The organism is Bacteroidia bacterium (genome assembly GCA_033391075.1).
Classification (GTDB): domain Bacteria; phylum Bacteroidota; class Bacteroidia; order J057; family J057; genus JAWPMV01.
Genome location: JAWPMV010000005.1, coordinates 346,030 through 403,700 on the forward strand (window position 1 = coordinate 346,030; position 57,671 = coordinate 403,700).

53 protein-coding genes (2 of these 53 only partly in view) are annotated in these 57,671 nt (G+C 40.0%); 47 read left to right on the forward strand and 6 right to left on the reverse strand.

Annotated features, from left to right (window positions below; genetic code table 11):
- The 10 genes from R8P61_37165 to R8P61_37210 form a co-directional block, all read left to right on the forward strand.
- A protein-coding gene (locus R8P61_37165) for a DUF4375 domain-containing protein (GenBank protein ID MDW3652769.1) crosses the window boundary here: on the forward strand, positions 1-395 show its 3' portion. Its footprint begins 124 nt before the window's first position; 395 of the gene's 519 nt are visible here — the last part of the coding sequence; its start codon lies beyond the left edge, outside the window; the stop codon is at positions 393-395.
- A gap of 435 nt (positions 396-830) precedes the next feature.
- Entirely contained in the window at positions 831-1,208 is a 378-nt protein-coding gene (locus R8P61_37170) for a nuclear transport factor 2 family protein (GenBank protein MDW3652770.1), read from the forward strand.
- A gap of 332 nt (positions 1,209-1,540) precedes the next feature.
- On the forward strand, positions 1,541-2,401 hold the full coding sequence (locus R8P61_37175) for a DMT family transporter (protein MDW3652771.1): 861 nt from the start codon (positions 1,541-1,543) through the stop codon (positions 2,399-2,401).
- Positions 2,402-2,513: 112 nt separating this feature from the next.
- The gene (locus R8P61_37180; protein ID MDW3652772.1) at positions 2,514-3,761 is read left to right on the forward strand and encodes a Xaa-Pro peptidase family protein; all 1,248 of its coding nucleotides are present in this window, start codon (positions 2,514-2,516) and stop codon (positions 3,759-3,761) included.
- A 74-nt stretch (positions 3,762-3,835) separates the two neighbouring features.
- A complete protein-coding gene (locus tag R8P61_37185) occupies positions 3,836-4,321 on the forward strand; it encodes a protein-tyrosine phosphatase family protein (GenBank protein ID MDW3652773.1) in 486 nt (161 codons plus the stop codon).
- Between the two features lie 96 nt (positions 4,322-4,417).
- A complete protein-coding gene (locus R8P61_37190; protein MDW3652774.1) occupies positions 4,418-4,870 on the forward strand; it encodes a hypothetical protein in 453 nt (150 codons plus the stop codon).
- 115 nt (positions 4,871-4,985) lie between these two features.
- The gene (locus R8P61_37195) at positions 4,986-6,071 is read left to right on the forward strand and encodes a polysaccharide lyase family 7 protein (protein MDW3652775.1); all 1,086 of its coding nucleotides are present in this window, start codon (positions 4,986-4,988) and stop codon (positions 6,069-6,071) included.
- 59 nt (positions 6,072-6,130) lie between these two features.
- Positions 6,131-6,655 (forward strand): AAA family ATPase, encoded by a 525-nt coding sequence (locus R8P61_37200; protein MDW3652776.1) that lies wholly within the window; start codon positions 6,131-6,133, stop codon positions 6,653-6,655.
- Positions 6,636-7,370, forward strand: coding sequence for a DUF3667 domain-containing protein (locus R8P61_37205; protein ID MDW3652777.1), 735 nt, complete (start codon positions 6,636-6,638; stop codon positions 7,368-7,370). Before R8P61_37200 ends, R8P61_37205 begins: the two co-directional genes overlap by 20 nt.
- A 289-nt stretch (positions 7,371-7,659) precedes the next feature.
- Entirely contained in the window at positions 7,660-8,157 is a 498-nt protein-coding gene (locus R8P61_37210; protein ID MDW3652778.1) for a hypothetical protein, read from the forward strand.
- A 94-nt stretch (positions 8,158-8,251) separates the two neighbouring features.
- Here the strand turns inward: R8P61_37210 and R8P61_37215 are convergent, their stop codons facing one another.
- Together R8P61_37215 and R8P61_37220 are read right to left on the reverse strand one after the other, a co-directional pair.
- A complete protein-coding gene (locus R8P61_37215) occupies positions 8,252-8,956 on the reverse strand; it encodes a LytTR family DNA-binding domain-containing protein (GenBank protein ID MDW3652779.1) in 705 nt (234 codons plus the stop codon).
- Positions 8,953-10,062 (reverse strand): histidine kinase, encoded by a 1,110-nt coding sequence (locus R8P61_37220; protein MDW3652780.1) that lies wholly within the window; start codon positions 10,060-10,062, stop codon positions 8,953-8,955. The genes R8P61_37215 and R8P61_37220 overlap by 4 nt, the downstream gene beginning before the upstream one ends.
- Before the next feature lie 230 nt (positions 10,063-10,292).
- Here R8P61_37220 and R8P61_37225 point away from each other — a divergent pair, with 230 nt between their 5' ends.
- The 5 genes from R8P61_37225 to R8P61_37245 all read left to right on the forward strand — a co-directional run bounded on the left by R8P61_37225 (position 10,293) and on the right by R8P61_37245 (position 18,458).
- Positions 10,293-12,623, forward strand: a complete 2,331-nt coding sequence (locus R8P61_37225) for a M20/M25/M40 family metallo-hydrolase (protein MDW3652781.1) — start codon at positions 10,293-10,295, stop codon at positions 12,621-12,623.
- A gap of 102 nt (positions 12,624-12,725) precedes the next feature.
- Positions 12,726-13,109, forward strand: a complete 384-nt coding sequence (locus R8P61_37230) for a BlaI/MecI/CopY family transcriptional regulator (protein MDW3652782.1) — start codon at positions 12,726-12,728, stop codon at positions 13,107-13,109.
- Positions 13,102-14,355 carry a peptidoglycan DD-metalloendopeptidase family protein gene (locus R8P61_37235; protein ID MDW3652783.1) on the forward strand — a complete coding sequence of 418 codons (1,254 nt, stop codon included), beginning with the start codon at positions 13,102-13,104 and terminating at the stop codon, positions 14,353-14,355. Before R8P61_37230 ends, R8P61_37235 begins: the two co-directional genes overlap by 8 nt.
- Before the next feature lie 130 nt (positions 14,356-14,485).
- Positions 14,486-16,765, forward strand: coding sequence for an amidohydrolase family protein (locus R8P61_37240; protein MDW3652784.1), 2,280 nt, complete (start codon positions 14,486-14,488; stop codon positions 16,763-16,765).
- 175 nt (positions 16,766-16,940) lie between these two features.
- Positions 16,941-18,458: an arylsulfatase gene (locus R8P61_37245; GenBank protein MDW3652785.1), complete on the forward strand. Its 1,518-nt coding sequence runs from the start codon at positions 16,941-16,943 to the stop codon at positions 18,456-18,458.
- Positions 18,459-18,812: 354 nt separating this feature from the next.
- Here the strand turns inward: R8P61_37245 and R8P61_37250 are convergent, their stop codons facing one another.
- Positions 18,813-20,030, reverse strand: coding sequence for an IS256 family transposase (locus tag R8P61_37250; protein MDW3652786.1), 1,218 nt, complete (start codon positions 20,028-20,030; stop codon positions 18,813-18,815).
- A gap of 82 nt (positions 20,031-20,112) precedes the next feature.
- Between R8P61_37250 and R8P61_37255 the strand changes: the two genes are divergently transcribed.
- Together R8P61_37255 and R8P61_37260 are read left to right on the forward strand one after the other, a co-directional pair.
- On the forward strand, positions 20,113-21,042 hold the full coding sequence (locus R8P61_37255) for a hypothetical protein (GenBank protein ID MDW3652787.1): 930 nt from the start codon (positions 20,113-20,115) through the stop codon (positions 21,040-21,042).
- 104 nt (positions 21,043-21,146) lie between these two features.
- Positions 21,147-21,719 carry a GNAT family N-acetyltransferase gene (locus R8P61_37260; GenBank protein MDW3652788.1) on the forward strand — a complete coding sequence of 191 codons (573 nt, stop codon included), beginning with the start codon at positions 21,147-21,149 and terminating at the stop codon, positions 21,717-21,719.
- Positions 21,720-21,905: 186 nt separating this feature from the next.
- Here R8P61_37260 and R8P61_37265 read toward each other — a convergent pair whose 3' ends face one another.
- The 3 genes from R8P61_37265 to R8P61_37275 form a co-directional block, all read right to left on the reverse strand.
- Positions 21,906-23,123 (reverse strand): IS256 family transposase, encoded by a 1,218-nt coding sequence (locus R8P61_37265; protein MDW3652789.1) that lies wholly within the window; start codon positions 23,121-23,123, stop codon positions 21,906-21,908.
- A 265-nt stretch (positions 23,124-23,388) separates the two neighbouring features.
- Entirely contained in the window at positions 23,389-24,138 is a 750-nt protein-coding gene (locus R8P61_37270) for an SDR family NAD(P)-dependent oxidoreductase (protein ID MDW3652790.1), read from the reverse strand.
- 62 nt (positions 24,139-24,200) lie between these two features.
- Positions 24,201-24,710: a hypothetical protein gene (locus tag R8P61_37275; GenBank protein MDW3652791.1), complete on the reverse strand. Its 510-nt coding sequence runs from the start codon at positions 24,708-24,710 to the stop codon at positions 24,201-24,203.
- A gap of 140 nt (positions 24,711-24,850) precedes the next feature.
- Between R8P61_37275 and R8P61_37280 the strand changes: the two genes are divergently transcribed.
- The 30 genes from R8P61_37280 to R8P61_37425 form a co-directional block, all read left to right on the forward strand.
- Positions 24,851-25,378 (forward strand): TetR/AcrR family transcriptional regulator, encoded by a 528-nt coding sequence (locus R8P61_37280; protein MDW3652792.1) that lies wholly within the window; start codon positions 24,851-24,853, stop codon positions 25,376-25,378.
- A gap of 242 nt (positions 25,379-25,620) precedes the next feature.
- On the forward strand, positions 25,621-26,661 hold the full coding sequence (locus R8P61_37285; GenBank protein MDW3652793.1) for an SDR family oxidoreductase: 1,041 nt from the start codon (positions 25,621-25,623) through the stop codon (positions 26,659-26,661).
- A 227-nt stretch (positions 26,662-26,888) separates the two neighbouring features.
- Positions 26,889-29,639 carry an adenylate/guanylate cyclase domain-containing protein gene (locus R8P61_37290; protein MDW3652794.1) on the forward strand — a complete coding sequence of 917 codons (2,751 nt, stop codon included), beginning with the start codon at positions 26,889-26,891 and terminating at the stop codon, positions 29,637-29,639.
- Positions 29,640-29,908: 269 nt separating this feature from the next.
- Positions 29,909-31,714 (forward strand): helix-turn-helix domain-containing protein, encoded by a 1,806-nt coding sequence (locus R8P61_37295; GenBank protein ID MDW3652795.1) that lies wholly within the window; start codon positions 29,909-29,911, stop codon positions 31,712-31,714.
- A gap of 215 nt (positions 31,715-31,929) precedes the next feature.
- Positions 31,930-32,499: a hypothetical protein gene (locus tag R8P61_37300; GenBank protein MDW3652796.1), complete on the forward strand. Its 570-nt coding sequence runs from the start codon at positions 31,930-31,932 to the stop codon at positions 32,497-32,499.
- 255 nt (positions 32,500-32,754) lie between these two features.
- Positions 32,755-33,324, forward strand: coding sequence for a hypothetical protein (locus R8P61_37305; GenBank protein MDW3652797.1), 570 nt, complete (start codon positions 32,755-32,757; stop codon positions 33,322-33,324).
- A gap of 257 nt (positions 33,325-33,581) precedes the next feature.
- Positions 33,582-34,802 carry an adenylate/guanylate cyclase domain-containing protein gene (locus tag R8P61_37310; GenBank protein MDW3652798.1) on the forward strand — a complete coding sequence of 407 codons (1,221 nt, stop codon included), beginning with the start codon at positions 33,582-33,584 and terminating at the stop codon, positions 34,800-34,802.
- Between the two features lie 84 nt (positions 34,803-34,886).
- Positions 34,887-35,402, forward strand: coding sequence for a YcxB family protein (locus tag R8P61_37315; GenBank protein ID MDW3652799.1), 516 nt, complete (start codon positions 34,887-34,889; stop codon positions 35,400-35,402).
- Between the two features lie 87 nt (positions 35,403-35,489).
- The gene (locus R8P61_37320) at positions 35,490-36,716 is read left to right on the forward strand and encodes an FAD-dependent monooxygenase (GenBank protein MDW3652800.1); all 1,227 of its coding nucleotides are present in this window, start codon (positions 35,490-35,492) and stop codon (positions 36,714-36,716) included.
- A gap of 140 nt (positions 36,717-36,856) precedes the next feature.
- Positions 36,857-37,450, forward strand: coding sequence for a hypothetical protein (locus R8P61_37325; protein MDW3652801.1), 594 nt, complete (start codon positions 36,857-36,859; stop codon positions 37,448-37,450).
- A 173-nt stretch (positions 37,451-37,623) separates the two neighbouring features.
- Complete coding sequence (locus R8P61_37330; GenBank protein MDW3652802.1) at positions 37,624-38,547, forward strand: hypothetical protein; 924 nt, start codon at positions 37,624-37,626, stop codon at positions 38,545-38,547.
- A gap of 132 nt (positions 38,548-38,679) precedes the next feature.
- A complete protein-coding gene (locus R8P61_37335; GenBank protein ID MDW3652803.1) occupies positions 38,680-39,360 on the forward strand; it encodes a hypothetical protein in 681 nt (226 codons plus the stop codon).
- Between the two features lie 265 nt (positions 39,361-39,625).
- A complete protein-coding gene (locus R8P61_37340) occupies positions 39,626-40,420 on the forward strand; it encodes a hypothetical protein (GenBank protein ID MDW3652804.1) in 795 nt (264 codons plus the stop codon).
- A gap of 132 nt (positions 40,421-40,552) precedes the next feature.
- Entirely contained in the window at positions 40,553-41,617 is a 1,065-nt protein-coding gene (gene mltG, locus R8P61_37345) for an endolytic transglycosylase MltG (protein ID MDW3652805.1), read from the forward strand.
- 101 nt (positions 41,618-41,718) lie between these two features.
- Positions 41,719-42,192, forward strand: a complete 474-nt coding sequence (locus R8P61_37350) for a hypothetical protein (protein ID MDW3652806.1) — start codon at positions 41,719-41,721, stop codon at positions 42,190-42,192.
- A gap of 228 nt (positions 42,193-42,420) precedes the next feature.
- Positions 42,421-42,777, forward strand: coding sequence for a VOC family protein (locus tag R8P61_37355; protein MDW3652807.1), 357 nt, complete (start codon positions 42,421-42,423; stop codon positions 42,775-42,777).
- Between the two features lie 162 nt (positions 42,778-42,939).
- The gene (locus R8P61_37360; protein ID MDW3652808.1) at positions 42,940-43,476 is read left to right on the forward strand and encodes a GNAT family protein; all 537 of its coding nucleotides are present in this window, start codon (positions 42,940-42,942) and stop codon (positions 43,474-43,476) included.
- Between the two features lie 311 nt (positions 43,477-43,787).
- Positions 43,788-45,572 (forward strand): serine hydrolase, encoded by a 1,785-nt coding sequence (locus R8P61_37365; protein MDW3652809.1) that lies wholly within the window; start codon positions 43,788-43,790, stop codon positions 45,570-45,572.
- A 140-nt stretch (positions 45,573-45,712) separates the two neighbouring features.
- Positions 45,713-46,837 carry a two-component regulator propeller domain-containing protein gene (locus R8P61_37370; GenBank protein MDW3652810.1) on the forward strand — a complete coding sequence of 375 codons (1,125 nt, stop codon included), beginning with the start codon at positions 45,713-45,715 and terminating at the stop codon, positions 46,835-46,837.
- 106 nt (positions 46,838-46,943) lie between these two features.
- Positions 46,944-47,522 carry a TlpA disulfide reductase family protein gene (locus tag R8P61_37375; protein MDW3652811.1) on the forward strand — a complete coding sequence of 193 codons (579 nt, stop codon included), beginning with the start codon at positions 46,944-46,946 and terminating at the stop codon, positions 47,520-47,522.
- A 184-nt stretch (positions 47,523-47,706) separates the two neighbouring features.
- Positions 47,707-48,252 (forward strand): hypothetical protein, encoded by a 546-nt coding sequence (locus R8P61_37380; GenBank protein MDW3652812.1) that lies wholly within the window; start codon positions 47,707-47,709, stop codon positions 48,250-48,252.
- A 49-nt stretch (positions 48,253-48,301) separates the two neighbouring features.
- Positions 48,302-49,375, forward strand: a complete 1,074-nt coding sequence (locus R8P61_37385; protein ID MDW3652813.1) for a hypothetical protein — start codon at positions 48,302-48,304, stop codon at positions 49,373-49,375.
- Positions 49,376-49,625: 250 nt separating this feature from the next.
- The gene (locus R8P61_37390; GenBank protein MDW3652814.1) at positions 49,626-50,597 is read left to right on the forward strand and encodes an alpha/beta hydrolase; all 972 of its coding nucleotides are present in this window, start codon (positions 49,626-49,628) and stop codon (positions 50,595-50,597) included.
- A gap of 197 nt (positions 50,598-50,794) precedes the next feature.
- The gene (locus R8P61_37395; protein ID MDW3652815.1) at positions 50,795-51,577 is read left to right on the forward strand and encodes a nucleotidyltransferase domain-containing protein; all 783 of its coding nucleotides are present in this window, start codon (positions 50,795-50,797) and stop codon (positions 51,575-51,577) included.
- Positions 51,578-52,128: 551 nt separating this feature from the next.
- Complete coding sequence (locus tag R8P61_37400; GenBank protein MDW3652816.1) at positions 52,129-53,085, forward strand: alpha/beta hydrolase; 957 nt, start codon at positions 52,129-52,131, stop codon at positions 53,083-53,085.
- Between the two features lie 66 nt (positions 53,086-53,151).
- Positions 53,152-53,670, forward strand: a complete 519-nt coding sequence (locus tag R8P61_37405) for a hypothetical protein (GenBank protein ID MDW3652817.1) — start codon at positions 53,152-53,154, stop codon at positions 53,668-53,670.
- Positions 53,671-53,743: 73 nt separating this feature from the next.
- Positions 53,744-54,565: a methyltransferase domain-containing protein gene (locus R8P61_37410; protein MDW3652818.1), complete on the forward strand. Its 822-nt coding sequence runs from the start codon at positions 53,744-53,746 to the stop codon at positions 54,563-54,565.
- Positions 54,566-55,110: 545 nt separating this feature from the next.
- Positions 55,111-56,589: a serine hydrolase gene (locus R8P61_37415; GenBank protein MDW3652819.1), complete on the forward strand. Its 1,479-nt coding sequence runs from the start codon at positions 55,111-55,113 to the stop codon at positions 56,587-56,589.
- Between the two features lie 34 nt (positions 56,590-56,623).
- Entirely contained in the window at positions 56,624-57,331 is a 708-nt protein-coding gene (locus tag R8P61_37420; GenBank protein ID MDW3652820.1) for an RHS repeat domain-containing protein, read from the forward strand.
- Between the two features lie 2 nt (positions 57,332-57,333).
- Positions 57,334-57,671: the 5' portion of a CPBP family intramembrane glutamic endopeptidase gene (locus R8P61_37425; protein MDW3652821.1), read on the forward strand. It continues 322 nt past the right edge of the window; only the first 338 of its 660 coding nucleotides appear in the window; its start codon is at positions 57,334-57,336; its stop codon lies off the right edge, out of view.

Below are 57,671 nucleotides of genomic sequence, written 5' to 3' on the forward strand. Positions count from 1 at the left end.
AATCAGATATAGCAAAACAGGAAGAATCAATCACCACTTTTATAAAGGGATTGCCTCAAAAAATCCGATTAATCTTTACAGTATATGACTTAGATACAGAAGTTCATAATGGAACATATGAACAATACTTCAGCAACTTCAGTGGAAATTACAAAGATGTAATCCTAAGCGATTTAGAATACCTTGGAGCTGAAGAAATAGCAATAATAACCGATAAAGCTATTAAAGGATATCAGAGTTTTGAATCAAAAGGGTTTCCTGAAGACGAATATGAAGATTTTATTCGATCAGTTACAGATGAATTTTATAAAGCTTATGAAGGAGAATCCCTTCATGAATTGTCCGTAGAGTTTATTCGAGAAAATATTGAATATTTTAAACATTTAGATCTATAAAGAACTCCTAGCCAAACCTATCTACCAAGCCATCCCCCACTCTATTCCTGCCGATCAGATGATTGATCCTTGCACCCCTTAACATGGAGCTTTTTTCACCTGCCTAAAAGCCTATAATAGCTATTCAAAGAAGACCTCAAAATCCATTTCTTTGAACTAATCGTCCTTATAGCTGGATTACTCCTCCCCTATATTTGCATATATAAACGAAAGAAATTATGCAATAATAAAATTCAGAAAAGCATCTTTGCGAAGAATGCTGTGGGTGTTTTTTATATCCCACTTACCATGGCAAAGATTATGCTCCTGACATGCCCATTTCAGCTGTATCAAGCAGGGCATGATAGAAGCTATCCTCAAAAAAACGACTCAATACAATTCAAATAATTCATCATGAAAAAGATAGTATTCACTTTAACATTAATTCCGATTTTTATGATTCAATCACAAGCTCAGACCAGCGACCTACAACTCATTGAAAAAACGATCAATCATTATTTCGATGGCATGATCAATCACAATGCTAGTTCTATTGAAAAAGCCTTTCATCCAGGCGCTAGCATGAAATGGATGGCGGAGAAATACATGGATGTTAATGCTGTTGAAGCATTGAGTGATTATGTAAATTCCAATGATCCTGTCAAAACCAAGACCCGTATTACTAGCATTAATATCGTGGGTGATGCTGCCAATGCTCAATTAGAGTTGGAGTATGAAAGCTTTTATTTTATTGATTTCATGCACCTAATGAAAATTGAAGGAGAATGGAAAATTGTTAGCAAAACCTACACGACCGTACAAAAGGACTTTTAAATTTCAATGCCTAAGAGTCGACAAGTGGTGTTCTCCAGGAATCTTATTGAATAATTTATAGATTCATTGAATTTTCTTCCCGATTCCTTCCTTGGCAAATAAGGACTTATTAGGCTCGAAACCCCAGGAATTACTGCCCATCTTTGTTCAGTCGAAAAAAATCAATTTGCATGTATTTTTACCTTTCAGACTGGATGAATTAGCATAATTCTGCATTTTCGATCCACGCTAAATGTCCTTTTAATAGAAAAATAAAGTATGTTCGACAGAAATTTATCCCTGGCTGTCAAGAGCAAGGTATAGGTAGACAGAAAAACCTGAAATAAGAATAAATGAAAGCTATTATATATCTCCTGGTAGCAGCTGTTTTCTGGGGAATCAATTTTCATTTCGCTAAAATCATGCTGAGTGAAGTTAGGTTCATAGAAGCTGCTGCCTGGAGGTATATTTTTGGTGTCCTTCCTTTATTTTTTCTTGCCTATAAACAATTGCCTTCCTGGACCGCCATTCGAGAAAATTTAAAAGGCATCCTTTTGATAGGGATAGTCTGTTTGTTTGGATTTAATATCTTCTTTTTTATTGGCTTAAAATATAGCTCCGCCATTAATGGTTCTTTAATTATTAGCACGGCTCCCATGTTAACGATCCTTTTCTCCAGCAGTATGCTAAAAACACCTCTGGAAAGAAAACACATCATCGGTACAGTCATTTCTCTTTTCGGCGTTCTTTACCTTATTCTAAAAGGAAATCTACTCCATTTTACCCAACTGAATTTTAGTATTAGTGATATATTACTGTTAGTAGCAAGTACCCTTTTTGCCTTACAAAATGTATGGATAAAAAAATATGGAGCTGCTATCTCTAACATCAATTTTACCCTGCTGACCAATTTTCTCTGTTTGCTTAGTTTTTTGATAGTCTTACCTTTTGTAGGAATGGAAGAGGTAAGTACTTATTCTATTTCTTTTTGGTTTTCCGCTATAGGTATTGGATTCTTTGGAACGGCAGTAGCTTATTATTTTTGGAATGAAGGAATTAAGATATCCAGTGCCAATCAAGCAGGGATTATGCTAAATGTAGTGCCTCTGTCTACAGCTATTTTTTCCATTATCTTAGGGGAGGAATTATTTATGTACCACCTGATAAGTGGCTTGCTTATCCTTGTTGGGGTAATCGTGATAAGACGACAGTAAGTTCGTCCTTCCTGAAACATTTCCTGCAGAAGCTGGAAATCCTTTCATTTCACCAACATCAGCCAGCAAATTCCTGGAAGTAAAAGAGAACTATCCAAACGAAAATACTATCATGAACCTTAAACCAAGCTATGAGCTGCCTTCCCTTCAGGAAATGAACTGGCGAAAGAAGAAGCTTCTCTCCATGATGAAAGAGGCAGGTCTGGATGCCTTTGTTATCACTGACCCGGACAATGTGTTTTGGTTAACGAACTTCGCGAATTATGTACATGAACGCCCGTTTATTTTAATCTTGTCAAAGGAAGGCAAACTCCGCTTTCTTGTCCCAAAATTGGAAGTTTTACATGTAAAACGTCGTGCTATAGGAGAGCTTGAATTGCCCACCTATGAAGAATTCCCTTTTCCAAAAGCCCAGAGTTGGGATACTGTTTTTAAGCAAGAGACTGAGCATTTTTCCAGGATTGGAGTAGAAGCTATTGCGCCACAATTTGTGATTGAGAAGCTGGGAGAGAGAATCTATGCCTGTGAATTTCTGGAAGAAGCTCGATATGTAAAATCCGAATTCGAAGTCAGCCGCATCCTCTATTCCTCCAGAGTTGTGACTCAGGCCATGAATAAACTATTGAAAATAGCTAAGCCCGGAATGTCTGCCATCAAAAGTAGTTCCAGGATTTCAAAACTTATTTCTCTCCAGATGCTAGCTGACAATCCTCAGGCAAATGTTCTGGCTACCAAGATTGGAGTTATCGTCCAGTCTCCCAATGTGTCCGACGATCCCCACAATTTTACCAATCTCTTTGATATGGATATGCAATATGGAGGTCCACATGTCGCTGTGATCAATAGTATTTTGAATGGCTATGGGACTGAAGTAGAGCGTACTTTCTTTCTGGGCGAAGTTCCCAAAGATGCAGAACGCCCTTATCAAGTAATGATGGAAGCTCGTCAATTAGCCTTAGAATTATGCAAACCTGGAGCTGATATGCATGAGGTAGATGTGAAGGTCAAGGAACATTTCACCCAAAAAGGCTATGGTAATAATGTGATACATCGCAGCGGACACAGTATTGGCGTAACAGGGCATGAAGGACCTTTCTTAGCCGAGGGATTTCATTATGAAATGAAAGAAAATATGTTTTTTACCGTAGAACCAGGTATTTATATAGAAGGTATTGGAGGATTTCGACATTCAGATACAATTGTGATTACAGCTGAGGGGAATAAAAGTCTGACACCGGTGAAAGATAGCCTAAAAGACATGACCCTTTCTGCCTATAAACTAAACCTTTCGCTATCTGCTAAAAACAAACAAAAGTTAATGGTTCTGGCCAATCGCTATTTCGGGCTGAATGTCCACTAGATTTATGGATGCCCGCATTTTAAGGATAAGAAGCTGTTGACTGAAAAACTCATTTATATAGAGGAAAACAGACCATGAGAATATACTGGATAGAGGAACTCAATCAAGGGATGATCGGAATCATGGCTCGGCCCAGAGGAAATGACTGGCTTGAAATAGAAATTCAGAAGCTGTCTCTGGAAAAGATAGATTGGGTGATATCCTTATTAGAGAAGCCGGAAATAAGTGAACTGGAGCTTGAGCAGGAGGGCGAACTTTGCAAAAAATATGGCATGAGTTTCTTAAACTTTCCTATAAAAGATCGCTCGATTCCTCAAGACAATCATGCATTCATATCATTGATAGAGTCTATCTGTCATTCATTGGAACAAGGAAACAAAATAGTGGTGCATTGTAGAATGGGAATAGGAAGGGCCTCTTTGGTAGCAGCAGGGGTCATGCTAAAGACTGGAGTTCAGCCAAGCCAAATTTTTGAACGGATAAGCAGCTACAGAAAATTGGAAGTCCCGGATACTAAAGAACAAGTGGATTGGTTCAGCGAAATAGCGGAAGATCTTTAGTATAGGCTATATCCCCGTCCGCATATAAATGCGAAGAATAAATTTCCCTTCAAATTTGTACTTTACCATCAGTACGCTCAATCCTTATCATGCATTATGGAGATCCACAGACTACAATTTTCAATAGATGTTAAGGCAGAGAAAAGCAGGATTTGGAATGCCCTCTGGGAAGATAGCGCCTATCGTGCCTGGGCTGGAGTATTTTCGGAAGGTGCTTATGCAGTTTCAGATAATTGGAAAGTAGGCAGCACGGTGATGTTTCTGGGCCCAGATCAAAGTGGGATATACAGCATCATTGAAAATCACATCCCGAATAAACACATTCAATTTAAACATATCGGGAACGTGCTAAAGGGAGAACATCAAGCCCCGGATGAGGAAAGCAAAAAATGGTCAGGAGCCACCGAAAGTTATTCCTTGATTGAAGGAGAAGAGAGCATTAAGCTTCTTGTCGAAATAGATATCATGGAAGAGCATTTGGACTTTATGGAAACTCGCTTTCCCAAAGCCCTGGAAAAAATCAAGAATCGAGCACTTGAGCAGCTATAAAATGCATCCCCCCTACTTGATCCTGATGGTCTGACTATTAGCGGTTAATCCGCATAAGGTATAGTTCTTGGGGGTTCGCAACTTCTGGTGTATTTTAGCTGCCAAAAGCTGAAAAATGAAAAAAGTAATCACCCCTTCCCTATCAGGAATCTCTCTTCTGGCTTTTCTGTTGTTTTTTGCGAGCTGTTCCAAAACGAGCAGCGAGTCTAATAAAGAAGAAGCTCCTGACACCCTTTATGCAAGCGATGTTATTCCATTTTTCGATCATTGGAATTTGATTTTGGGGGATGGCTCGAATGCTGGTCAGGCAATCAATTTTGAGCAGAAAGATTTCTTTTATACCGAAACGGAAGGAGAAACGGATTGGGTGGTGTATAAAGCTCCCAATGCAGGAGATACTCATGGAACCTCAAACAATACAAGAACTGAATTGGCTCAACTGAAAAAATGGTCTCCCCTAACAGATGCCAAATTGAGTGCGACCCTCAAAGTCATGAATGTATCCAGTTCTGGCGATGCTCGGGTTGCAGCTTCCTACTCAGTCGTCATAGGCCAGATCCACAGTGCCGATGGACATGAGAACGAACCCCTTAAAATATTTTACAAGAAATTCCCGGGCCATAGCAAAGGTTCGGTTTTCTGGCATTACGAAATCAATACCGCCGGGGATGATAATTCCAAAAGATGGGACTTCTCTTCGGCTGTCTGGGGCCATGATTTTTCTGTGGTAGGTACAGAAGAGGATAGCTATCCGGAAGAACCTGAAGATGGCATTGAATTAGGAGAAGAATTGAGCTATGAAATCGAGGTCAAAGAAGGTATCATGTACCTCACATTTAGCAGCGATGGGCATGAAAGCAAACGCTTTACGAAAAACCTGATCGAATCAGAATATACGAGCCCTGAGGACATTCCCGAGCAAACCCAGGCCCTATTTGTTCCCATTGGCCAGGATGGAGTAGAGCGAGCAAATGCTTATGCAGATGAGGGCCTTTTCTTTAAGCTTGGATCTTACAATCAAACCAATGGAAAATCTCCTGAAGTGAACAGGAATTGGTGTTCCGGAGCCGATACCTTTGACGGAAATATCAACAAGCAATATGAAACGGGAAACTATGCGGAAGTTTGGGTTAAAAAAGCCAGCATTTATGTAAGTGAAAATGCTATCTCAAACGAAGGCTATTTCCTTAAAAATGACTAGGTCCCTATTGTTTTCTCTTTTACTCCTAAACCTACTCAAGGCTCTAAAACACAAGATTAATGATCATTGCGATTACAGGTGCATCGGGAGTAGGAAAAACGAGCATCCTGGAAGACGTATCAAAGCAATTATCAGCGGATAGCCGGATAAAGGTATTCCATTTTGACGATATGGGCTTGCCCAATTGGGAGGAACTGGAGGATATCCAAAAGTGGCAGGAAGAGGCAACGATCGACTGGATAAATAAGCTTGTAAAAACTGCCAGAGAAGAAAAACTGCATATTCTCTTTGAAGGCTCTACCGATATGAAACATTTCATCAAGGGCTTTCACCAAAATAGCTACACAGATTACAAAATACTCTTGTTTGATTGTAGTCAGGAGGTTATGAAAAGTCGCTTAATAAAACGAGGGCATGCAGAACTATATCAAGCTGATATGATTGGATGGTTGAAGTACCTGAGGAAAGAAGCGATTTCAAAGGATATCCAAATCCTAAAAACGGATGAGTCCTCGATAAGAGATATTGGGCAGAAGATCATAGAAATACTGAACGAATGTAAAGATGACAGAACAGGACGATAATATCGCTTGTAAACGATGCGGCAGTAAGATGAGCGGGGAATTTTGTTCCGACTGTGGGAATGCCAGAACATTAAGAAGAATAGATGGCGCATACCTTCTATCTGAAATTGCCAGTGTTTTTAATTTCGATAAAGGCATTCTACTCAGCATACGGGAATTGCTCTTAAGACCCGGAAAGAACATTCAAACATTTATTCTGGAAGACAGAGCCCGTCTGGTCAAACCCATTGTTTTCATCATTGTATGTTCCTTAACCTATACCCTCTTTCAACAATTATTGGGCTTTGAGGATGGGTATATCAATTATTCATTCGATGGAGATGACACCAGCTCTCTAATATTTGAGTGGATATCAAAAAACTATGGCTATGCCAATATTCTGATCTCCATCTTTATCGCTTTTTGGATCAAGGTCTTATTCCGAAAGGATAACTACAATTTTTTTGAAATCCTGATTCTCCTCTGCTTTTTAATTGGAATGAGCATGTTGATCTTTTCCTTTTTTGGAATACTAGCTAGCCTAACGGGTCTAAGTTTGATAGACAAAGGCTCTTTAATTGGACTGCTGTACATTGCATGGGGGATCGGACAGTTTTTCAGTGGAAATAAAATTAAAAACAGCCTGAAAGGCCTTTTGACTTATATACTGGGTTTACTGACTTTTACGCTCAGCTTGATAATACTGGGGAAGCTGGTCGATGGGATAATTGCATAAGCCTTTCCCCCAACAGCTATCAGTAATCTAAAAAGTCCGTAGGCTTATTATACTACTCAAAAAGCTCCTCCTCCTCTGCATTTCTTCTTTTCTCCTCCATTTGCATGGAAAAATTAGCCTAAGCAAAGAAGAGACAAAGACAATTTTTAACACAGTTTTTATCCCTATTACCCTTAATTGAAATAAATCCTTGTAAATTCCTGCTTAATATGGAATCTTAAAGAAAGTTTAGTCCTTTAAGTAGCACGCCTCAAAGTGCCATCCCAAAACTAGTATTAATACACAACTCATGAAAAATCTACTTATTCTATTCGTCCTATCTTTTCTAGGCATCCAGCTTTCCGCCCAAACATTCGAACTCCCCAAAAAATACAAACTCGAATCTAAAAGTGATTATGGTAAATATGAACAAGAGGTGATTAATGCCGTTGACTGGCTCATCAATACGCCTATCAATTTGGATAAAGAAAAACGTACGGAAGTAAACGCTTTTTTACTAAAATGGCTGACTGGAAGCCCTTCTGTTTCAATCGGAATTGATCCCAATATTGTCACATTTACAGATTGTGGAGATTGCCTTATGATCTTTATGGGAGGATGGGCAAAATATGTCCTGGAGACAAAAGACAATACGGATAAAGTAAAAGCAAACCTGGCAGGACTGGAAAGCGTCATTACTTTTTATCAAAAACAAAAAGCAGAACTAGGAGATAATAAAGCGGTCGAAAAGTATATCAAGCTAAAAGGGAAAGACAAGCTCCATAAATTTGTGGAGTCGAAAATATAGGAGGAAGCATGGGGGAAAATATGTATCCTATTATCCGGCTGTATTGGTTCGACTTTGCATTCTCGGTTCTAGTATTTTCCTTCTTAACTCATGTCTAGAGTTTGGGCTTATTGATCCGCATCATCAAGGCTTTTTTATAGGTTTGTCCGATGGGTACCAAATGTTCCCCAATGGAAATTCTATTGCCTTCTATGGTTTTTATCTTTTTGAGGGGAACGATAAAAGATTTGTGAACCCGCAAAAAATCCTCTCTTGGAAATAAAGCTTCCAAAGAGGAGATTTTCTCATGACTCACAATCATTTCTTCTCGCAGATAAATCTTGCAATAATTCCCATAAGCTTCGACAAATAAGACATCCTCAAAACTCAGCTGATGAATTTTCTTATCACCTTTGAGGAAGAAATGAGTATCATTTTTTGGGGAAGCCTCTCTCTCCAGTTTAGGCATACTCTCCCCTATCGTCTTATGTATAGCTTTTAAAAAACGGGGAAGGGAAAAGGGCTTTAATAAATAATCCGAAATGTTTAATTCATACCCTTCCAGGGCAAATTCTTTATGTGCTGAGGTTACGATGGTTAAAGGAGGATGCTGCATTGATTTCAAAAAATCAAAACCGGATAGTTTTGGCATATTGATGTCCAGAAAAATCAGATCTACCGGCTTTTGACTTAGTAATTCCATTGCCTCAAATGCATTATAACAATTGCCCACTTTTTGCAAATAGGGCAAATCCTGGCAATAGCCTTCTATGATGCGATGGGCAATGGGTTCGTCGTCTATGATACAATATCTGGTCACGATAAATTGATTTTTAGGTCTACGCGATAAAGCGGAGCTTCATTTTCAATATTCAATTGATAGCGTTTGGGATATAGGTGTTCCAATCGTTTCTGCAGATTTTCAAGCCCGATTCCTGCAGGCTTTTTCTCTGTATCTCCTTCAAAATTATTCTCTATTACAAAACTGATCTCTTTGTCCCTCGCACTTAGCTTGATTCGCACAAAAGCATCTTCCGTCATTCCTTCTACTCCATGCTTAAAAGCATTCTCAAGTAGATTGATAAATAGCAAAGGGGCAATCAAATAGTCTTCCACTATCTCTTGTTTGAATTCAATATTCACCCTTTTTTGATAGCGAATTTTGTGCAGATCAATGTAATTTTCTAGATAATTCACCTCATCAGCCAGAGAAACAAACTCTTCTCTTCCATCATAAATGGTGTAGCGCATCATTTCGGATAATTTCAACACTACCTGTGGGGCTTGCTCCGACTTTTCGACCACCAGACCATACAGATTATTCAGGGTATTGAAAAAGAAGTGTGGGTTGATCTGGCTTTTCAGTAAGGCTAATTCAGCTTGCCCCTTTTCTGCCTGCAGATTTTTAAACCAGCGCCACTGCTCATATCCCCACAAAGCCGCAAATACAGGGATAGGAATCAACATGAAATTGAGGAAATTCTGGTGGTGCTCCTCTACATAATTGGGCATCATCCGGAAGATGAAGAAATAGGATAAGACGATTCCATATACCGATAGAATAGCTATTCTATACTTTTTGAAAAACTGAGGCAGGATAAGTGATGCAATCCCTAACCAAAAAAGGATGATCAGGGGAATGGTGACGGGATTGAAAGGTTCCAATACAGAGTCTAGCAAACCGCCTATCAGCAGGAAAGAAAAGATCCCCAGGACTTTGTAAACCGAAAACTTTTGGATCAAAAAAGAAATGCTGAACCAACAAAGGATCAGGGCGAGGATATTTATGAAAAGGAAAACAGCTGGAGATACATAGCTCGGCTCAAAAAGTATAAATCTAGTCCTACTCAGCATAAGAACCAGGCCTAAGGAGATTCCTCCTCCAATCAACATAGCCTTATAGTACTTTTGAAAAAAGGCATTCATCCTTCAAAAATACGCTTCCTCTTCTCTATCCACAATCTTTTTGACAAAGCAGGGAGTTTTGATGTCAAACAGCTTCAATCCTTTACCGAAGCCCTTTTGAGGCTCTTTGCTGCTTGTCTATTCCCTTTTCACTTTCATACATCAAAAAAATTATATCTACTTTCAATAAAGCTCCAGCTTTGATCCAAATCAATTACGCTTATTTGGTATTAACTTGAATACCTATAGAAATGAAGAACCCAATGAATGCCTCCAAAACTAGTATCTCCTGGATTTCAATCGTTTTAATCGCCCTATTTGCCTTTTGGGGCTTAAGTGGACAAAAACCTTCAGAAAACTTTCTGGATTCTGATGATCCTGATGATTTCTCCTTAGAAAATGTACAGGAACATCTGGAGGTCATTGCAGAAGACATTCATTTTGTCGGAACGCCCTATCACAGGGAAGTTCAGGCTTATTTGATGGAGGAATTACGATCTCTGGGACTCAATCCTCAGCTTCAACAGGATCATGTTTTTCGGCTAAACGAGAGGATCACTACGGGAACGCAGATAGAAAATATTGTTGCAGAAATAAAAGGGAGTGGGACGGGTAAAGCACTCATGTTGATGGCCCATTATGATTCCGGACTTCCCAATTCTTATGGAGCCAGTGATGACGGATCAGGATTAGCCACTATCCTGGAAGCTGTACGGGTTTTCCTGGCGAAAAATGAGCAGCCCAAAAACGATATCATTATCCTTTTTTCAGATGCTGAGGAAATAGGCCTGATGGGAGCGCGGGCTTTTATCGAAAAGAATCCCTTGGCAGAAAAAGTAGGCCTGGTCCTGAATTTTGAAGCCAGAGGAAGTGGGGGCCCCAGTTATATGCTGATGGAGACCAATGGTAAAAATGGAAAGTTACTGGAGGAATTCATGAAGGCAAATCCTGCTTATCCAAGCTGCAATTCTTTGGCCTATAGTGTCTATAAATTGCTCCCCAATGATACAGACCTTACCCCATTGCGAGAAATTGCCAATATCAGTGGATTCAATTTCGCCTATTTAGATGATCACTTTGATTATCATACGGCTCAGGATACACCCGAACGCCTGGATCCTTCTACTTTGGTGCATCAGGCAGATTATCTGATGTCAAGCCTCAATTATTTTGCTTTTTCAGACTTAGATAATTTTGAACATACGGATGACAAGATTTTTGTAAATCTGCCCTTTATAAAACTCCTGCAATACCCATTTTCCTGGAACATCCCTCTCCTGCTCCTCGCATTTTTACTGACGATAGGCCTGATTTATTTTGGGGTCAAAAAGGAAAAGATCAACCTCAAACATGGGCTCAAGGGCTTAATTCCCTTCTTGCTAAGTCTTCTCATCAATTGTCTCCTTACTTTCGGACTATGGCAGTTGATTTTGTTGATCCATCCCACTTATAAGGACATCTTATCCGGCTATACCTATAATGGCTATTATTATCAGGCAGCCTTCATGGCGCTTAATTGCTGGCTTTCCTTTGTGATTTATAAAAAGTGGATGGCTAACTATCAGGCGGAAGATCTCCTTATTGGCCCCCTCATTATGTGGCTGATCCTCAATTTGGCCATATTAGTAGGTCTACCAGGAGGGGCATTTCTTATCCTACCCCTATTCTTCGCCCTTGGCATCCTGGCGATAGGAGTTTTTAGCGACTTATCATCAAAGGTAAAGCAGATTATTTATAGCCTCCTTTCTCTCCCTTTGTTATATATACTTGTCCCTCTTATTAAATTACTGCCAGTTGCGCTAGGATTAACAATGATGGCTTTGGGTAGCTTTTTCCTCATTGCCCTATTCGGATTATTAACTCCTATTTTCTCTCTGGGCAATCAGCTAAAGTATCTGAAATATGGATTTGGGGGAATAGCGCTCCTCCTCTTCATCATCGCCAGTTCGATGAGTGGATTCAATGAGGATAGGAGAAAACCCAATAGCATAAGCTTCTTTTATAATGCTGACAATGAACTCTCTTATTGGGGCAGCCTAAATGAAAAGTCCGATCCGTTTTTAGCACAGTTTTTTGGAGAGGAAGCCCAGCAAGGAAACCTGCCAGAAGAACTGGGCTTTAGACTCCCTTATATCAATACATTCGAAAAAACGGAGAATCGGGACATAAAAACGGCACAAATTACCTTACACCAGGACAGCCTTCGCGATGGGAATCGCTTTGTCGAATTCAGCCTATCGCCCCAAAGAGCCCTTAACGCTATGGCCCTCATTGCGAAAGATAGTATTGAAATCAAGGAGATGCGAATAAATGGAAGCCTGGTCTCATCCGCTGATTATGAGGGTTCAGCATTTAGTCGGAAAAAAGGTCAATACCTGATGAACTATTGCATGCCCAATTCAGAAAAGGAGCTTCGCATAAGCATCCTCATGGAAAATGTACCCCTCTCTTTCTATTTGCGAGAGTTATCCTATGATTTACTCGAAAATGAAGCCTTTGATATTGAAGCCAGAGCCGATTATATGATGCCGATGCAATTTATTGGAGATGGATTGTTCTCGATAAAGACCTTTGAGATTTAGGGTCCGGGGGATTGCTTCTTTTTTCCTTGCAAAATGGAGTGCGACACAACTATAACTATAATTATAGTTGTATAATTATAAAGATAGTTGTAGTATTGTTGCATGCAAAAGCTGACCAAAGCAGAAGAACAAGTCATGCGCGTCCTTTGGAGGCTTGAAAAAGCCTACCTCAAAGATGTGGTTGATGACTTTCCCGCACCCAAGCCAGCCTACACCACCATTTCAACTGTGATGCGGGTCCTGGTTAAAAAAGAATTCATCGGATACAAAAGCTATGGCAAGGTCAATGAATATTATCCCCTACTTTCCAAGGAGAAGTATTTCGGTATTCAACTCAAAGGCATGATTAAGAATTTCTTTGATGGGTCAAACCGAAAGTTCACCTCCTTCTTTACAGAAAATCAGGACCTGGACCTTAAGGAACTGGAGGAGATGAAGCAATTGTTGGAACACAAAATTGATGAACTAAAGAAGAAAAATGAGTGAGTTGCTGATATATCTCGGGAAGGTCAGCCTCATCAGTAGTCTGCTTTGCCTGACTTATTACTTCTTCCACCGGAAACTGAGCTTCCATGTGCTCAATCGCATCCTTTTGCTTGCAATCATTCCCTTTTCTCTTCTCCTTCCCTTTATCCAGCTGGACATAGAACAGACTGCCGAACTAAGGATATTGCAAGTCTCCTCTGGCGAGGAAATAAAGGTTCTGGATAGTAAGGGAGCAGAAATTCAATTACCCACTCCTGGCTATGGTATAGGTTTTTACCTGGAATTGATATACTATCTGGGATTGCTAATAAGTATAGGGAGAATTTTGCTGGCAGGGGTAAATATCTTTCGACAAATCAAAACCGCAACTCCCAGAAAATGGGAAAAATACCGCCTCATAAGAGTAAGTACCCATTCGGTCTATTCCTTCTATGCATGGATCTTCCTTCCCCAAAATTTTGATCTGCATAAAAACAAAGACATTCTGAAACATGAGGCTGCTCACTTAGAACTCAAACACAGCTATGACCTATTGATTACTGAGTTCTTCCTGGCCTTTTGTTGGTTCAATCCTTTTGCCTACCTCTTCCGTCAGATGTTGAAATCCCTGCATGAGTTTCAGGCGGATGAAGCGGTACTTTCCACCAACATCAAAAAATCTGCCTATTTGGGTGTTTTACTCAGTAATAGCCTGGAGTCTTTTGAAGGGAGATTAAGCAGCAGTTTTCAGACGTATAGCATGAAAGCCCGGATTGAAATGATCAGCAAACGAAAAGACAGCTTGATTCATAGCAGCAGATACCTTTTTCTCCTGCCCCTTATCCTTCTCCTACTCCTCGCTTTTGCCAAAAATCAAAAATCGAAGTCCTTTCTTTTCCCCATACAAAGCGGTCTATATCAGAAAATAGTTGCTCCTTTTGGGGCTCGGCTCAAAGATCCATTTACCCATACATACAGGCAGCATCAGGGAATAGATATCCTGGCAGCATTTCAAACTCCTATTAGAGCCAGCGCTTCGGGCACAGTAATTCGAGCAGATCACGATAAGAGTTGGGGGAATATCGTCATCATGGATCATGGTGATGGCTACGAGAGTCGATATGCCCATATGTCCGATATAAAAGTGGAAGTAGGAGAAGAAATACAGACAGGTGAAATCATCGGACATCTAGGCTCAAGTGGTCTCTCTCCGAATCCTCATTTGCACTATGAAGTAAGAAAAGAAGGTCGGGGAATACATCCCTGAAAACAAGAATAAATTCCTGATCACTAAGGCGTATTAAGAAAAGGATTTTCTAGAAAGCAGCTTGATTCTGTCAAATGCTTTACAGGAAAGCTATGCTATTTTTTCACCCTTAATTCTCAATTTTTATTCTATGAAAAGCATTACGCTCAGCATTACAATTATCGCAGGGAGTCTTCTATTCTTTGCCTGTAGTTCCGTCAAAGAAGCCAAGGCTCAATCTCAGGAAGCAAGCAGCTACCTATCTGATTATACCGCTTCCTTTCTTTCTCATAAAGAAGGAAAATTGGCCCTGATGCATGCAAAACTCATAGATGGGACAGGAAGTCCAGCCCAGGAAGATCAGACCGTACTCATCGATCAGGGAAGAATCCTGAAAGTAGGCCCCAGTCAGGAAGTCAGTATTCCTCCCGGCTTCAAACAGCTGGATCTGAAAAACAAGACCCTTATCCCCGGATTTGTAGGCACCCATAACCATATGCGTATGCATCGGTCTGCTTTACTGTCGAGTTCTCCCCGCCTCTACCTGGCCTGCGGCGTAACTACGATTCAAACCTGCGGTACAGGCAATGCCCGGGAAGAAATCGCAATCGCCCAATCGATCCGTAAAGGCGAACAAGCCGGACCAGAGATCATCAATTCTGCGCCTTATTTCACGGGTCCTGCAGGAAAGCCCCATTTCATTCGTTTTACTGATGAAAAGATGGTTCGAGATACGATTAGATACTGGGCGGATCAGGGGGTAAAATGGCTAAAAGTCTATCGGCATACCCGGCCCCAGGATTTAGCCGTAATTGTAGATGAGGCACATAAGCTTGGACTTAAAGTAGCGGGTCATCTTTGCGCGACCACTTATACTGAAGCCGCAGAAATAGGGATAGATGCCATTGAACATGGGTTTATCGAAAGCTATGATCATGCAGAGGGAAGAGAAGCAGGAATTTGTGGAGACAATAGAGATTTTCGGGACCTGGTGGATGTCGAAAGTGAAGAAGTAAAAGCCGTTCAGCAGAAAATGATCAGACATGGAGTAGCTTTAAGCAGTACCCTCTCCTTATTTGAAGCCCTGGGACCAAATGCTGAAGCTGATCCCCGTGAATTGGCCGTTTTGTCTGCAGGCTTTTTGGAAGTTTATCAGAACCGACAAAAAAGAAAAAAAGCACAGGGCAGCGATTGGTGGTTTAAGGAAGCCTGGTTTGAGAAATGCCTGCAATACGATATTCAATATTACAGAATGGGTGGTCTATTGGTCTCTGGCTCTGATCCTGAAGCCCATATATTGCCCGGATTTGGGGACCAAAAAAATTATGAAATATTTATAAGGGCAGGTTTGCAAGCAGAGGAAGCTTTACAGATTATGTGTTTGAATGGAGCAAAATTGCTCGAAAGGGAAGACCTGGGAAGTATAGAAGAAGGGAAGGTCGCAGATATACAGCTAATTGATGGAGATCTGGAGAAAAATCCTCGCCTGATCCGAAAACTTGAGATGGTCATTCGAAAAGGAATGGCTTATGATCCGGAGAAGCTTCTCAACTCTCTCAAAGGGAGTCTGGGTTCCGAGACCGATGATCAGATGACATATTTGGGTCAGAAAGCGCCCGGAAATCAGCCGGAATTATTCGCCCCTCACCTCATCTCCAAAACCGACAGACATGAGTTCGGTTGTTATATCTCCAAAGACGGAAAGGAATTCTTCTTTGCCGTAGATGCAGGCGAAAGAAATGAAATCTATCATACCCGATGGAAAAATGCTGTTTGGACTCCTGCTGAGAAGCTTTTTCCCGACAGTCTTTACAGCTATAATGACCCTCTCCTAAATCATGAGGAAAATCGACTCTATTTCATTTCCAATCGTCCCTTGCCCGGATCAAAAGAAGCGAAAGACATAGATATCTGGTATGTGGAAAGACAAGGGAATTCCTGGTCAGAAGCTATAAATGTAGGAGCCCCCATCAATAGTCCCCTGAATGAGTACTATATCTCATTTTCGAAAGAAGGTCATATGTACTTTGCCTCCCGTTCCCCGGAAGCAGATGCCCCTCAATATGCCTATGATATCTATCGTGCTGCCTTCGATGGCTCCCATTATTCCAAAGCCGAAAAACTCCCGGCAGAAATCAATACCCCTAGATACGAAGCAGATCCATTTATCGCTCCGGATGAATCCTATCTGATCTTTGGCTCGGCCAGAAGAGGAGGCTATGGACAGGGAGATTTGTACATAAGTTTTAAGGATAAAAACGGAAATTGGACCCAGGCTCAAAATATGGGAGACAAGATCAATACCGAACTACATGAGCTTTGTCCCATCATCAGCCCAGACGGTAAATACCTCTTCTTTACCAGCAATCAGGACATCTATTGGGTGAGTACGGAAATCCTAAAAAGCTATAAACAGGGAGAAGAAGAATAATTAGGACCTGTTCCAAATTTGAAGGTAGTGGTAATCTGATTTATTTATTATTCTCCTCCTAAGGTGGAAAATAAATGCGTGTATTCTGCATTTTATCCATCCTAAGCTTAAGGTTTTGCGAATTAATCCTTAAACTGAAATTATCTGCTATCCAAATCCGCCTAATAGACAGAATATGAAAAGCTCGGCATTCCTTTTCCTTTCCCTACTGCTACTGATAGCAACGAATTGTAGTCAAGTAAAAAAGACTCCACCTAATATTGTCATTATCTATGCGGATGATATGGGCTATGGCGACCTAAATTGCCAGAACCCACAGTCAAAAATTCCCACTCCAAATCTCGACAAACTGGCTTCAGAAGGCATGCGATTTACCGATGCACATAGCTCGTCGGGCATTTGTTCTCCGAGTCGCTTTGCTTTACTCACAGGTAGCTATCATTGGCGGAGACAACATGGAATTGTGGGGGCATTTGGCAAACCCTTTTTCAAAGATACAGACATTAGCCTGGCACAGTTATTAAAAAGCAGGGGTTATTCCACAGCTTGTATAGGTAAATGGCATCTGGGATGGAATTGGGAATTTAAAAATCCTCCCTCGGGCAAAGTCAAGCAGTGGGGGAAAATGCGGGAATTTTACCTTCCTGAAGACATTGACTGGACAAAAGCCATTAGCGGGGGACCTCTGGATCGCGGTTTTGATTATTACTTTGGTGACGGCACCATAAATTTTCCTCCCTACGCATGGGTCGAAAATGATCGACTTATCGAAGCGCCCACAGAAGAAATGGACATTCAGGACATAGGTTTCGAAACCAAAGAAGGGAACTGGGAATTTCGACCTGGTCCAAAGGTAAAAGATTGGAATCCCTATGATGTTTTACCCAGCCTGATCAAAAAAACAGTTGAATGGATAAATGAGCAGGATAGTGAAAAGCCCTTCTTCCTTTATTTTGCCCTCCCCTCCCCCCACGCCCCTATCATTCCAAATGACGAATTTGATGGAAGCTCTCAGGCGGGTGCCTATGGTGATTTTATGGTTCAAACGGATTGGGTTGCTGGTGAACTATTGAAGGCACTCAAGGAGAAAGGATTGGAAGAAAACACGATCGTCATATTCAGTGCTGATAATGGACCTGAGGCTTATGCCTGGGCACGCGCTGAGAAATACGGACATTTCAGCATGGGGGATTTTCGAGGCTTAAAGCGTGATGTTTGGGAAGGAGGGCATCATGTTCCTTTTATTGTTAAGTGGCCGGGGAAAGTAGAAGCGAATGCTATTTCGAATGAGTTAATTTCACAAATTGATATAATGGCAACGGTCGCGAGTATAGTGGGCATAGAATTACCAGAAGGTGCAGCTCCTGATAGTTATGATTTCAGGAACGTGCTTTTGGGTAAAGATTATAGCTCGCCGATTCGAGAAGCTACGATTCACAATACCTATAAATCTATTTGGGGGATTAGAAAAGGAGATTGGCTATATATCAATGATTCGACCGCAGGACACAGAAAATTGCCTGCATCCTTCAAGGAACTCAGAGGCTATAAGGATTTTAGTACACAGGGGCTCCTGTTCAATATGCGTGATGATCCCGAACAGCGGATCAACCTCTATGAAGAATTTCCCGAGAAAATCTCTTCATTGGACAGCTTGCTTCAGGAATATCGCAAGGCAAGTGCTGAGGACTAGGTCTGCAAGGCTTAAGCCTACATTTATGCTTCCTCGCCCCGGAGGATTGACTTGATATTTGAGGCGAATTTGAGGATATTTATCCTGAACGAAAACGCAATGCCTTCCACCTATAATTTCAAGAATTTTCTTATTAACGGTAGCTTTTCGTTTTCGGGTTAGCGGGAGAAATCGGCCCTGAGAGCCTGGGAGAAGAGGATAATAAGAGCTAAACGAAATAAATCGTATACACTGATGTTAGAGGCAAGGGTAGTGTTTCACCAAGTGTGTCATCGATTAATTGGCTAAACATTTTTTCCGGGAAAAGGCCTTCAAAAAGACCAGGTCTTTTCCTGGGGAAAATGAGCGTGAGGGTCATAAGTCAAGTTTGAGCCTATCGCCAAAGATAATGGATAATTTAGACAAGGTCTGGTTCCAGTTGTGGACAGGCCTTGTCCATTTTTTGGTAACATCATTTTGTACCAGGTAGAGTAATTTCATCAAGCCCTCATCAGAGGTAAAGGCCCCTTTGGTTTTGGTAACCTTCCTTAGCTGACGATTAAATCCTTCGACGATATTTGTGGTATAAATAATCCTACGGATCTCATAGGTATACTGGAAATATTTGCTCAAATGTTCCCAGTTCCTTCGCCAGGAATCGATGATGGCTGGATACTTCTTTCCCCAGTTGGCTTCCAGCATATCGAGGTTGCGCTCAGCCAGATCTAGATTGGAAGCCTGATAGACCGTTTTTAACTCCTTGATAAAGGCTCGGGTATCATTCCAGGCCAAGTACTTCTTCGAGTTACGGATCTGGTGGACGATACACAGTTGAACCTCGGTCTTAGGGAAGATACTTTCGATGGCCTGGGTAAAGCCCGAGAGATTGTCTATGCAAGCAATGAAGATGTCCTCAACGCCTCTGTTTTGTAGGTCTGTGAGCACCTGGAGCCAGAATTTTGAGCTTTCTCCGCCTACTTCTCCCAGATAAAGACCCATAACTTCTTTGTAGCCCTCCTGAGTCAAGCCCAGCACACAATATACCGCCTTGGTTACCACTCGCCCCTCAACACGCACTTTGTAATGGATCGCATCCATCCAAACGATTGGATAAACCGCTTCCAAAGCCCGACCTTTCCATTCCTGCAAAAGCGGCAATACTTTGTCTGTAATCCGGCTAATCGCTGCGGTCGATACTTCCAGGCCATACATCTCTTCGAGATAATCACGGATATTGCCATAGCTTGAACCTCGTGCATAAAGGGCCAGAATCTGACGGTCTATATCTTCTCCCAGGGTTCTTTTGCGCTTGGGAAGTAGTTTGGGAGAGAAGCTCCCATCTCGATCTCTGGGCGGAGAGATTTCAACTTCCCCTAAGGAAGTCTTTACTCGCTTTTTTCCCCGGCCATTTTTTCGATTGCCTTTAGGACCTTCATCTAGATGAGTTTCCAACTCTCCCACTAGACTCTCTTCTAAAAAGTCTTTCAGTAAGGAAGTCAAGGCTCCCTCTTTGCCTAGAAGGCTACCTCCGGATTGTAATTTCTCCCGGGCTTCCTCTTTAAATTTTTCGTAATCAAATTTCTCTTTTGCCATTGTATGTCAAGTTAAGTAGTTTCTAACTTTGACACACTTTGGGAAACAGTCTCGAGGCAAGCAAGAAAAAAGAAATATAAAAATGATTAAATACATTAAATATTTAACCTTTCTAACTTTCGTTTTGGGAGGAATTAATTATTCTTCAAATAAGAGTTTAGTAAAAAATGAAAAACCAAGAATCAAATCAATAAAAAGTTCAAGTCATTCTGCTGATTTAGAAAATAATAACTCCAATAATGGTAAAGCATATACTTTAAAAGAATATGACATCAAAGGGAATCTGATAAAGAGTGAGCAATATGACATGAACGGAAATCTTAAATGGAGGTATTTAAACGAATATGATGATTATGGAAATCAAATCAATTCAAGTTCATACTCATCTTCTTCTCGAATAAATACGGTCACAAAATCAGAATATGTTTATGATAGCAATGGAAATATTTTAAAGAAATTTCACCAATCTGGTAATGAATATCGTCCAAATAAAAGTGTGTCTGAATCTGAGTATTTTTATAAAAATGGAAATTTAATAAGAGAGGTTCGTAAGGAAGTATCTCTTGGAAAAGAAGAAACGATTAGCAAAAAGTATAAATACAATGAATTTAATTCCATTGATAGTATTTATATTTTCAGAGATGAACATCTTTCAGAAACAACAGCTTTCAACTACAATGATAATGGTTTATTATTAGAAACTTTAAAAGTTACATATCCTAAAGGTGGCAATCCTAAATATATAAAAGTGACTAAAAAGTTTGATGGAGCAAATAACACTATATTAGAAATTGCTGAAGACCCTACTGGATATTACTACAAAAAGGAATTCGAGTTTAATTCTCTTGGTTTAGAAACTAAATTTAAAGAATACAAAAAAAACGGAGAAATAATAACTGATGATTCATTTGAATATACATTAGATGAATATCAGAATTGGATTAAATCGAAAAGATATTCTTTTGGAAAAAGTGATTGGATTAGTAAAAGAGAAATTGAATATCATAAATAAAGCCAGCCTCTAACAATCGATAAAAATCCATTGCCTCCATTCGTCGGCATCGGTTTTTATCGGGAACGTTGTGGTGCAATAAAACAATGTGCTAACCTAAAAAAATGAACATTGAAATTAAATCAATTGGCTGGGATCAATTAGAGGAGTACGCTAAAATTCCCATATCATTTGAAGTTAAATCGATCCTAGAGGTATCCTTCCAAAGTAATGGCATTAATGGAATTGGTATTGTGGAAACAGAAATTGAATCTCCCTTTCTTAAAGACTATGACGACTCTGAAACCCCTGATGATTGGGCTAAGCAATGGGATATTAAAAATTGGGGGCTTTTTGTTGCAATAAATAACAAATCAGAAGTAATAGCTGGAATAACAATTGCCCATAAAACCCAAGGTCTTAATATGCTGGAAGGAAGAAATGATTTAGCTGTTATTTGGGACCTTAGAGTAAAGCCGAAGTATCGAAATAATGGTGTCGGGACATTATTGTTTCAGCAAGCTATTGATTTCTCACAAAGGGAAAAGTGTAAAACAATTAAAATAGAAACACAAAATAACAATGTAAATGCTTGTCGTTTTTATGCTAAACAAAATTGTTATCTCGGTGGAATTCATGCAAATGCATACGAAGAATTTCCATCTGAAATTCAATTTCTTTTCTATAAAAACATTTAGATACCAGGATTAACATTAAGAATGATTAAAGGAATAAAGATTAAAACTGCACAAAACAGTACCTATCCCCTATTCTCCGCGGTAGTGTTTCACCAAGTGTGTCATCGATTAATTGGCTAAACATTTTTTCCGGGAAAAGGCCTTCAAAAAGACCAGGTCTTTTCCTGGGGAAAATGAGCGTGAGGGTCATAAGTCAAGTTTGAGCCTATCGCCAAAGATAATGGATAATTTAGACAAGGTCTGGTTCCAGTTGTGGACAGGCCTTGTCCATTTTTTGGTAACATCATTTTGTACCAGGTAGAGTAATTTCATCAAGCCCTCATCAGAGGTAAAGGCCCCTTTGGTTTTGGTAACCTTCCTTAGCTGACGATTAAATCCTTCGACGATATTTGTGGTATAAATAATCCTACGGATCTCATAGGTATACTGGAAATATTTGCTCAAATGTTCCCAGTTCCTTCGCCAGGAATCGATGATGGCTGGATACTTCTTTCCCCAGTTGGCTTCCAGCATATCGAGGTTGCGCTCAGCCAGATCTAGATTGGAAGCCTGATAGACCGTTTTTAACTCCTTGATAAAGGCTCGGGTATCATTCCAGGCCAAGTACTTCTTCGAGTTACGGATCTGGTGGACGATACACAGTTGAACCTCGGTCTTAGGGAAGATACTTTCGATGGCCTGGGTAAAGCCCGAGAGATTGTCTATGCAAGCAATGAAGATGTCCTCAACGCCTCTGTTTTGTAGGTCTGTGAGCACCTGGAGCCAGAATTTTGAGCTTTCTCCGCCTACTTCTCCCAGATAAAGACCCATAACTTCTTTGTAGCCCTCCTGAGTCAAGCCCAGCACACAATATACCGCCTTGGTTACCACTCGCCCCTCAACACGCACTTTGTAATGGATCGCATCCATCCAAACGATTGGATAAACCGCTTCCAAAGCCCGACCTTTCCATTCCTGCAAAAGCGGCAATACTTTGTCTGTAATCCGGCTAATCGCTGCGGTCGATACTTCCAGGCCATACATCTCTTCGAGATAATCACGGATATTGCCATAGCTTGAACCTCGTGCATAAAGGGCCAGAATCTGACGGTCTATATCTTCTCCCAGGGTTCTTTTGCGCTTGGGAAGTAGTTTGGGAGAGAAGCTCCCATCTCGATCTCTGGGCGGAGAGATTTCAACTTCCCCTAAGGAAGTCTTTACTCGCTTTTTTCCCCGGCCATTTTTTCGATTGCCTTTAGGACCTTCATCTAGATGAGTTTCCAACTCTCCCACTAGACTCTCTTCTAAAAAGTCTTTCAGTAAGGAAGTCAAGGCTCCCTCTTTGCCTAGAAGGCTACCTCCGGATTGTAATTTCTCCCGGGCTTCCTCTTTAAATTTTTCGTAATCAAATTTCTCTTTTGCCATTGTATGTCAAGTTAAGTAGTTTCTAACTTTGACACACTTTGGGAAACAGTCTCTTCTCCGCCAAGGCTACGAACTAGGCATAGCCAGCCTTTAGGCATAATGCAATTATTTGTCATTGCCTTCGAAACCCCACAGAAGTTCTAGTGTTTCAATTTAATTTGTAGTCTTGGCAAATCTGTTTATACCATAAAAAAGCCCGACACCATGTATCGGACTTTTCGTTTATGAATCTGGACAGACTCTCTTTTTCTAAGAGTAAATTATACTACGATCCATATCCAGCAAATTGTTGCTCTACAGCTTTTGGGTTCGAAGCATAAAATTCACCTATCTGTTTTGACATTATGTCTGGGAACATGTCTTCTACACCATCAATTAAACCTTGAGCTAAATTACTCGCTACGTTTTCCGGAGAGTCCTTTTCAACATCCACACCGGCAGCCATATCAGTATCGATCGGACCGGGGTAGACCCCCATTACCAGAACATTATCCTTAGCCAGTTCACCACGCATTCCTTGCGTAATACTGTGCACCGCTGCTTTACTAACAGAATAAGTCGAAGCCAATGGCATATTTGCCAATCCCGCTACAGATGAAAAATTTACTATAGCTGTTGGGCTTTCTTTCTTCAGCGGTCTAATTAAAGCATTGGACAAATGCACCAATCCCCAAACATTAACTTTTAGGACATCAGCTAAATTGCTGCTTACGTCATCAGATAATATTTGGCCCCAAGAAGAAATTCCTGCATTATTCACCAAAATGTCCAAATCTTCGACTTGTGAAGCGGCTTTAGTTATAGAATTGATGTCGGTAACATCCAATTGCAGGGGTACCAACCTATCTCCATACTCTTGTTTTAGTTTGTCTAACTTGGATACATCTCGAGCACCAGCATAAACCTTTTGCACCCCTCTTTCTAACAGTTCAATGGTAATTGCTTTTCCAATTCCTCTATTAGATCCACTTATGAAAGCGATTTTCCCTGCAGGGTTTACTTTTACTTCTGTCATATTTATTTGATTTTTTTATTAAAGAATCATAGAAAGTCGGGCTCTGGATTTGTTTAAGGAGTTCAGGCACCCAGAACTACTTTAGCCTTTTCCATGGCTTCGGTTTTCCGAGGATGGGGCTTAGCTGTTTCAACATAGTGCTTGAACTCCTCGCTAAGTTCTTTCCACGCCTTGAACATGCCTATTCGAAGCATAGGCCACAACACATAGGCCCAAGACTTAATCTTTGCCCCATAAATCCATTTAATTGTCGAACCACCATCACTGTCCTGGACTACTGAGAAGTCGAGAGAATTGTACTTTATGGGAAAAGCTCCTGATACATTGAGTATGTCAACTCGAACGATGCAAGTTTTGGCTGTCTCGTCATATGCGATAAACCGTTCTGAAGCTTTCATACCTGAACCATCTGGTTTCATTTCTATGATTCGGCCTGTCGACTTCGCTCCATCAAACAATTTTCCCTCTCCATTAGAATAGGATTTTGAAGCTGCTGCCATCCATTGATCTGCATAATCAAACTGATGGGCAAACAATTTCCATACTTCATCAGCCGTGGCCTTGGTCTTCATTCTTATGTTTAATTCCATTGTATATTCATTTGTAATGATCGGTACAAATGTAACAATTTATTTGTAATACACGGTACAAATAATATTTTTTTTATCTTTGGACTATGCCAAAATTTGAATTGTTCGACAGAAATGAGGTCATGGAAAAAGCCACCAACTTGTTTTGGGTTAAGGGATATGAGGCCACTTCTATGAATGACTTGACCCAGGAAATTGGTATTGGTAAGGGAAGTCTCTATAACAGTTTTGGTAGCAAAAGGAAACTTTTTGATGCTTGTTTGTCGATGTATCGCGAGGGCGGTATTCAGGTGATATCACAGGTATTAAATAGTGAAAGCGACCCCATTTTGGGAATTAGAAAATTTTTAGATTTTCAAACCGAGAATCTCCTACTCGATCCATATTCTAAAGGATGTTTGCTTGCCAATACAAGTGCAGAAATGGCGCATGACAAAGAAATATCGGATTTTCTATTGGAGAATAATCAAATTCTGAAGTCGAAAATAGTTGATTATTTGTCGGGTACTCATCTCTCTGACCAGGCTGAAGCAATAGGAGATGCTATTCTAATTTACACGACTGGAGTAACGATTATAACCAAATTCATGAAAGATCCAGCACGTCTTAAGGCGTCTAACGAGTTATTTCTTAAGTCTATTCAAAATTGAAATGGACTCAAAATTGGAGTGAAAACTATGCATAACAAAATGTAAAAGGAATAGCTTCCTAGTGTCAGTCACTACTCTTATACACAACATTAGCTGCAATAAAATTTTAAAAAATGGCAAAATTCTGAGAAGACAGTTCAGATAATTGGAGAATATTTCCCCACGATAGTTGGAACAAAAATCTACATGCGAGCAGCTTATTTTTTAATTTATCCTTCCTTTTAAACAATGACCAACGCATTATGGATAATCAATCAAGCCCAAAGCAAGAAAAAAAATCAAAAATCAGTCGTCGTAAATTACTGATAGGATTAGGGATTGGGACTGTCGGCCTGGCCGCTATCGGTGGAAATATGGCCATAAATCGTCTAGGCTTGAAAATGCCTGAGTTTATCCGAGGGAAAGAAAAAGTGCCTGATTTAACGGGAAAATCTGTCCTCATTACAGGCAGCTCTTCAGGTTTTGGACGTGCAGGTGCAGAACATTATGCTCGATTAGGAGCAAAAGTTTTTGCAAGCATGCGCAATCTGCCACGCCCGGAAGCAGACGAACTACTTAATTTGGCGAGGAGAGAAAAGCTGGATATCACAGTTATTGAAATTGACGTAACCAATGACGAACAGGTTAAAGCAGGAGTTGCTAAGGCGCTGGAGCAAACGAAAAATATCGATGTCCTGATCAACAATGCAGCTATTGCTGTTGGAGGTCCCATTGAGGCACAAGATATGGAAGCCACTCAATTGATGTTCGATACCAACGTTTTCGGTCCTCAACGGCTCTGTCGTGAAGTACTACCCATCATGAGGGCTAATGGTGGCGGTCATGTGTTTAATGTAAGCTCTATGCTGGGTCGGCTAGTCGTACCTGGCTATGGACAATATTCTCCGACTAAATTTGCCCTGGAAGCACTCAGTGAGCAAATGTCATACGAAATGCAAGGCACGGGAGTTGGGATGACGATTATCCAACCGGGTGGCTACCCAACCAAAATCTGGCAAAATCAAGCCAGCTTGACTGCTGCTTTAAAGGAGCGGATGTCCGAAGAGATGGAGCAGGTATATCCGAAGTTAACTGCCCCTATGGGCGAAGTCGCTGGAGGTGCAAACCTTAAAACAGACCCCATGGATGTACCACGAGCAATAGCTGATGTGTTGGCAAGGCCTCCTAAAGATCGTCCTTTGCGCCGTGCGGTTCACCCGGTAGCAAGTCCCCAAATGGCAATAAATAAGGTGTCTGCCCAACAACAGGATCTCATTTTCTCTGCCTCAGGTTCAGATGACTGATTGGGTACAGCCAAAGGATACGCTTAGTGAAATTCAAAAAAAAGAAAAGTTACAACAGCTAATATGTCAATAGTGGCTATGCGCCACTACTGCGTTTTGCAAGTCCGTTGGATGCCAGTATGATGAAACAGTACTGCAAAATTGCCATTCAATTCAATAATTGGTGTTATTTTCAGACCAGTTTTAGGAGTTGAATGTAAAACCCTGAATGAAACCCAATCCATGCCATGGAAGAAATAAGAAAATTAAGTACCATTCTTTTTGCTGACATAGCCGGCTATACCGCGATGATGCAAAAAGATGAACGACATGCATTGGGAATATTGAACCAATTCAAAGAAATTTTAGAAACATACGTTCCGCAACACAAAGGCATCATTGTACAATACTTTGGCGATGGATGTCTGTTGAGTTTTGAGAGTGCTACCGATGGTGTAACATGCGCTTCAGCCTTACAATCCAGCCTTGTCCATCAGCAAATACCCGTTCGGATCGGTATGCACCTCGGTGAGGTTATTTTTAAAAATAATAACGTCTTTGGAGATGGGGTCAATATTGCCTCCCGCATTGAAACCATGGGAGTTGCGGGTTCGATCATTATATCTAAAGCCATTCGAGATCAAATCAAGAACAATAGTGCTTTTCAGTTAAGCTCATTGGGCGCTTTTCAGTTCAAGAATGTCGATACTCCCATGCAGATCTTTGCCCTGGCTAATGAGGGCCTTACGGTCCCGAAGAGACAGGAGATGAAGGGGAAATTAAAAGAAGAAGAGGGCAGTCTATTCCAGCAACTCTGGAAGAAAAGAATTCCACAGATCCTGGCAGTTTATATTTTACTTGCCTGGCTGGGCGTGCAATTGTTTGACTGGGCTTTACATCAATTTGGCATTTCGCCCCATTGGGCACAGATATTCTTCATTAGCATCTTGGGCCTTATTCCTTCCTTATTGGTCTATCTGAATAATCAGGAACGGGTTAGTAAAGGGCAATTAAAATTGGGAGAAAAGATCCTTTTTCCATCAAATCTAATCCTTGTAGGAGCCGTGCTATTTTTTATATTTCGCACGACGGATTTGGGTGCCACCTCCAAAGATATCACCTTCACAGATCTAGACGGAGGCGTAGTAACGAAAACCATTATCAAGGAAGAATTTAAAAAGCGGTTTCCGATATTTTCTTTTGAGCCTATGAAGAAAGATAGTGTGAATGAATGGATTGGCAATGCGCTGGGGGTTTATATCAATTTCAAATTACGTCAAAACGAATACCTCTCTCCTTACTTCATTCAGCAGCCCTTAGATAAAATCCATGCCCATTTAACCAAAGTAGAAAAGGTCCAACGAGCCAAAACGGCCACTGAATCTTTTTACATAGATGGTCAATACCAGGTCATCGATGACCAATACGAGGTCATCTCTGCCCTGCGAAATAGGAAATCGGGAAATCTGATCAAAGAACGGCGATTCATTAGCAATGACCTTCTGACGCTGATGGATTCTGTGGGGAGATTTATGATCCAATCTGTAGGACTTAGCCCCTCGCAAATAGAAGCAAATCCTGACCTGAGTGTTCGGGAAATGGCTACTGATAAGGTAGAAGCATTAAAGCATTTCATTATTTCTCTAACTGGCTTAGGCGATCTCTACATAAACCTGGAAAAGGCTATTGAATTGGATTCTACCTTCGCTTTAGCCTTACAAGGCTATGCTGCTAAAAATTATTACTATCAAAGGGGAAGCCTGGAAACCAAACGGGCAATAAACCAGGCCATGCGGCACCGAAAACGATTGCCTTATGCGTATCAAATCGCTCTTAGGGTACAAAAACATTTAATCTACCGAGAGTGGGAAAAGGCAGAAGAATTGCTGAAAATCCAATTGGAAATCGAGCCTAACAATGACCTCTATAACAATTCCCTTTTAAATGTTTATTTTAAAACGGGTCAATACGATAAACAGGTAGAACATTCCGAAGATCGATTTGCCAGAGACCCTACTCCCACAAATGGACTCCAGTCGATTCGAGCCTTAATGGTAAATGGCCAAGCCGATAAAGTAATTGGCAGAGTGAAAAATTATTTATTATTAGATCCGCAAAATGTTTCTGCTTTAGAACTATTAACTCAGGCTTATATACTTAGCGGAGACCTGGATAAAGCAAAAAAAACCTGTGAAAAAATCATCTTAATCAATCCTGAATTAGAGCCTTATATTTCAAAGAATTTGGAAGCGCTAGACTATATGGAAACCCACCCCATCAATCAGGAAGACCTGTCAAAGTTTGTAGGTGTTTTTCGTAGTATTTACTCGGAACAGATTATTGAAAATCGTTTGCTTAATGGCCTCCTGTATTCAAAAGCTTTTCATCAAAATGGAATTTACTTGTATCCTGCCGGGGAAAATCAATTGAAAAGCGGAAAAATTTATGGAGGGCGTGAAATGGGCCTATTGATTAATTCGGAGGGAAAAGTTTATGGTTTTAAAAACACTGAAACTGAAAAAATAAAAAGTACCTCTTATTATTATTATTGGAAACAAGACTCCACCATTTGGCAAGCTGAAGACTTACTAAGAAAGGGAGATTACGAAAAGGCCCAAATCGCTTACCAAAAAGCAATTGACCAACACCCAGAACATTATTATCTTCAGCAAGCTAAACAACATTTGGACTATGTTCAATCTCAATCGAAAGCGGAGCTGCTGGAAAACTTCCAAAGGTTGGTGGGCCAATATGGCGAAATCGATGTCTGGATAGAAAACGGCCTGCTTTACTACAAAAAACTGGGTATAAGCAGAAGGATTTTCCGTCCTCTCTCCAGGAATCGCTTCACTACCTTACTCAATTATGCCCATAATTATGAAATTATAGAGAAGGGCGGGCAGGTAGTCGCTATTCAGGGGTCCCACTATAATCTGGAAAAAAGGGAATGGGAAAAATCCCCAAACTGGTATTTTGAACGGACGGAGAAATTGGATTAAGCTATCTTTTTGACCTGACAATCAGCATTGAACCGTTTCTTACATGGCAAGATTACTTGCTGATTAATTAGAAAACTTATCGAAAGATATGGGAAAGGGTCGGGTACGAATTATTCAGTTAAATGCATGAATCCTGCACCCAACAAAAAGCTAAACTCCATACTCTGCTGAGGCTGCCTACGAGAGTTTAGCTAGTCGTAGCCATTTAAAAGAAAAATCATAAAAATTCAATGTCAGTTCATAGAAGCCCTGCTAAGGTATAGAAGAAAATGAACAAGCATCTACCCATATCATCATCCAATAAATCCATTGCGGTTCTCCCTTTTGTTAATATGAGTGCCGACCCTGAGAACGAATACTTCAGCGATGGCATTACCGAAGAAATAATCAACGCCCTAACCACCGTGAAGGGTTTGAAAGTCATAGCTCGCACCTCCTCCTTTGCATTTAAGAATAAAAATATAGATGTGAGAACCATTGGTAATCAGTTAGGGGTACATACTATTTTGGAGGGGAGTGTCAGGAAAGTCAAAAACAGGGTTCGCATTACAGCGCAGTTAATCAGTACTGATGACGGCAGCCACTTCTGGTCAAAAAATTTCGATCGGGAGTTGGAAGACATATTTGCCCTACAAGATGAAATAAGTTTACACATTGCTGACCAGATTCGAGAAAATTTTGGTCACCTCAATATCCCGGAATATTTAATTGAAGCGCCTACACAAAATATGGAGGCCTATGACCTTTATCTTAAAGCTCGCTACCAGCATTTATTATGGGATGGCCAGGGCATCGCAAATGCAATAGAACTCTATGAACAATGTGTAAAGCTAGACCCCTCATTTGCTTTGCCTTACTTTGGTTTGGCGTATTCTTATGCCATGTACGGATCATGGGGAAATAATAAAGCTTTGTTAGAATTGTCAGAAGAGAACCTCAGTAAAGGTTTTAAGCTGGACAAACAATCCTATATAGGGTATTTTAGTAAAGCGACATTGTCCTTTTGGGGTCAATGGGATTTCACCAATGCCCATATATTTTTCCAAAAAGCAATAGAACTTAATCACTCCTATACGGAAGCAGAAGAAGGTTTATGTGAATTGTATACAGCAGTAGGTTATTTCGAAAGAGCCCATGGGCATGTTGATAATATATTGAAAACAAACCCTTTGTCTCCGAATCATTATTTTACCAAAGCAAATATTCACTATTTAAATGAGGAGTACTCGAAAGCGCTGGAATGTATAGAGACCTCCTTAAGCATCAATCCAGATTTTACCCATTCTATCGCATTAAAACAATTATGCTTAATTCTCTCGAAAGACTACGAAAAACTAAATAACTTCTTAAGTCAGACCCCTTTGGCTGAGAGACCAGAAGAATGCAGAGTTTTGTACAAGTTGGTCAATCCAGAAGATAAGATCGATATTGATATCAGCAGACTCGGCTTAATGATAAAAGAAGATTTTGGGACAGCGCTTTTTCCCTGGCAACTTTTTTTGTTGGTCCATTTGGACAAACACGAACTGGCCTTGGACTTTTTGGAAGAAAACATCAGGATACGTACGGGTCAAATCATAAACTTTATGAATATTCCGCTACTTAAACCTTTACACGGGTATCAGAGGTTTCAGGAGTTACAACAAGCCACTTTCCCTATAGAACTATTACCACCAGAGCCCGAAAAACAAATACGAATTGCCCCTCCCAAAGCCTTAATGTCAGTTGCAGAAATCGACATGGTTTTAGAAACTTTGGGAAAAGAAATGAAGGAAGAAAAGTGGTTTCAAAACCCCTCTTTATCTTTACGCGAGCTAGCCGAAAACCTGAATATTAGCAGCAATAAGCTTTCCTGGTTGCTGAATGAACGAATGGGCCAAAATTTCAATGAATACATCAATAGTTTTCGTTTGGAGAACTTCAAAGAGATTGCCCTAAATCCTGCCAACAACCACCTTACCCTCTTAGCCCTGGCTTATGAAAGCGGCTTTAATTCTAAATCGGTATTCAATGCCTTCTTTAAAAAAGCCGAAGGGATGACACCAAAAGCCTGGCTGAGGTCCCATCAAACCTAGGCCTGTTTAAAAGGTGTCAAATCTCACTTAAAGGTCCGAAATTTCATTTCAGGACGATTCCCCTTCTTTTCCACTCCATCTTTGTCTTATCAATTCGATAAAGCAGGCTAAATACTCATCGGATGATGATTCCTTTCCTCTTCACGAAATAAACGAACAATAAGGGGAGGTGCTTTGCAGCAATCGAAATTCTTAACAATTACGAACAAACAATTATGAAAAAGACATTATTAATCTTGATTTTGTGCGGACTAGCTTTAGTCGCCAAATCTCAAGACACAAGTGTAGAAAAATCAACATTTGGAGTACAAACGGGAGTTTTAGGAATCTGGGCATATAATGAAGCAAAATTAACCAATACCATAGCACTAAGAACAGAGCTTGGTTTTGATTTTGGTATTTGGGAAACTACTTTTTATGATGAATATGATTCTCCACTTCTGCTCACACCGGTAATAGTTCTTGAGCCAAGATTCTATTATAACCTCAAAAAACGCTCCGAAAACTCAAAAAGAATTGACGGAAATAGTGGCAATTTTATTGCCTTAAAAACGAGCTATCATCCAGATTGGTTTGTCCTATTCAATTCTGACAATGCTCCTGTAGTAAGTGATTTCGCTATCATACCCACTTGGGGAATTAGAAGAAACATAGGGAAGCATTTTAATTTTGAAGCAGGTATTGGCGCAGGATATAGTTATACATTTGCCAAACGCGCTGGTTATTCAAAAGACAAAAGTGAAATAGAATTAAATATGCACTTCCGAATAGGGTATAGATTTTAGCATAATCAAAAACGATTTTTCATAGAAGCTCAGATACGAACTAGCAATTTCCTGGAAGATTAATCGAGACCTTCACAGATAAATCATGTAATACTATCCCAGCTGCGTCTTGGTTCACGCTACATATCGAAGATCATTTGTGTACCATCATATTTGAGATATCTCGGCACACGAGCCATTTCTCTAGCCACGCCTCGATATGACAGGACTGTTTGGGAAAATTTTAGACAACTTCAAACATTTAACATATTAAAAATGAAAAACTTATTAGTTTTTGTATTTACGTTTTGCACGCTTCTCTCTTATGGCCAAAATAAGACCAATCAAATGGAAAGAAAAGGATTTGTCATTGGTTTTGGAATAGGCGGTGGTGTCATCAGTATATCAGATAGCGATCAAGGAGAAGCTTTCGACAAAGCTCAAGGCGGCGGCAGTTTTCCTAATTTGAAATTGGGTTGGATGGTCAATGATCGTCTGGCTATTCTAGGAATGTATGCTGGAATGATCTACGAAAACCAAGGCAAAGATCGAAGTTTTGATGCATTAATGCCTTCTATTCAATATTGGGTGAAAGACCGATGGTGGGTAAATGCTGGTGCAGGTCTGGCTATGGATTTTCCAGCACTTTATGAAAATAACATTGAAGAGGAAGACTGGAATTTTGGTGGGGCAGTTGCATTCAGTACAGGCTATGAATTAGTGCAAAAGAAAAGCTTTGCGCTTGACCTTCAAACCCAACTGCAGATGGGATGGTCTAATTTAGATAATGGTAAAGATCGAGACGTTGTAGTGCTCTCTATTGGACTAGGATTTAATTGGTTTTAAAAATTGATCCCTTAAAGTTTTAGCTTGGGGTGAATTTGTAAGCTATGGTCTGACAATTCAGGATTCACAATTCCTGGCTTGTCAGACTATACGTACAAAACAACAATAACATGTCCAGCAAAAGGGAAGGCCTTTTAAGCAGATACAAACTATCAATAGCTTGCTAGAATAATCGAGGCCATCACAGATAAATCATTTAATGATTTTAAAATTCATTCAAAAGTTATAGATAATCTAAAGAAAACAAGAATAACGAAATGTCTGTTGATAATAGAGAGGAAACACTCTTCCATAGAATCGTTGATATCGGCCTGAACAAGGAATTTTCAGTAACCGAGAGAAGGTACCTAAGGGTCACCAATATAGCCGCAATGCTAGGGGTTCTTTTCAACTTCCTATGGATGTCAATTGCCATATCCATTTCGGAAACAACAAGTGCGGTATGGAATGTAATACTGGGCTTGATGTTTCTGCTGGTATTAGTTTTGAACCAGAAAGCCAGGCGGGTTACTGCTTCAGTCTGGCTTGCGATCTCAGCATATTTTTCAGTGCTCGTATTTCTTTATTTTTCAGGATATCACTCAGGGATTGCTAGCGTTTGTTTTCTGATAATCATCTTGCCCTACATGACTTTCCCGAGAAAGGCAAGATCGCTTGCCCATGGTTTCAGTTTATTGGCTTGCTTGACTTTGATTGCTACAGTTGTCTTTCAATCAGAATTCTATGCTCAACATAATGACATGGATCCTTATTTATCACAGATTGTCAATATAGGCATGACGGCATTAATTAGTCTTGCTTTGATGTGGAGCTTATCTGTGCTGATTGATAGCTCAGAAGATTCATTGATGGCAGAACAGAAAAAATCTGATGATCTTCTGCACAATATTCTACCTGCAAACATTATAAAGGACCTGAAAGAGAATGGTAAGACCATTCCAAAAAGACACAAGAGTGTGACGATTCTATTCACTGACTTTGAAGGATTTACCCACTTAGTGGCATCTATCCCTGCAACCACCCTGGTCAATGAACTCAATGACATCTTCGGACGATTCGATGACATTATGGAGGAGACTCGCGTTGAAAAGATTGAAACAATTGGTGATGCATATATGGCTGCATGCGGCCTTGAAGGTGAAATCACAAGCCACGCTCCTAATTGTATCAAAGCGGCAAAAAAGATGCTGTCCTATCTTGAGGAGAGGAATAAGAAGCACGAAATAAAATGGAGGATGAGGGTTGGGATACATTCAGGAGCTATTGTAGCTGGAGTTGTCGGCAAAAAGAAGTTCGCTTACGACCTTTTTGGCGATACAATAAATACAGCCAGCAGGATAGAATCTGCAGGCGAAGCGGGTAAAATTAATATCTCCTCATCTACCTATGAACTAGTTAAGAACGACTTTTCATGTCTTTCTCGTGGAAGGATATTTGCGAAGGGAAAAGGGGAATTGGAAATGTATTTTGTAAATTAACCTATAGCTAAGAAAGTATATAGTGCATAGCTCCTTAGGGGATAACAACGCACCATATACTAGCCGTTGTACCAAAAATAAAATATGGGAAAAATAGAAATAGAATCCCAAATAGGCTTCAAGGAATACATGAAATTAATGTATGCCCAAACATATCGAAAACCAATTATGATTGGGATTACAGTTGTTGGCGTATTTTTGCTTTTCTTATCGGTATGGAATGCAATAGTTTTTGATAAATGGGAAGAGATTCCTAATCGAATGTTGATATTTGGATTTGCCTTAAGTGTCTTACTTCCTCTATCAATTTATTGGATTGCTAAGAGGAATTTTAACTCTGATCCAAGGATTGGAGAAAAAATGATTTACTCATTCGAATTAGAACAATTCCACATTCTTGGAGAATCATTTAATAGCTCAATGACATGGGATAAAGTTTATAAAATCCAGGAATTGAAAAATTGGATATTAATTTATCACAATAAAATGATTGCAAGTTTAATCCCCAGGCCCTCTTTTTCAGATGAGGAATACTTAAAGTTTAGGGAAATAATCTCAAAGCACCCAAATCTTGAGTCAAATTTGAAAAAGGTTAAGTAAGGTACAACATAAGCTTCAGCACAGTAAGCCTCTGAAGCGGCTGTCCGGATTCTCGCTAGCCGTTGGCGGTAATTAAATCTAATACCTATGAAAATTGGAATAGTAGGCGGCTCAATTGCAGGTTGTTCTGCAGCCACCCTTTTAATGAAAGAAGGCCATGAGGTAACGGTATTTGAACGGTCTAATAAGACCTTAGTCGGCCGCGGAGGAGGAATTGGGACTACACCTACCCTAATGCAGCAAATCCTAGAAGATGGCCTTATCAAAGATGGTTTTGCCCACTTCCAAATAAACAAAATGCCGTTAGTCGGCAAGAGCAATGAGGCAGAACCTTATGGGAAAATTGCCTGGGCCGTACCCATGAACTTTCATGTATTCCAATGGAATGAACTCTGGAAAAACCTTCGAGCCAATGTTCCTGACAAAGGGTATCGGGCTGGTACCAAAATAGTACATGCCCGATCAATTGAAGACGGGAAGGTAGAACTGACTACCCAATCAGACGAGAAGCTGCAGTTCGACCTTGTTTTATTTGCTGATGGCTATAACTCAATGGGTCGAAGGCTTCTTTTTCCAGAGAAGAAATTGAAATACAGAGGTTATGTACTTTGGCGAGGTCTCCTCTCTGAATCTGAAATGCTAGACACTTCTATCCTAAAAGATGAAATACTGCGATTGTCCTATGATGGTGAGCCCGGCCATAATGTCGTCTATTTCATCCCGAACGAGAATGGATCTGTTGAAAAAGGTGAACGTGTTTTCAATTGGGCTGCTTATATGCCCATTCCAGAACCCGAATTGGATAAACTTATGACTGATAAACAGGGACAAATTCGATTCGGAACCCTCCCTCCGGGAAACCTTACCGAAGAAAACGAAGCACAGCTGAAAGACCGCCTGACTAAAAACATTCCTGACTACTATGCAGAAATAGTACACAAAACCGAAGACAGTTATATCCAAGTCATCTATACACTTGACTTGGACAGTTATCGTAAAGGAAGAATGTGTCTTATTGGAGATGCCGGGATATTTGTCCAGCCTTTTACAGGTTCGGGAGTATTCAAGGGCTACAACAACGTTAAAGATCTGGTCAATTGCCTGAAGGAAGAAAGTAAGCTTGATAATGCGCTAGAAAAATGGAGTAAGCTGCAACTCAAGACTGCTAAACGACTTTTAGCTTTGGGAGAACAGATGGAAAAGACATATATCTGGGAGCAATTGGACTTTTCAAAGGTGGATGAGGAAACCACCAAGAAATGGTGGGAAGCATCCGTTACTTTTCCTGAAACCTTTAATTATCAAAAAGGATAAAATAAAAAACACCTCCAAGAAGGTATACCATCAATTAAAACTGAGGATTATACCAAAGCCTTAGCATTTATTTAAGAGGGGCCCGAATAAGCTAAAAAAGGCATTAAAAAGAAGTAAATACATTTAAAATCTAGGTAAAGATGAAAAGTCAATTTGTAATATTTTTTGCGATAGTAATGCTTAGTGCTTGTAACAGCCCAAGGAATTCGGGCATTACCCAACAACCAACTTTAGCTGATTATCAAGTTGGCGAAAAATGGGTTTGGAAATATAAAGGTGTAACAACGGAAGGTGAAATACGCTCGGAAGGAGAAGATACAAGAGAAATAATCAGCCTTGATGGCGTTTTAAGCATGACGATAGGAAATGATACCATTTCCCTTACAGACATCGTTAAGCCTGAAGAAAGCAAAACACCTAAGTACGACTGGCCTCTGGAAGTGGGTAAAAAGTGGAAATATGAAAACAATTGGACAAGTCAAGATGGAACTACGGGAAACCAAAATCAAGATGCTGAGATATTATCATACCAAGAAGAAACGGTAGAAGCTGGAACATTCATGGCTTACACGATTAAATACACAGGTAAAACCACGAATTCCAGGGGATATAATGCAAATGAAGAAGAGCTTTGGTTGTATGCACCTACCCTGAAAAATTTTATTAAACTTATTCAAACTCAAGATGATTTTTCGTACGTAGAGGAATTAATCGAGTATTCAAAACCTGAATAAATCTCTTTAAAGAAATTGACTGTACTTATCTGGTTATGCCAAAACTTTAGTCTGAAAATATTAGAAACGATAGAACTAAAACACACGCTAAGAATGTATATGCAATAATTGCTTCCTATCTTAAGTAACTCCACATATACCAGGCCTTATCGGTAATTAAAATAAATTAAGCAATGAAAAGCCCTATCGTTAGCGTCTTAGTACTCGTATCTATCATTTTTTCAAGTGCTTGCAATCCAGAGAAATCAAACACTAAAGAGGATGATCCTATAATAGAGAAGGGTAATTATTTTGGTCAAAAACCACCTGGGTTAATACCCGAAATTTTTGCTCCTGGCATCGTTTCTATTGAGGGAAGGTTCGAAGGCACTACTTCCTTTTCTTCGGATTTGACTGAAATGTATTTTGCAGCTGATAACAAAGACGAAGAAACATCTATCTATTTCTCAAAACTCGAAGATGATACATGGACTCCCATAAAAAGAGTAAGTTTTACTAATGGAGGAAAAAAGGAAGAAATGCATCCATTTGTTAGCCCTGATGGTAAAAGGATATATTTCACAGCTATGGACTCCGCCTTTGCAGATGAAAAAATTTGGTATGTAAACCGTTTAGAGGATTCCTGGAGCGATGCGATTCTTCTTGATTCACCGATAAATGACGAGCTGGTGTTTTTTCCTAATCAGGCTGAAAACGGGGACCTTTATTATTTCAATTTGTCAAAGTTCAATACCTATTATGCTCCCAATAAAAATGGTGAGTTTCCCGAAACAAGGGAAGTTGACCTTGAATTTGGTCATCATGCATTCATTTCGCCATCTCAGGATTACTTGATAGTAACAGCACCCAGCGATCAAGAAGAGGGAAGAAAGGATAATGATATGTATGTTTATTTTAAAAAGGAAGACGGAACATGGGCACCCCCCCAAAATCTTGGAAATACCATAAACACTACTTTAAATGAAAAAGGTCCAAGAATTACTCAAGACGGCAAGTATTTATTTTTTGGCAGGGATGAAAGAGATATAGAGCCGGGGCTATCAAATATCTATTGGGTTAGCACAGAAGGTATAGATAGCCTAAGAGCAATACAATAGAATTACTTAAGCTCCAGGAATGAGCATGCTTGGGCACAATAAATAAAACCGAAACAACATAAGCCAAACGCCATCCTCAGCTGAGGCTATGAACAAGGCAAAGCTAAACCTTACCACAAGCATCCAGGAACAATGAAAATCTTCTACCTCATATCCCTAATTTCGAGCATAGCCTTATCCTCTTGTAGCGTACAAAGCACTGGACAAAAGATTGAATGGGGGAAAAAATCCATGTCTTCGTCTAATAATGATTTAGCGAAGTCTATCTTAAAGTTCTCTACATCTGTGCTCAAAGAAAATTTAATAGTTAGCGTTCATGATCGAGTTCCTACCTTTTATTGGGATATACAAATGATTTTCGAAGCTGACGACTTCAAGTCCGACCATTTCAACAGCTACACCTCTTATTCCGATAAACAAGTTTTTGATGAACCTATTGACGAAAATTACAAGGGCGTCATGCTATTTGTAGCCACTTATAAAGACCTGGCGAGTGCCCTACATGCATTTCAAGAACTCAAGACTCGTACTAAAATTCGAATAGAAGAACTTGAAGGACAAGCGGGATTATTAGTAGAGCAGGTACGGATTTTTGAAAGAATTAGAAGCTCAGGAGGCTTGTTAACACAAAAAGACCAATATGTTTTTTACCTACTAGAATCTTGTGAAGCACCTCCAATTGGCGCAAGTTGGGATGAGTATGAAAAGCTGTTTCTGAGCTATATTACTGAGAAAAATGAGGAAATCGAGATAATCAATGCCGATTGCAAAAAGGATGCATTCTTAGTTCAAAAAATAAAAGCAAAGAGCTAAGAATGTAAATAAAATCATAGCCGTCAGTCGGCAGGCTGCGCTTCAGATAATTTTTGACATTTACGATTTCATGCGAACTTTATAAAGGATAAATTAGACTTCCGACAAGTCCGATCAGCAGCTAAAGTAGTCGCCTGAAGCATAGCTGGGTCTTGTGCGCAACTATAACAATCAATAAGGCAAAAAGGCTGACTAAAGGAGAACCGCATTTTATTACTTCAGCATGGCTCTTTATAGCGATATTAGCATATAGATTGACCCTGAGATGAAACAAAGATTAATCATATTAAATCTGATTTCTATTCTGGTTGTTGCATTCGGCCTGACAACTTTTCTTCATGAATTTGCTCATGCCATTGCAGCAAAATTAGGTGATGTTAATCCAACCTTATTTCACACCTATGTTTCCTTTGATAATTCAACAACTCCCCTAAGCCATGAGCTTTTTATTCTCTCCAGTGGTCCTTTAGTTTCCTTTTTTCAAGCGATTCTATTTTTTAGCCTCTTGCGCAAAAAAAGCAAAATAGACCTTATTGGATGCTTCTACTTATGGATGGAAATAATAGGGATGCTTGTTTTTCTAGGATACATTATGATGGGGCCATTTATACCATATGGTGACACTGGAAAAATATATAGCCTTCTAGCTACTCCAACTTATGTTTCTTTTTCACTCGCAGCTTTAGCCTTGATCACCATAATCCTTTTCTTTCGGAAAAGAGCGCCATTATTCATCGATTTTCTGTCTGATTTGAGGAACATTTCAGGACTTGAAAAATCAACTTCTTTTTTCAAATTCTTTATTTTACCGCTTCTTGTCAGTACAATAATTAATACTTTAATTTCTTTACCAGCACCTACGATGGTGAGTATAGCCTTCCCTCTCTTCCTTCCTTTGACAATGATTCCAACAGCAATTAGAATTGGTACATCCGATTGGGGATTTGTAAAAAAATCAACTGGGGAGACTGCCTTTTCAAGAATTACTTACTGGCCAATCATTTCAATGATATTAATCATCATCATTTCAAGAATTTTAGAAAGAGGGATTAACCTATAAAAAGTATGAAGGAAAATATTTAGCAGATGCTAGAGAAGCAGCTAATATTGTTAAATCGACTTTAAAACAGTCGTTTCTTAGTGAGAGTTTCTGCTAAATAAAATAAGTTCAATTAAACCTTAAAAAAATTAAATGGTCAGAAAGATTTTATGGGGAGTATTAATTATTGCTGTGATAGGAGGTGTTTTTGCTTATCAGAAATACACAAGCATCCTCTCTCCAAATGTCCCTGACAAACTAGAGAATAATATTGTTCTCATTCCCTCTAAATCTTCATTTAATGAAGTCCTAGAAATTCTCCATAAGAATAAGCAAATCATAGATACCATTTCATTTCGAGAAGTATCAGAAATGATGAGCTACAAAAAAAGTATCATGAGGGCTGGCAGATACAAAATTACTCCCTCCTGGAGCAATCGTTCTTTAATCAGTCATCTTCGAGCAGGAAAGCAGGAAGCCGTAAATTTAGTATTAAATCATGGCTGGCTATTAGAAGATGTTGCGGCAAAAGCCTCTCAATTTATTGAAGCCGATTCAACTGATTTGATTCATCTATTTCGTAATGAAAAATACATCCAGGAATCAGGACACACTTCTGAAAGCTTGATGAGTCTCTTCATTCCGAATACATATGAATTTTATTGGAATACAGATGAAACAGCATTCTTCGAAAGAATGATTAAAGAACACAACAGATTCTGGAATACGAATGAAAGACGTTCAAAAGCCGAAAAACTGGGAATGACACCTACAGAGGTATACACCTTAGCCTCAATTGTTGAAAGAGAAATATCAAAAAATTCTGAAAAGAAACGAGTTGCAGGCTTATACCTAAATCGAATTAAGGTAGGGATGAAGTTAGATGCGGACCCTACAGCAAAATTTGCTACAAAAGACTTTAAAGCGACCAGGATTTTATACAAACATATCCGTTTCGATTCTCCCTATAATACCTATTTGCACCCGGGACTTCCTCCTGGCCCCATAAGTATGGCATCAATGAAGAGTATTGATGCTGTTTTGGATTCGGAAAAGCATAATTTTTATTATATGTGTGTAGATCCGGATAATCCCGGATATCATGTTTTCGCAGAAGACCTAAGTGAACATAATAGAAATGCCAGAAGATTCCATCGCTGGTTAGATAGCCTAGAGAAGGAAAAGAAAAAGAATTTAAAAACCATCAACACAAACTAGTCCCAATTCTCCACTGAGGCTACGCACTGAAGTTTTAACCAATTCATCAAATGTTAAAAGGGTACCTAACAATAACAATTTTACTAATTGTAGATGTCGTTTTGTATCTCACGAGTGGAATCTCGCTGATTGGACAAATAAGTGATAAAGTTCTTTTTTGGACCTGGCTAATCCTGACAGCAATAGTCATTATCAAATACTTCAAGCGCAGGCTGATCAAGGGCTATTTAGTATTTCTTGGAATTTTATTGATGCTGAGCCTATTCCCAATGGCCTTACCTTTTCTTTCGATTTTCTCCTTTGCCACAGAAAATGATTATGAAGTTCAGATTGAAAACTATCGCTTAAGAGAAGGAGTCAAAAGCGCGATAGCAATTCCAAAAATCTATTTGCTGCAAGAATGGGGATTTCTGGAAAAGGAAATAGGGGAAACGAACTTTACTATAGAAATTGACAATCAGTATTATAAGATAGATGAGATTGAAGAAATCTCCCTATCAGAAGAGAAGGATAGCCTGAGTTTTGAATTTAGGCTTAAAGAAAAAAGTGCATATAGAAAATTTAAAAAAGAATAGAATACAGCGGCATTGCATATATTGGCTACACTTACTGAATGATCGCACAGCACCTAAAGCAGGCCACGATTTTACAAGAAATAACATCCGGATTGTAGAATCCTTTAATAACGTCCTCTACCTAATGTTTTTCTCATAGGCTACCCTCAGAACATAGCTGCCTCAGGAAGTCTACAGAAAATTGGGCCAAATGAGATCGATAAATTTACAAAAGTCAAATACGAAATTATGCTAACAGACATCCATCCGAAATTACCCATGCGAGACAAAGAGATTACGAGAGAGTTTTATGCAAAACGTTTAGGATTTCAAGAGCTTGGAAGTGTGGATTATGAGGCTTATCTGATGATGAAATGCGACCAGATCCAACTTCATTTCTTTGAATTTAAAGAACTTGATCCAAAAGAAAATTATGGACAGGTCTATATCAGAACGGAGAAGATTGAGCAGTTTTACAAATCTTTGTTGGATAGAAAAACACCTATTCACCCTAACGGAAAACTGGAAACCAAAGCCTGGGGACAAAAGGAATTTTCAATCCTTGACCCAGACAGCAACCTTCTGACATTTGGAGAAAGTATTTAGAAATAAAAAGGCCTCACTCAAGTAAATGCTATATTTCTCCCTACCTGTCCTCTTACATATATAATATTTCGCTCTATGCTGTCAAGGATATTTCTACATAATAATGAAGCTATATCGAAAAATGAGTAGCCTAAGAGCAAATAGTCTATATAAATTAGAGATATGAATAAAGAAGATCAGCTGCCAGAAATCATTTACAGGAAGTTGGAGAGATCAGACATAGAGAAGTATCACGAAATAAGATTGAAGTGTTTACAAGAACATCCCAATAGTTTTGGAAGCACTTATGAAGAAGAGATCAAGAAAGAGAAGTTTAAATTTGATGAATTCATCGCTAGAGAAGATGCAGAAAGTTTTATGCTGGGCGCTTTTAAAAAAGAGGAGTGTATAGGAATATGTGGATTTATCAGAGAAGAAGGAAAACGAACCCAACACAGAGGACATTTGGTCCAGATATATGTAAAAAAGCAATACCAGGCGAAAGGAATAGGGAGTGAACTAATCTCGAGGACGATTATGGAAGCTTTTAATGAAGAAGGACTTGAGCAAATCTTATTAGGGGTAATCACTGAAAATGAACAGGCGAATAGGGTCTATGAGAGACTGGGATTCAAAGAATACGGCAGGATTAAAGAATTCCTCAAGTTGGAAGACAAATATTTAGACAAACGCATGATGATAAGATATAAAGAGAGATAAATCATCGAAGGTGCAAAGCAGGATTACAATTTTTTACAGGTATGAATCTCAAGTTCTGGATTCACCTGATAATAATACGCTCGGTTCCGGATAGAAAGAAGGAGCTTTTCCCAATGAAGTAGCAATCGATTTTGATAGGATGGAAATGAAGGGCTTTGAGTAACCTAAGGCCTTTACAATTTTTTACAGTCTTTTTACACTTGATAACTCAGACTACCGATTCTATATGATAGTTTTGAAATAGGATCCTATTGATATCCTTCAAATACCAAAGATTGGGGAAAGCATCAAGCAATTGAAAAGACCATAGCATGACTAAAAATCTTCTATACATAATTCTTATCCTGCTGCCACTTTCGCTAGCTGCTCAGGAAAAACCGAAAAGTATTGAGCGATTTGTGGATGAAATAGACAAAAAAATACCGCAAATGCTGGAAGATTTTTCTATTCCCGGAGCAGCTCTTGCCCTCATGGTGGATGGGGAGATTGTTCTTAAGAAAGCTTATGGCTTTGCCAATATTGAAAAAGGACTCAAGGTTGACATGCAAACCGGCTTTAATGTTGGCTCAATCTCTAAGACGGTAGCAGCCTGGGGAGTAATGAAATTGGTAGATGAAGGCAAGCTCGAGCTTGACAGTCCTGCAGAAAGGTATTTGACAAGATGGCACCTTCCCACATCAGAATTTGATTCAGATGAAGTTACCATCAGAAGACTCCTAAGCCATACGGCAGGCTTATCACTACCGAGTGTCTCAGCAGAACATTCTTTTGACGATCTGCCGAGCATTGTAGAATGGTTGAATGGTAAAAACGAAGGACTTGGGCCCGTGGAAATTATCCTGGAGCCTGGTAGCAAATGGGAGTATTCGGGAGGTGGCTATGGGCTGCTTCAACTTATCATGGAGGAAGTTAGCGGACAAAAATTTGAAGACTATATGCAAATGGAGGTTCTAGATCCTCTTGGAATGACCAATAGCAGCTTCAAAATAGACGAAAAAATAAGGGATCGATCTGCTACCCCCTATGATGCATTCGGTGAACCGACCAAATTTGGACTTTATACTGTTCAGGCTGCAGCTGGATTGCATACAACGCTTGAGGATTTTATACGATTTGCCTATGTCAGCCTTCCTGAACACAAGGAGCATACAAAATATAACCGCCTGTTGCCTCCGGAAACGGTCCGGCAAATGCTGGAGCCTTCTCCAAATACTACTATCAGAGCCTGGAAATATGGATTGGGATATCAATCCGTTCATCTGGAAAATTCAAATATCTTCATCGGACATGCAGGATCCAATATCGGCTGGGAAGCCAATTTCAGGATTGATGCCCCTTCAAAAACAGGCTTCATCATCCTCACCAATGGAGGAGCCGGAGGCAATATTTGCAACCCCATGTTTTGCGAACTAATCAATTGGAAATCCTCCAAAGCAAGCGGAGATGACTGCTGGCCCAGATTATCTATCGCAAACCTATTGTACCCAATCATTGAAGACAAAGGAACAGAGGATTTACATGCGAGCTACACAAACTTAAAAAAAGAACAATCAGAAGCCTATGATTTCTCTGAAAGCCAATTAAACAATCTGGGCTACCATTATATGGCAAAAGAGGAATTCGAAAAAGCAATTGCTGTTTTTAAGCTGAACACAGAGGTATTTCCCTATGCTTCCAACGTCTATGATAGCTATGGAGAAGCACTCTTAGCTAATGGATCTAAAAAGGAAGCCGTTGAGAACTACAAATATTCCATACGCTTGAATCCTGAGAACCAAAACGCCCTTAACATTCTGAAGAAATTGGGAGAATCCTTGGAGGATATTCATTTGAAGCTTCCGCTCGAACATCTCGAATTATTGGAGGGCGAATACCTTGCGACTTCAGGTACAGATAAAATAATTCGATATGCAGTTAGGAATGGGGAATTCTTGCGCGTCTACAAAGATAGTGACTTCACAAGCCGGCTCCTTCCGATTGCCAGGAATGAATTTGTATATATGGGTAGAGGCTTACATGTTGTTTTTGATACCAAAGACCCTAATTCGATAATCCTGAAGGTTCCGGGAGAAGGGGAATTCAAGAAGATAAAGTAATAGAGACTAATTTGCTTATAGCAGGCAGGAAAGCTCTCTAAAGCAGACTTTAGTATAAAAAATATGATATTCTTAGCGACTAAACTCAGCTAAGACCTATAGCACAGCAAGCTTTTAATAGAGCAAAAGAACAGAAGAACATGGCAACATATTTCTACCAGAAGCTATTTTACATCTTGCTTTTAGCTGGATTCACGATGAATTCCTGCAAAGGCCAGGTGAATACAAGCACGACCAGGGAGTCAGTAAAAATTCCAAAAACTGGCCCGGAAATCATAGGAACTCCTCCCCCTCCGAATCCAGAACATAATCCATACAATGACTCCAATCTTGTAAGCCAGTATATTAGAGCCATTTTTGAGGATTCTAAAGGGAATTACTGGTTCGGTCCAGCTGGCCAGAGTGTCGCCAGATATGATGGGGAAACCCTGGAATACTTCAGTAAGGCTGCGTTTTTTCAGGGCAACAATAAAATAGAGGGCGAAAATGGTCATAGCGTTCATGCGATAGCTGAGGACAAACTTGGCAATATATGGTTTGGAACAAACCTGGGGGTCATCAAATATGATGGGGAAAGCTTTAGAAGCTATGAAGAAAATCAGGGACTAAACAATATCAGAATTGGTCGAAAAAGTATTCTCTCAGACAAATCAGGGGAGCTTTGGGTTGGTACTCATGCAGGTGTTTTTCGATATCTTCCCTCTGCTGACAGCCTGGGAGGTCAAAGCTTTTCGCAATTTCGCTTGCTTCCCCCTATACATGTAACAGATATCATGGAAGACAAGCAGGGAAATATATGGTTTGCTTCACAAAATCAAGGGGTCTTTCGGTATGATGGAAAAGCAGTTGAAAACCTTAAAACAAAAGAAAGCCTGGGCGATAATTATGCAGGGGGCCTGGCAGAAGATAAGGAAGGAAATATCTGGTTTACGATGAGAGATGGGATTTGCCGATATGATGGAGAAAGTTTTAGAAGTTATACAACTGAAGACGGATTAGGAGGAAGTGAAATTTGGGGGATATTAATAGAAAAATCGGGCATTATATGGATTACCGCCAGAGGTAGCACCACGAGATTTGATCCGTCTCTTCCTCATTCAAATCCAAAAGCATTTACTGTCTTTACCGTTGCAGATGGACTTAATTGTTGTGTGCAAAGTATGCATCAAGACAGATCCGGTAATATGTGGTGGGGTACGGGGCAAGGACTTTATCGATTTGATGGCAAAGGCTTTTATCAAGTTAAACAAGATGGCCCCTGGTAGTAAAAAGGAAAGGAGACAAAAAATAGATGGGAAATAATTACAATTGAGTGCAACCTATTCCGGGGCAAAAGACAACTATCCTTAGTAAAGGATAAATTCAATTGCCATGAATAAGCTCAATGTTAACTTAGCTTTCCTAAAAAACTGCTGGATCTCCATATTCTTATTGATCAGCCTCCATAATTTAGAATGTGTAGGGCAATCATCTGAAAAAGTCCTGATCGCGGATTCTAGCATGAATCATCCTGACATAGAGAGTATTCTGGAGCTACCCTATTTTGAAAACAAGGTAGTATTCGTTGACTTTTGGTATACAAGCTGTTCTCCTTGTTTACAAGAATTCCCCTTTACACCAGATCTAAAAAACAGATTTAAGGACCAGGAACTTTCCTTTTTATATATCTGTGTTCCAACTACTGCTAAATGGAGCATAAAAAATGAAAAGACCTGGAGAGAATTAATAGAGAAACATAAATTGGAAGGTATACATGTAAAGGTTACCGATGCTTTTGCTGAGAATTTTTGGGAGAGTCATAAAGATTCTATTTCAGAAGATCTATTATATGCCTATCCAACATATTTACTTATAAATAAGCAAGGGGAAATAGTAAACTTCAGAGCCCCTCGTCCTTCGAAAAAGGAAATACTCTATCAGCAAATCGATAAACTACTCATTGAAGATTAAAGCTGAAGGAAGGCCGATTTATTTGTAAGATATTGACCTTAGCCCCTACTCTCCCCCATCCACTAATTTGAAGACTCCAAACCTCCTACAAAACGACTGCCTTGAATGGGGCAATAAGAGCCTAAGCATTTCAAAGCATTGCTGTAGACTATAGGTACAGTGGGAACATACATAATCAGACAAGATGACAAAAAAGATCAATCTCAGCTATATCGCATACCTATCTCTGGCAGTCTTCCTGAGTTGCTTTTTTCACGAATTTGCCCATTGGATTACGGGTGAATTGCTGGGAAATAAAATGTCCATGTCCATGAACACGGTCTCCCCGATTTCCGGTACTTATAAACATGCTTGGCATGCGAATATTATAACGATTTCCGGACCTTTATTTACCCTTGCTCAGGCAATTGTATTTTACTTTATCCTAAATAAAAACAAAAATCTGAATCTATATCCCTTTCTGTTTTTCCCATTTGTCTATCGATTTTTTGCCGGCCTGGCCAATATGTTTGAAGCAAATGATGAAGGGAGATTTGGTCTATCCTTTGGACTTGGCTTATATACGCTTTCCATCCTCATTAGCAGCTTCCTCTTCTTCCTCATTTTTAAATTCTCCCGGGATAACAAAATCGGGCTAAAATTTAACCTGATAAACTTCTTACTTTGCTCAATCTTCCTACTCCTGGTCGTCTTTGTAGACCAATATTTCAAAATTAAGATCATTGGCTAGGGTAGGATAAAACTTATTGGCGTTCAAAAAATTTAGCGATTTTAGCCAAATGAAAAGTCAATTACTTTTTACCCTTATATCAATCACTTGTTTTTTTCTGCCGGCAGATGAACAAATAAAAGTTTCCTGGACCAATTTCTTAGGAGATGAAATAGAGGACATTTATGGCATTGCCTCTAAAACATACTTCTATGAAGACGGAAAATTGCAAAAACTGGAGTTCCGCGATAAGAAAGGGCAGCTAATTTCTGAAGATAAATTTAGCAGTTTTTATCCTGCCGAATTCAGGTATACCTATGATTCTCAAGGGAATTATGTAAGTCGAGAAGCATATAATAATTCCGGGGACTTGATGGACCTTGATGGATATTACGATTCTTCCATCTTGAGATTTATCTATAATTCCAGCAATCAATTAGTAGAAAGACAGACGCTCGATAAGGAAGGAAAGCTTTTGGAAATGGGAGATTCAAAAATTGCAGTCATAAAATATATATATGATGAGCAAGCTCGCCTGACATCCGCCAGCAATTATGATGGATCGGGAAATGCCCTGGCAAATATTGCAAGGTATAAGTATCTGGAAGATGGGAAATTAAATAAGACCCAATTTCTGAACCTGTCCAATACCCTGATGTCGGAAATAGAATTTCAATATAGCGAGCATGGATTCTTGAAAGCTTATACACAAGTGTATCCCGAAGAAAACGAAACATACAGCCTTCAGTTTTCTTATGTAGACTCGGTATATACAACTCTTGATATCCATTCAAAACAAACAGGCATAAATAAGACCAAAAAAAGAGGCGTAAAAATGGACCTGGAGGCCTGGTATATGGAAGATTCTTTATTGCTGAATACCCCATTTCAATATCCGGGGGAAGGGGAATTTAAGATTTCCATAGGTCCTGATGGAACAGTTGAAAATCTTGAACCCATCACTGTAAGGGCTCCCAATGAATTTAAACAAGAGGTTTATGAGTTGTTCAGAAGGGTGAAACTCAAGAAGAAAAAAGGGATAAGAACTCCTGATACCCTAGGCCAGGTGGTGATTTCTATTCTGGAACCCTATTCAGGATTCGAGTTAATAGAATTTTTGAAAAACCCTCAACCCAATGATTGAGAGTTTGCTGTGCGCATCGCATCGACTCCTCCCCTTGCCTACCAACCTATAGCCGCAGGCATCATCCAGGCTATTCCTGATGAACTCAATCATTTTTGCGTCCAACAGCTTTGCAGCTTTATTGAATAAATTTGGTGTCCATTTCGACAGGATGTATAAGCACTTTGATATCCTTGATCACAATTAATGGTGCAAGCTGAGCATCTGATATAGATTGGCTGCATGATTAACAATCTTTATCCACCTCATCATGCAAAAAATATCCAAACTCTTCAGCTATTTGGCAAAAGCTATCGGACTCCTTTTGACCCTGGTAATTCTTGCGGGTTTTATATTCCGCCTATTTGCTCCTGAAGCAAAACCTCAGGGAGAATTTGTTGAGATGGGAGCTTTTGACTTACACATACATGCTACGGGAGAAAAAAGCCATAAACCGAGCCTTGTGATTGAAACGGGCCAGGCCTTGCCTGGCGAACATTACCACTGGTTGAGTGAAGGACTAAAAGATAGTTTACGGGTTATCCGCTATGACAGAGCCGGAATCGCATACAGCGACTTGAGTGGAACTCCCCGGGACCCGAAGACCATCGCTCATGAGTTGCATGAGTTATTAGAGAAATCGGGAGAATCTCCCCCCTATATATTGTTGGGGCACTCCTTTGGGGGGCTTTTTATCCGCGTCTATACTCAGCTCTATCCCGATGAAGTTGAAGGCATGATTTTTCTTGATTCCAGTCATCCGGATCAACGTGAGAGGCTCAATTATCCCAAACAAAAGGATTTCTCCTGGATCTTAAACACAGCAGCAGTTTTAGGCGATATGGGTATTCTCGGTCTATTTGATCGACTTAATGGCTCTATATTTTATGTTGAAGATTTTCCAGATGAAGTCAATAATCGTTTTCATGACTACACCCTGGACGGAAAATACTACCGTGGATACAGGGATGAAATAAAGTGGGAGTCTTACGTTTATGAGCAGGCCCGGGAAACAAAGGATTTTGGATCACTGCCCATTAGGGTATTTACGGCCAATAAAAGATACAATGGAGATGAGGCAAAGCCCGAATGGATAGAACTGCAAAAAGAGATTGCCGGACTTTCAACAGATGGGAAGCATTTCTTACTAAATGGTCATCATAATAGTGTGTACACAACAAAAAAGAATGCGGATATTGTATGTCATGAAGTCCTGAAGCTTGTCAAGGAATTAGGCTACTAAATGGATGGATATTCAACGAATCAGCTAAGCATACCTAAAAAGTCAGAAAACCGAAATTGAGAAATGCGCCAGCTAGAAAGTAGGACCTTATTTTGACTAAACTTATGCGCTTCTCTTTAAGCAGATTAACTTCCACACGCAACCTAAACTTCTCACAGCCGTACATCTGATAATTTTTTCACCTGTACTTCCAAATTATGATTCAACAAGAATTTGCCCTTCAAGCAAAAAAAATCTGGAGCAAAGAGGAAAACGTCATCGGATTGGCGGTGGGCGGTTCATGGCTGGTGGATGAGATCGATGAATTCTCAGACCTTGACCTGATCCTTGTTACCAGGAACAAAGTTTCTGATGATAGAGATCAAATGTTTGCATATGCAAAAAGCCTGGGAAATTATCTTTCAGGATTTACGGGCGAACATGTGGGGGAGCCCCGATTGTTGATTTGTCTCTATGACAATCCCCTATTACATGTAGATATCAAATTCCTGACTCTTGAGGAATTTAACGACCGAGTGGAAAATCCTCATCTACTCCTGGACAAAGAAGGGCAATTGCAAAAAGCCCTGGATAATTCAGAAGCACATTTCCCTATGCCGGATTACCAATGGATCGAAGATCGATTCTGGACCTGGATACACTATGCTTTATTGAAAATTGGGAGAGGCGAATACTTCGAAGCCTTTGACTTCCTGGGATTCCTGAGAATGCTGGTTTTAGGTCCCTTACTTCATATGAAAAACGGGAATTTGCCTCGCGCAGTGAGAAAGGTTGAAATGGATTTGGATAGCCAGGATTTGGAGGCTCTCAAAGCTAGCATACCTAGCTATGATCGGCAAAGCTTATTGGATAGTTTCAGACAGGCCATAACTTTATACAGACAATTGAGAAATACGCTTTTTGATGAAAGCATCCGGCAGCACAAAGTGACAGAGAAGAAGGTATTGGAATATTTTGATGAAATTGAGCAGAGGAAATAAATTGCAGGATGATTCCTGAATCCATAATCAGCATAGATATGCATACCTATACATTCACAATATGATAGGCGGTGGTGCTGGAGCCTCAGCAGCAGGATTGCTGCTTATTCTCTTGCTTGCTTTATCATTTATTAGTGCATCCTTAGCATTGATTGAAATAAAGAAGCAATTCAAGGCTAGTCGTGTGCCCATTGCATTGGGGCTTGTGTTTACCTTATTATCATTGGCCCTTAGTTTCTATTTTTCAAAGCTTGAGTTCTTCGCCGCTATTTTATTATTGATCATTTATCTCGCTGGTGGAGTTTTATGGAGGCCGATAAGTTGGAACTGGACCACTAAACTAGTAGGTCCACATTCAAAGCTTCTATCGCATGTCGTATTCACTATATTTTCCCTTATTCTTGTAACAGCCTCTCTTGCGGCAATAATATTATGTATAAATTTATTGGCGTATCTGGGGAGCAACTGACCTGAATAAATTTGCGAAACAGATTCATATTCACGAAACAAAGGTATAGCTTCTTTACTCCAAATTAAATCTTACACCCGCCATGTCCATAAAACTGCGCCTACTCCTCTGGTATGTAAACACCTTCAGAAAGACTGATCTTAGCATTTCACCTGCCCAGGCAAGAATAGATAATGCAAGGACGCTGGCACTTTTTAGGAAAATCATAGACTATGCCCCGATTGATTTAGCAGAAATCAGGGATGAGCAAATTTCGGTGCGAGATGGAGAAGAAATTTCGGTGCGCGTATACCGCCCATCTAATCAGCAAAATTTGCCCCTGATCGTTTTCTATCATGGAGGAGGTTTTGTATTGCGATCTATTGAATCCCATGATTTAGTATGCCGCAGAATATCCAGAGATAATCAGGCTGTAGTTGTATCGGTGGGATATCGTTTAGCCCCGGAACATAAATTCCCCATCCCTCATCAGGATTGTTATGATGCTACGCTTTGGGCAGTTAAACATGCTGAACAATTAGGCGCAAATCCGGATGAGCTCATCGTCATGGGAGACAGTGCAGGGGGAAATCTTGCTACGATCGTAAGCATTTTGGCCAGAGATTTAGGGGGACCAAGCATAAAGAAACAAGTACTCATTTATCCTTCTGCTGACGCTCGACTGAATCATCCTTCTATCGACACCTATGGAAGAGGCTATTTCTTGACACGGCCTCTCATGCAATGGTTTGTGGACCATTACAAAAGCAAAGAGGAAGACATCCTCAATCCCCTCATGTCTCCTTTGTTAACCGAAGATTTATCCAATCTACCCCCTACCTTCCTCTGTACGGCAGCTTTGGACCCCTTAAAAGATGAAGGAGCAGCTTATGCAAAAAGACTACAAGAAGCCGGGAATCAGCTTGAATTTAAGGAATACCCCAACGTTATTCATGGCTTCTTTAATATGCCTAAAGTCTCTAAAGAAAGTTTGGAGGCACATAGGGATGTTCAGAACTTTTTAGCGGCAGAGGTAAAAGAATCTGTTCGGAATACTTAGTTAGATAATCTAAAATTAACATCTATGGGGCTTGATGTTCTGCTAAGCTGTGACAAGAATAAGGAGATGCGTAATGATCCGAAGCACAAACACGGAACGAGCTCTTTGAGTAGTTCTTTTTGTCGCTTATTGACGGATAGTTGGAATATTCAACATGAGGAGCTCCACCTTATTCAAATTGGGAAAATATACAGCATAGATACTTCGATATTCTTCAGTTTGATGGAAAGCCCCGAAGAGGACTATGAATACAGATTACCGTATGCAAAATCAGAGCAGGAACGCCAACTTATCCTAAATGAAATCAAGATGAAGGAAGAGAAACTAGCCCATAATTTTCCTAAGGTCCGGGAAACACTTCTTTCCCTCATCGAAAAACTTCAGGATATCCCAAATCTGCCCCAATTGCTGAAAGAGTCCCCAAATGAACAATCAGCTTTAGCCTCATATTTTGCTGACTTCAACTCAAACCCGGGAGACGGATATATAGGGAATAATTTCGGGCAGGATTTGCGTAGTTTCAAGAAATATCTGGAACTAGCTGCTAGCTATGGTGCGACCCGTGTGTGGTTCTCCTTTGGCTAAGAAATCAAAGACTTTGAGGAAGTAAGCGAATCTGATGCTGGCCTTGGATACCTGAATATAAAAGAATACTAAAATGAAAAAGAAGCTGGACTACCAGGAAAGAGAGATAGCCAACATATTTGATGAAGTCACCCTCTGGTCAGCCCCATTCGGCAGGCTCTTGCTAGAACATATGCCTATGCAAGCGGGGGCCACAGTTTTGGACATCGGCTTTGGTACAGGTTTCCCTTTGATAGAATTGAGCCAGCGCTTTGGGGAGAAATCCCAAATCTATGGCATAGATATCTGGAAAGAGGGTATTCATCGAACACAGGAAAAAATTGACACCCTCGAGCTGAGCAATATTGAAATTCTGGAAGAAAGTGCTGAAAAAATCCGACTAGAGGATAAGCACATTGACCTCATAACCTCAAACCTGGGTGTCAATAATTTCGATCGGAAAGAGGAGGTTTACCAGGAAATTCACCGTGTGCTGAAAAAAGGAGGAAAATTGGCCCTTACCACCAATCCGATTGGCACCTTCGAAGAACTCTTTGATCTCTTTGCTACTATTTTCAAAGAGAAGAAGTTCTTGGTCGAAGGAAAGAAGCTGGAAAAATATATCAAACATAGAAATACAGCGGAAGGCATCATCTCGGAATTTGACCAATTTGGATTCAAACTCACGAAAGAAATCTCAGATGAGACCAATCATAGATTTGTCGATGCAGAAGCCCTGTTAAATCACAGTTTGATGCGGATCGGCTTCCGGGCATCCTGGGATAATTTACTTGAGGAGATGGATAAAAACCTTTTCTATGAAGATTTGCTCAAGAGAATCGGGAAAATTATTGAAACCGAAGGAGAATTTAGCATAAGAATCCCCATGCTCTACCTCGAATTTGAAAAAGTTTAAAGATATTTCCATCCGCAAATGAAGATAAACGTGGGCTTCAGTGGCTCCCATATAAGCTTCAAAATAAATTAAAGCTTTGCTTTCCTCCGACTGTCTTTAGGAAGGGAAATCTAGTCTGCTGCAAACTTCCTCTTGCCCAATGCTAACAATAGGCTGAACGAATCATAAAATGATAGGAATATTAGTCTCCCTTGCCATTTCCTGGCTACTCCTTTATCTACTGGAAAAGAAAAATCTTTGGGTTCTGGGATTTTTACCCAAGCAGAAAAGCTTAAGGGGTTTCTTTCTGGGATGCATATTTTCGGCTTTGCTATGTATATTTTTAAACTACTTCGAAGCATTCCTGAATCAACTGTATGAAAAAGGGATTCTGGAGAAAATACAGACAAAAAATGGAGACCTGTGGAAGAAAATTTAAAGCTGGAAATCATGCCCTATTCCCACACATTCATCCTCTCTTTCAAAGTTTTACACTCCTTTAACAATCTTTTACAAAGAAAAAGATAAAGGGGCTTGCATTCGGTTTATGTTTGGGAAAAATACTTATGACGACCTCCTATTTCCCGCACAGCCTCATTTCCCTATTAACTTTCTTCTTTTTAGCTTCCTGCCAGGGAGAATCCCAGCTAAAAGCCCAAAACGAAAAGCTTTCCTCCAAAGCTGAACAGATTGAAAATCTCATAGGCCTGTATTCGGACTATGGAGGCTTCAATGGATCTGTTTTAGTGGCGCATGAGGGAAAAATCTTGTATAAAGGAGGATACGGCAAGGCGAATATGGAATGGGACATTCCTAATGAGCTTGATACCAAGTTTCAAATCGCTTCTGTAAGCAAGCAGTTCACGGCTATGCTGGTTATGCAGCTGGTTTCAGAAGGCAAATTGGATCTACATGAGCCCATTTCTACTTATCTTCCTGATTACCCTACAGAAAAAGGAGATCAAATAAACATTCACCAATTACTGACCCATTCTTCTGGTGTCCCCAATGCCCAGGGAAAGGATAAAGCTTTTCTCCCAAAAGATATGGTCAATCAGTTTGCAAATGACAAGCTGGAATTTTCTCCAGGAGAGAAATTTGGCTACAGCAATTCTGGTTATGTGCTCCTGGGATATCTGATGGAGACCCTAACAGAAAAAAGCTATGAGGAGCTCTTGAAGGAGCGAATTTTCGAGCCCCTTGGCATGGAAAATTCCGGATTCTACCGACACCGGGCTATTATCAATAAAATGTCCTCCGGCTATGTCAAAGGTTTTGGCGATTTTTTCGATATGGATAATACCGATGAATCTTCGGCTTATTCTGCAGGAGGGATTTATGCAACGGTAGAAGACCTGTATGTATGGGATCAGGCTTTGTATACAGAGAAACTCCTTCCTCAAGCCTACAAAGATCAGCTTTTCACGAAACACATAGCTGATCCGGGCTATGGAGGGCATTATGGCTATGGTTGGGAATTGATCGACAGAAAAGTAGGGGATAGCGATAGCCTCATAGAAACGATCAGTCATGGAGGGAGGATTGGGGGCTATTTAGCATCTATCAGAAGAATGCCTTCCAGCCGTTCCAGCATCATTTTACTAAGCAACACCAATTACGCCTTCCTCAATTCAATTTCTAAAGCAATTACCGGGATATTATACGATAAGCCATACAGCTTACCCCTAAAACCCCTGGCCTTATTTATGAATGAAGTCATAGAAAAAGAAGGCATCGATAAAGGTATTTCCTATTACAAAGAGCATAAAGATTCGGATGAGTATTATGTCTCGGAGCAGGAACTCATAATTGCAGGCTATAAAAAACTGCATGCAGGTAATGCCGAAGATGCTGCCAAAATATTCAAATTGAGTATACAGGTATTTCCTGATAGAGATAATCCCTATGACAGTTATGCGGAAGCCCTGATGGAATTAGGCGAAAGGGAAGAATCAATTAAATTCTACAAAAAATCGCTGGAGATAAATCCCAATAACCAAAATGCCGTAAGAATGATAGAGAAGTTGGAAAGAGATGAGCCCTGACTTACTCAGCACATAGCCCTAAACACAATTATCCATGATGGGAAGACTGCTCCTAATTTTTGCCACGATTTGCTTATGTACTTGTAAAAGTCCTCCTGCGAAAGAAAATGACAGCAGCCGAATCAAGCCGGATTCAGAAATAGAAGAAGGCTTCACGGCATTAAATCTCGAAGAATACCTTTCTGGTCATTTGCTCATAGGTAAAAAATCTAGCCTGAAAGGGCTTACCGCTCTCCATATAAAAGGGGATCGATCTTATGAATTTGATGAAAGGGGAAATATCCTTGCTGTCTATGACATCAGCAATAATTATACGGTTTACAGCTATGATGACAAGGATCGATTGGTCAAGTTTGAAATCAAACAACATACGCCTGCAGAAACCTATCATGAAGTGCTGTATACCTATTCGGGGACAGATTCGGTCATAGAAATCCAGAAGTCTTCAATAACCGATGGGGAAATGCGCTTAAGCGAAGCAGTCAAAGAGCATATTTCTCTCGATGCAGAAAGAGTAAAAGAGCTCTATTTCCTTAAAGAAAAAGACCATGAATTTTATATACATGAGGAGAAAGGCGAAATCCTGACTTATGAGGAAGATATGATATTCTGCTGTGGGGTACTTATGAAGGGGCAAAACAAATTGACCTATTTCATCAAGCAAAATGGGCGAATTGACAGCCTCATAATTAGAAGTATGGAAGAAGATAATGAGATGAAATTTGAATATGAGTACGACTAAGTATGGAGCATGAAACTCAAGCCTCCTCCGAGCGCAGAAAATGGCTGGAAATTGTAGCGGTAGCACTGACCGGTTTGGGCAAACCTATCTTTATGGACTTCCTGGACTGGCGCTTCTTCTACATCGCTACGGCTTGTTTAGGCTGGGCGGCATACATATTATACCGAAGCAAAAGTAGCCCGGGTATTTTGCAGTATTGGGGATTTCGCAGGGATAATTTCAAAGAGGTGTTCATGCTGCTCCTCCCCTATGTTTTATTGGCAAGTCTAGTTTTTGTCTTGCTGGGCCATTGGAGGGGAAGTCTAAACCTCTCCTGGCATATTCTTCCCATTATGTTGAT

Excerpts from the sequence above, each read along its gene's own strand:
- R8P61_37400 (MDW3652816.1), top strand. The coding sequence starts at position 52,129 with ATGTCCATAAAACTGCGCCTACTCCTCTGGTATGTAAACACCTTCAGA.
- R8P61_37410 (MDW3652818.1), top strand. The coding sequence starts at position 53,744 with ATGAAAAAGAAGCTGGACTACCAGGAAAGAGAGATAGCCAACATATTT.
- R8P61_37265 (MDW3652789.1), bottom strand. The coding sequence starts at position 23,123 with ATGGCAAAAGAGAAATTTGATTACGAAAAATTTAAAGAGGAAGCCCGG.
- R8P61_37340 (MDW3652804.1), top strand. The coding sequence starts at position 39,626 with ATGAAACAAAGATTAATCATATTAAATCTGATTTCTATTCTGGTTGTT.
- R8P61_37250 (MDW3652786.1), bottom strand. The coding sequence starts at position 20,030 with ATGGCAAAAGAGAAATTTGATTACGAAAAATTTAAAGAGGAAGCCCGG.
- R8P61_37360 (MDW3652808.1), top strand. The coding sequence starts at position 42,940 with ATGAATAAAGAAGATCAGCTGCCAGAAATCATTTACAGGAAGTTGGAG.
- R8P61_37415 (MDW3652819.1), top strand. The coding sequence starts at position 55,111 with ATGACGACCTCCTATTTCCCGCACAGCCTCATTTCCCTATTAACTTTC.
- R8P61_37395 (MDW3652815.1), top strand. The coding sequence starts at position 50,795 with ATGATTCAACAAGAATTTGCCCTTCAAGCAAAAAAAATCTGGAGCAAA.
- R8P61_37300 (MDW3652796.1), top strand. The coding sequence starts at position 31,930 with ATGAAAAAGACATTATTAATCTTGATTTTGTGCGGACTAGCTTTAGTC.
- R8P61_37335 (MDW3652803.1), top strand. The coding sequence starts at position 38,680 with ATGAAAATCTTCTACCTCATATCCCTAATTTCGAGCATAGCCTTATCC.
- R8P61_37325 (MDW3652801.1), top strand. The coding sequence starts at position 36,857 with ATGAAAAGTCAATTTGTAATATTTTTTGCGATAGTAATGCTTAGTGCT.
- R8P61_37365 (MDW3652809.1), top strand. The coding sequence starts at position 43,788 with ATGACTAAAAATCTTCTATACATAATTCTTATCCTGCTGCCACTTTCG.
- R8P61_37210 (MDW3652778.1), top strand. The coding sequence starts at position 7,660 with ATGAAAAATCTACTTATTCTATTCGTCCTATCTTTTCTAGGCATCCAG.
- R8P61_37370 (MDW3652810.1), top strand. The coding sequence starts at position 45,713 with ATGGCAACATATTTCTACCAGAAGCTATTTTACATCTTGCTTTTAGCT.
- R8P61_37390 (MDW3652814.1), top strand. The coding sequence starts at position 49,626 with ATGCAAAAAATATCCAAACTCTTCAGCTATTTGGCAAAAGCTATCGGA.
- R8P61_37280 (MDW3652792.1), top strand. The coding sequence starts at position 24,851 with ATGGAAAAAGCCACCAACTTGTTTTGGGTTAAGGGATATGAGGCCACT.
- R8P61_37195 (MDW3652775.1), top strand. The coding sequence starts at position 4,986 with ATGAAAAAAGTAATCACCCCTTCCCTATCAGGAATCTCTCTTCTGGCT.
- R8P61_37375 (MDW3652811.1), top strand. The coding sequence starts at position 46,944 with ATGAATAAGCTCAATGTTAACTTAGCTTTCCTAAAAAACTGCTGGATC.
- R8P61_37260 (MDW3652788.1), top strand. The coding sequence starts at position 21,147 with ATGAACATTGAAATTAAATCAATTGGCTGGGATCAATTAGAGGAGTAC.
- R8P61_37405 (MDW3652817.1), top strand. The coding sequence starts at position 53,152 with ATGCGTAATGATCCGAAGCACAAACACGGAACGAGCTCTTTGAGTAGT.
- R8P61_37310 (MDW3652798.1), top strand. The coding sequence starts at position 33,582 with ATGTCTGTTGATAATAGAGAGGAAACACTCTTCCATAGAATCGTTGAT.
- R8P61_37255 (MDW3652787.1), top strand. The coding sequence starts at position 20,113 with ATGATTAAATACATTAAATATTTAACCTTTCTAACTTTCGTTTTGGGA.
- R8P61_37305 (MDW3652797.1), top strand. The coding sequence starts at position 32,755 with ATGAAAAACTTATTAGTTTTTGTATTTACGTTTTGCACGCTTCTCTCT.
- R8P61_37315 (MDW3652799.1), top strand. The coding sequence starts at position 34,887 with ATGGGAAAAATAGAAATAGAATCCCAAATAGGCTTCAAGGAATACATG.
- R8P61_37245 (MDW3652785.1), top strand. The coding sequence starts at position 16,941 with ATGAAAAGCTCGGCATTCCTTTTCCTTTCCCTACTGCTACTGATAGCA.
- R8P61_37225 (MDW3652781.1), top strand. The coding sequence starts at position 10,293 with ATGAAGAACCCAATGAATGCCTCCAAAACTAGTATCTCCTGGATTTCA.
- R8P61_37355 (MDW3652807.1), top strand. The coding sequence starts at position 42,421 with ATGCTAACAGACATCCATCCGAAATTACCCATGCGAGACAAAGAGATT.
- R8P61_37170 (MDW3652770.1), top strand. The coding sequence starts at position 831 with ATGATTCAATCACAAGCTCAGACCAGCGACCTACAACTCATTGAAAAA.
- R8P61_37270 (MDW3652790.1), bottom strand. The coding sequence starts at position 24,138 with ATGACAGAAGTAAAAGTAAACCCTGCAGGGAAAATCGCTTTCATAAGT.
- R8P61_37205 (MDW3652777.1), top strand. The coding sequence starts at position 6,636 with ATGACAGAACAGGACGATAATATCGCTTGTAAACGATGCGGCAGTAAG.
- R8P61_37330 (MDW3652802.1), top strand. The coding sequence starts at position 37,624 with ATGAAAAGCCCTATCGTTAGCGTCTTAGTACTCGTATCTATCATTTTT.
- R8P61_37320 (MDW3652800.1), top strand. The coding sequence starts at position 35,490 with ATGAAAATTGGAATAGTAGGCGGCTCAATTGCAGGTTGTTCTGCAGCC.
- R8P61_37275 (MDW3652791.1), bottom strand. The coding sequence starts at position 24,710 with ATGAAGACCAAGGCCACGGCTGATGAAGTATGGAAATTGTTTGCCCAT.
- R8P61_37180 (MDW3652772.1), top strand. The coding sequence starts at position 2,514 with ATGAACCTTAAACCAAGCTATGAGCTGCCTTCCCTTCAGGAAATGAAC.
- R8P61_37380 (MDW3652812.1), top strand. The coding sequence starts at position 47,707 with ATGACAAAAAAGATCAATCTCAGCTATATCGCATACCTATCTCTGGCA.
- R8P61_37200 (MDW3652776.1), top strand. The coding sequence starts at position 6,131 with ATGATCATTGCGATTACAGGTGCATCGGGAGTAGGAAAAACGAGCATC.
- R8P61_37285 (MDW3652793.1), top strand. The coding sequence starts at position 25,621 with ATGGATAATCAATCAAGCCCAAAGCAAGAAAAAAAATCAAAAATCAGT.
- R8P61_37385 (MDW3652813.1), top strand. The coding sequence starts at position 48,302 with ATGAAAAGTCAATTACTTTTTACCCTTATATCAATCACTTGTTTTTTT.
- R8P61_37240 (MDW3652784.1), top strand. The coding sequence starts at position 14,486 with ATGAAAAGCATTACGCTCAGCATTACAATTATCGCAGGGAGTCTTCTA.
- R8P61_37235 (MDW3652783.1), top strand. The coding sequence starts at position 13,102 with ATGAGTGAGTTGCTGATATATCTCGGGAAGGTCAGCCTCATCAGTAGT.
- R8P61_37175 (MDW3652771.1), top strand. The coding sequence starts at position 1,541 with ATGAAAGCTATTATATATCTCCTGGTAGCAGCTGTTTTCTGGGGAATC.
- R8P61_37420 (MDW3652820.1), top strand. The coding sequence starts at position 56,624 with ATGATGGGAAGACTGCTCCTAATTTTTGCCACGATTTGCTTATGTACT.
- R8P61_37230 (MDW3652782.1), top strand. The coding sequence starts at position 12,726 with ATGCAAAAGCTGACCAAAGCAGAAGAACAAGTCATGCGCGTCCTTTGG.
- R8P61_37185 (MDW3652773.1), top strand. The coding sequence starts at position 3,836 with ATGAGAATATACTGGATAGAGGAACTCAATCAAGGGATGATCGGAATC.
- R8P61_37295 (MDW3652795.1), top strand. The coding sequence starts at position 29,909 with ATGAACAAGCATCTACCCATATCATCATCCAATAAATCCATTGCGGTT.
- R8P61_37290 (MDW3652794.1), top strand. The coding sequence starts at position 26,889 with ATGGAAGAAATAAGAAAATTAAGTACCATTCTTTTTGCTGACATAGCC.
- R8P61_37220 (MDW3652780.1), bottom strand. The coding sequence starts at position 10,062 with ATGAATGCCTTTTTTCAAAAGTACTATAAGGCTATGTTGATTGGAGGA.
- R8P61_37190 (MDW3652774.1), top strand. The coding sequence starts at position 4,418 with ATGGAGATCCACAGACTACAATTTTCAATAGATGTTAAGGCAGAGAAA.
- mltG (MDW3652805.1), top strand. The coding sequence starts at position 40,553 with ATGGTCAGAAAGATTTTATGGGGAGTATTAATTATTGCTGTGATAGGA.